Origin of the sequence: Collinsella sp. AM34-10 (genome assembly GCF_003469185.1) — a bacterium.
In the GTDB taxonomy this organism is placed as follows: domain Bacteria; phylum Actinomycetota; class Coriobacteriia; order Coriobacteriales; family Coriobacteriaceae; genus Collinsella.
Genome location: NZ_QSIL01000002.1, coordinates 58,363 through 116,033, shown reverse-complemented (window position 1 = coordinate 116,033; position 57,671 = coordinate 58,363). Strand labels below are relative to the sequence as shown.

Here is a 57,671-nt window from a genome sequence, read left to right as displayed (position 1 = left end):
GCAGGGCATAGCCATGCTGTCCGGCGTGCTACGCAGCGAAGTGGCGGTGCAGACCAGTATCAGTATCATGAGGGCGTTTGTCGCCATGCGCCACCTCCTCGCCGAAAATGCCACCCTGTTTGAGCGGCTGCGCGGCGTCGAGTTGAGTCAGGCGGCGTTTCAGCAATCGACCAACGAGCGTTTCAACCAGGTGTTCCGCCTGCTCGAAGGCGAGGTCGAGAAACCCCAGCGGATCTTCTTCGCCGGGCAGATGTTCGACGCCTTCAGCCTGCTGACAGATCTCGTGGGCCGCGCCGAGCGCGAAATCTCCCTCGTAGATGGCTACGTAGATGTCCACACCCTGAACATCCTCGCAAAGAAGCGCAAGGGCGTCGCGGTGACCGTCTACACGTCCGGCAACCGGCTCACGCAAGGCGATGTCGACGTGTTCAACGCACAGTACCCGCAGCTCACCGTCCGCCGCACCAGAACGTTCCACGACCGCTTCCTTATCCTCGACGGTGCGACCGCGTATCACATCGGCGCATCCCTCAAGGACGCGGGAAAGAAGTGCTTCGGCATAGACCTCATCCAAGACGAGGAGCTGACGAAGATGCTCATCGAGAAGCTAAAGCTCCTCGATGAGCATCAAACGGCTTGAGCGTTATCCGACCTCTTGCCACAAGCCCTAAAGTTTGAGCATGATCGCTGAAAGCCTCGTTAGTCAACATGTCAAAGTAGGCCCTGGTCCGCAAGCCTTCGATAATGCTTGCCGAGGAGCGTCAACCGGCAGAACTTGCTCTCCATCGCCGCGTTCCACATATGGTCGGCGCCAACTGGAACCAGAAGACCATGCCGGTTGTATTTCTGGAGCAGAGAGAACACCCGGTTGTTCCTGGGCTCTGCTGGAGGCATAGCGTCTGTTCCTCCTTCGTCCTTTGGCTCATACGACGGATCCAGCCTGTATTCATAGTCCTCTGTTGGGAAGAGCTTTTTCGGCTCCTCCTCCTTTCCTCCAGGATGCACGGATGGCAAGAGTCGGAACGTCTCCTCAATATCCAAACTTCACGCAAGCCTAATGCGAATAGAGACGGACCTGGCAAATCAAGACACGACCAGCCGCTCGCACCCAAAGCCGTTTGCCTAAAAATAAATACCGCTGGCCGAAGTGGAAAGATGGTAACAACGAAAAAGACTATCAAGCTCGTTTTTAAGCACCGTTTGTTCCGCCCCGCATGTTTTGCGAACACGCTAACTATCATGAAGCCAGTAAACAGAGGCGGACATCAACATCCAACGCCGGCAAGCATGTGAGCGCCTCCTCTGCCCAAGGGGCAAGTCCCCGAGATTAGTTAAGAGAGGGGAAGAGATGGATAAAGTCAAAACGGCCTTCCAGAACTTTGGCCGCGTTATCGTCGACCCTATTTTGTACCTTTCGGTAACGGGCATCATTTTGGCCATCGCCACGGTATGCTCGCTCGGCAGCGGAGTTGTCGCAGATCTGGGCACGCTGCTCTCCGCGGCAACCAACTCCGCGGTGATCGGCAACCTGCCGGTGATTTTCGCAGTCGGCCTTACGGCAGGCTTCGCAAAGAAGCAAAAATCCAACGCGGCAGTGTTTGGACTTATTAGTTACCTCATGTTCCTGTATGTCAACAACGCCTACCTGACGCTCACCGATCAGCTGGCAAAAGCCGGCGCGATGGGTCTGTATGGCACTGGCCAGGCAACGGTACTGGGTCTTCAAGTTACCGATGTCAACGTCTTCGGCGGCGTACTCATCGGATGCTTCTGCGGTTGGCTCTATAACAAACTGATCGACGTAAAGGTATCGGAGTATATCCGGATTTACGGCGGACCTCGCCTGGCCCTTCTGGCGATGGTTCCGCTGAGCATTGTCTTCGGCATCGGAGCGACTATCGTGTGGCCCCCTATCGCCAACGCCATCAGCAACGCTTCTTCATTCATCGCAGCCTCGGGTGGTCTGGGCGTTTTCATTTACGGCTTCCTGAACCGCGTCCTCGTACCTCTCGGCATGCACCACTTTATGTGGATGCCGTTTGACTACTCCGCGATTGGCGGCACGGCGGTCGTCGCCGGCCAGAGTGTTTCCGGCGCAGCAAACATCTTCTATGCCGAGCTTCCCCATATCGCTGACGGATCCCTCACCACAGTCGACCCCTCTGTCCGCTTTGCCATGTTCGGCTTTGGCAAGGAATTCGTAACCCTCGGCACCGTGCTCGCAATGATTGCGACTTCCCGTCCGGAGAATCGAAAAGCTGTCGCAGCCATGCTGGTGCCCATTTACATCACCGCCATGCTCTCCGGCATCACTGAGCCGCTCGACTTCATGATCCTGTTCGCGTCTCCGATTCTCTGGGTTGCCTACAGCCTGTTCTACGGACTGGGCGAGATGCTCCTGTTTGTCCTGGGAGTCCGCTTGCTTAACATGTACGGTGGCATCGAGCTGCTCACGCTCGGCCTGCCTTTGCCAATGGGCGTCACCAAGTTCCCGATTTACATCGTCTTGGGCATCGTGTTTGCCGCCGTTTCGTTCATCGTTCTGGCGATGGTGATCAAGAAACTCAACCTCATGACGCCCGGCCGTTCCGCAGAGTGGTCTGCAGAAGTCTCCGGAGACAACAATGCCCTCGAGTCCTCCGGAACTCCGGAAGTCGACGCAAAACAGCAGGAGATGGTGCAGAACATCATCAACGGCCTTGGCGGCAAGGACAATATCAACACCATGGGCTGCTGCATGACTCGTCTCCGTGTCGAAGTCAAAGATCCCAACAAGGTCAACGAAGAGACCATCAAGAAGGCTATCGACAAGGGCTTGTTTAAGAACGGTACCAATGTCCAGATTGTTGTGGGAACCAACGTGCACTCCGTCTACGACCTGCTACGTCCCATCCTTAATCTGGAAGATTAACGATCGCCTAATCGACAGGCGATAAGCGAGGAGACCTCATGTTGACCAAAACGTTTCATTCAATCCGAGGCATGTTCGAACGCCTGCTCAACATGTACAAAGAAAAGTCGACAAGGGGTCTTCTCGTACTTATGGCTGCATTCGCATGTGGTTTTATCTGGCCGCTCCTGGGTCTACTCGCTGCGGTTTGGACCCGGCGTTCAGGAAGGCACGCGGACGCAGGCAGCATTGCAGGAATGGCGGCGGTCATCAACATCGCTACCTACTTCGTGCAGATAGTGACCAAGATTGTCTGCAGCTCAATTTGATTTGAAAGGCATGAACAACATGAACGGATACAAGATTGTCATCTGCGGCGGCGGCAGCACCTATACCGCTGGCATCGTCAAAGATCTGATCGACCAAAAGGATGAATTAGGAATACGCGAGCTTTGGCTCTATGACATCGACGAGGAGCGCCAAGACACAGTCGCCGTGGTGGTTAAAGCGGTTATCGATGACCTTGCTCCCGAGATCCCCTTGCATGTAACCGTCGACCCCAAAGAGGCGTTTACAGATGCGAACTTTGTTATGGCGCAGATGCGCGTGGGCGGGCTCAAGATGCGTATCCAGGATGAGCAAATCAGCCTGCGCCATGGCGTAGTCGGTCAAGAGACCTGCGGGGCAGGTGGCATGGCATATGGCATGAGAACCATCTTCCCCATGTGCGAGCTTGTCGATTTCTGCGAGGAGTATGCCTGCAAGGACTACTGGATCGTCAACTACTCCAACCCCGCTGCCATCGTAGCCAAGGCAATGCACAAGCTGCGTCCTAACGCTCGCATTCTTGACATCTGTGATATGCCAGTGGAGATTGAAGCCCGCATGGCAGAGATTTTAGGGTGCGAACTCAACGACATTGAGGTCGACTACTTTGGCCTCAATCACTTTGGGTGGTTTACCAACGTACGTTGCAAGGGCGTCGATGTTACGGATAAGCTCAAAGAGCACGTGCGTAAATACGGTTATATTTCCGAAGCAAGCCTCAATGACGCCTTGGTGAAGGACCCAGATTGGGCCCACACCTTCGAGAATGCGGCAACGATTTCTACGCTATTCCAGGATTACCTCCCCAACACCTATTACCAGTATTATCTGTTGCCCGATGCCTGCGTGGAGTACATGGACATCAATAACACGCGTGGCATGCAGGTCGTAAACGGCCGCGAAAAGCGCATCTTCGACGCATCTGCGGCGCTTAAGCGTGGTGAAAAGGTAGATCTCACGCAGTTCTATGTAGGCGTCCACGGCAGGTTCATTGTCGATGTCGTCAAGTCTCTGGCAAAAGACCTGCGCCATCGCCAGCTGGTGATTGTACCCAACAATGGTGCAATCGAGAATCTCTCGGACGACGCGACAGTCGAGGTTCCGGCGTACATCACTGATCGAGGAGCCGAACCGATTCGCGTCGGGAAGATTCCCCGCTTCTATAAGGGCCTTATCGAACAGCAGGATGCCTGTGAAGGCCTTGTGGTCGAAGCCGTTATCGAAGGTTCCTACCAGAAGGCACTCGAAGCCTTCACCCTCAATCGCACGATTCCCTCAGCACGCGTGGCTAAGGAAGTCTTGGACGACATGATCGAGGCGAACAAGGGCTATTGGCCTGAGCTGAAGTAAAGGAACCGCCCAAATACCAAAAGCGCAAAAGATGGCCCCAAGGCAAAATTGCCTTGGGGCCATCTTTTATATGCCTAGATCTCAGCAAAACTCGTGAAGATGAACGAATCGGCCTCGCGTTTTACACGATAGTTCTCTTGATAGTCCTGATTGAATATAAGCGAATAAATAACCTGAAGCGTATACGTGAGCGAAATCAAAGAAGAGTAATTGGCCACCTTTCCAATCACGCGTTCTGATTTTGGAATGGGCAAGACAGTGTCGCATTGCTTGGCGAGCACCGAATCAGAAAACGCCGTAATTAAACACGGCTTGACTCCGCGTTCGGAAAGAGTGGCAGCGTATTTGGAATAGTCATAGTGAATGCCGCTGTAGCTTAGGAATAAAAACAGGTCGCCGGGCTTGCCGTTTTTAACATGCAGCGTCTGCAGGCCTCCGTCGTCTGCCATGGTGACATGACGATCGAGCTTAAGAAGATTGTTGCGAAAGATGCATCCCGCCAGGTAGCTTTCCCCTTTAGCAAAGATGTAAATTCGTGGGGCGCTAAGAACCGCCTTGGCGATTATGCTTAATTTGGCGCTATCGAGCTCGATTTTCGTTTGATCTATGATGCCCTTCAAGAGATTCGCAAGGTTACCCTCGATGGCCTCAATTGAATCGGTGCTGTCAAAAGGGCGATTGCGATCAACGGTGGCAGCCAGAAGATAGTCTCCGCTTATCTCCTGGATGAGCTGCATGATCAACTCTCGATAGCCGCTTAGGCCCAGTTTCTTGCAAAAGCGGATGATAGTCGCGTTCGAAGTGTAAGTCTCCTGTGCGAGCTTTGCCATAGTGAGGGTCTTAAGGTCGCTGGTATGATTGAGCAGATAGGTAGCAATAGCTCGGTCGGTTTCATTAAAAGACGCGCTGTTACGCAGGCTATCAAGAATCATGGTCGCTCCGATCGCTTTAGTTTGCCACTTAATTATGTCATTATCAAAACGACGGGCAGCCCTTCATGCACTGACTTACGCCCTGCGATCTCTCTTCTGATATTCCGCATATAACGGCAACATAAATTGCGAGGAGCGTGTCGCTCAGTTCCTAGAGAACAAATGCGAAGAGGTTCGATTACCTGAGTTCACCGCCTGCTTTGAGGCAAAGAGACGGCCCCGGCCAAGCTCAATGCAGATTTGAGGCAGCATAGTGCTTGTCTGTCGGCATCCTACAGCCTGTAATCCCTACTCCCCAGTTTCTGTGCTAGCTGGTTCAGGCAGGCGCCCTGTCTAAAATAAGCTGTTTAAAATTGATTTCGACCAAAATTCGACCAAGATTGAAAGGCAAAAAAGAAAACAGCCCAGAGGAACAATGCCTCTGAGCTGCTAAAAGTCTTGGTCGCGGGGGCAGGATTTGAACCTACGACCTCCGGGTTATGAGCCCGGCGAGCTACCAGACTGCTCCACCCCGCAATGTCTGGACGCCTCATGTGCGCAAGAAAGAATATTACGCGGGAGTTCGGTAAGCGGCAAGGAAAATCTCGTAGAGCATAATTCCTTCATATTTAAACTCCTCAGCCCATATCACCGTCAACGAATCGCAGTCGAGCGCCGCCGGCGGCGCGTATACAATGGTGCGCGTCCTTTTACGCCGACACCTGGAGTAGACATGCTGCTCGCTATCGATATGGGAAACACGCAGACGGCCATGGGCCTGTTTGACGGAGACAAGTTGGTGCAGTCGTGGCGTATGCCCACCGACCGCTCCTATACCGCCGACGAGATCCACGTGCGCCTGATGGGTTTCTTTAAGATGTACGACCTCTCGCTCGGCGCGGTCGACGCGATCGCCTTTGCCGGCGTGGTGCCACAGCTCTCGCGCGAGTGGCACGCCGTGGCCAACCGCATCGCGGCAGACGCCATCGTCATTGGGCCGCAGACGGCGGCCGTGACCAAGCTGCGGGCGGCGCGTCCCCAGGCCGTTGGTGCCGACCGCATCGCCAACGCCGTCGCTGCCGAGACCTTCTACGGCGCCCCGGCGATCGTGGTGGACTTTGGCACCGCGACCAACATCGACGTCATCGATGAAGATGGTTATTACATTGGCGGAGCGATTGCGCCGGGCATCCGCATTTCGATGGACGCGCTCGCCGCCCGAGCTGCCAAGCTCGCCAGCGTTCCGCTCGAGGCGCCCGAGCACGTCATCGGCCGCGATACCGAGGAGTGCATCAAAGTCGGCGCCGTAACGGGCGCCGCAGCCATGGCCGAGGGCCTGGTCGCCCGCATGAAGCGCGAGCTGGGGCGCGAGGACGCCACCGTTATCGCCACAGGCGGCCTCGCCAGCATCGTAGCCGATTCAACCGACGCCTTCGACATAGTCGACGGGCAGCTCACCATCAAAGGCATCTGCGAAATCTACCGCCGCATGCAGAGGCTGGGGTAAGGCGGGGTTTAAGTCGAGCGCGAGCGGCGAACTAGGCAACGCATCGGTCCTATTCCTCAAAAACGAAAATTATTCAGTTTTGAGGAATAGGATGCTGGCAACCCATTCCCAAAACAAGCGAAACCCTCCCCGGCATAGCCGAGGAGGGTCTTGTTGTCATCGTTATCTTTGAGTGCGGGCGCCGCGCGCTACAGACCGCGAATGCGCACGGCCTCGGGCGGAAACTCTTGCTCACCGGCGTCAGTCTTAATGGTCGCGCGACCCCAGATGTCCAGGCCCGCAAATACGCCGACCGCGAGCGGCAGGCCGTTGGGCGACACCGCCGCGACCTGACGACCCAGCAGCGGCACCATATCGAAGTACTCACCCAGCACCGGGGCCAGCGGGCCGGCAGCGCCCTGTGGTGTGTTGGCGGCAACCGCCCAGGCGTCAACGCGAGCGAGCACCGCCGCGGCCAATGCCTCGACCAGCACCTCGTCGGCCATATCCACACCGAGCTCGCCTAGCGCCGAACGCTCAATATCCACCGTCACCGCGGCAAACATGCCCGCGGCACCGGCACCGCCGTTGACGGCGACGCGCGCAAACGACGTTTCAAACGCAGGCGCGCCACACACGATGTCGCTCGGCCACTGGATGCCCACCTTGCCGGCAAGCCCCAGGCCCGGCGTTGCGGCTGTGCCCGCGAGCGCGTCCATCATGCCCATTGCAGCTATAAATGGCAGGCCGTGGAAGGCGTGCATGTTCACGTCCGGGCGCGCGACCAGCGAAAACGTCAACGACGCCTCGCCCGCGCTCCAAGCGCACCAGCCCGCGGACGCACCCTCGCGCCCCGCGTCGCGCGCCGCGTCGAGCTCGGTACCGGCGGCTACAGCGTTCATCTCGATCATCTACATACGCCCCAATTCGCCCACGATATGGCCCACGCGGTCTTCGGGCTCCTTGACCTCAACGCCGTTGTAGCGGAAGAACCGCGCCGGGTCGTGCATCAGGTCCTCAAGCGGCACCAGCACAAAGTCGCGCTCGCCGATCAGTGGATGCGGCAGGCGCAGCTTTTTGCCGCCGTGGGTCTCGCCGTCCATCCACAGCAGGTCCAGGTCGATGGTGCGCGGACCGTTGGCCTTGGCCTTTTTGGAGCGGTCGCGGCCCAGCTCGGCCTCGATCTTCATGAGCTCGTCGAGCAGCACCAGCGGCGCCAACTCGGTCTTGATCTCGATGACGGCGTTGGCAAACGCGTCCTGGCGCGTCTCGTAGGCCGGCTCGCTCTCGTAGATCTTGGAGGAGTTGGACACGCAGGTAAGTGGAATCTCGGCGATCATGTCGCGTGCGGCGCGGATGTTGTCGCAGCGATGCCCCAAGTTGGATCCCACGGCCACAAACGCGCGGCGCGGCTGCGGCTTGGCAACCGCCCAGTAGCCGTTCAGGAACTGCGCAAAGCCCGCGGCGTCGTGCACGCGCACGATGTTGGCACCGGCCTGGATGGCGCCCAGGCACACGCCAAACGTAGCGGCATCGCGCTCGGCGGCCTCGGTCACGCCCGAGACGGCGCCCACAAAGCGCTTGCGCGATACGGCGCACATGAGTGGATAGCCCAGTGACGCCATCTTGGCAGTCTCGCGCTGGATGACGATGTCCTCGTTAGCCGACTTACCAAAGCCCGGGCCAGGATCGATGCAGATGCGGTCGCGCGACACGCCGGCATGGATGAGCGCGCGGGCCTGGTCGGACAGAAAGCCCATGACGCGGCGCATGATGGGCGCCGAATCGGGCAGGGTGAAGCGGCGGAGCTGCGAGGTGGGCACGTAGGCCTCCTCGCGGCGGGCGCTGCGGCGCATCATGGCGGCCAGGCGGTCATTGGACTCCGATGCGGCCTCGGTGGCCTCGGGCGCGGGCGCGACGGTCTCGGCGGCAGCAGCCTGCTCGGCGGCCGGCGTCTCCTGCTCGCTTGCAGGCTCGGTCGCGGGCTCAGGTTCGCCAAACGGCAACGAGGGCTGCACCACGCCACCCGGAAGCTTTGCCTCGGGCTTAGGGTCGCCCAGCAGCTTGCCACGGCGGCGACGAGCGGGCTTCTCGGCCTCGCGCGCGGCCTCGGCAGCCGCCTCGCGCGCCTTCTCGGCAACAAACGCCGCTGCCGAGGTATCGAGCTGCACCGTTGCGTGCGTGCGGGTAGGCGCGGCGACCTCGCCGGCATGCATCACGATGACACCGCAGGTGCTCGTCTTAACAAACTCGACCATCTTGGGGTCAGTGAAGCCGGTCACGTCGTTGACGATCGAGGCGCCGCAGCGCACGGCCGCCTTGGCAACCGCCACGTGACGCGTGTCAATCGAGACGATGGCGCCCTCCTTGGCCAGCGCGCGCACCACGGGCAGCACGCGGCGAGCCTCCTCGTCGGGGTTGACCGGGGTAAAACCAGGGCGCGTGGACTCGCCGCCTACGTCGATGATGTCGGCGCCGGCGTCGAGCATCGCCAGACCGTACTCGATGGCGGCATCCGGGTCGAAGTGCTCCCCGCCATCGCTAAACGAATCGGGCGTCACGTTGAGGACGCCCATGATGCGCGGACGGTCAAAGCTGAGCTCATACTTTCCGCACCGCCATGTCTTGCTGTCGTTCGCCATGAACATCCTCCTAAAATGCCCACGCCGCCGAGCTTGGGGAGCTGGCGGCGGGGTCGCTTTGCACTCAGTCTTTCTATTGTATCCGCGCACACGGGCTAGAACGCAAACGCGGCCGCGATGTCGCAAGAAATCAGCAGGTCGGCATTTGCATCCTGATCGGTAGGCGCCAAATTGCAAATGGCCAGCGTATCGCCAGTAAAGTAACGCGTAAGGCCTGCCGCCGGATACACCACGAGCGAGGTCCCACCCACAATGAGGGCATCGGCCGCGGCAATGGCGGCAACGGCACCGGTCAACACATGCTCGTCGAGCGGCTCTTCGTAGAGCACCACATCGGGCTTGATGCGACCACCGCACGCGGGGCACACGGGCACGCCCGCGGCGTCCTCGTGCTCGCGCGAGCAAATCCACTCGGCGCTATAGACCGCGCCGCACGACTGGCAAATGTTGCGATGGACCGATCCGTGCAACTCAAACACGCGCTGCGAGCCCGCCATCTGATGCAAGCCGTCGATGTTTTGCGTCACCACGGCATCGAGCTTGCCAGCTCGCTCCAGCTCGGCCAGCTTGGTGTGGCAGCGGTTGGGCTTAGCGTTAAGCGCGATCATCTTGGTTCGGTAAAAGTCGAAGAACTCCGCCGGATGTGTCTCGTAAAAGCTGTGCGACAGCATGGTCTCGGGCGGATAGGCAAACTGCTGGTGATACAGGCCGTCCACGCTGCGAAAATCGGGAATGCCGCTCGCCGTGGAAACACCAGCGCCGCCAAAGAACACCACACGCCCGTGGGTATTGAACAGCTCCGCCAGCGCGGTGGAGGCCTGCTTGGAATCTGTTATCGCTTGCGTCATGTTTGTCCTCCGTCCACGTTGGTCGGGGCGGCTGCGATTGCGCCGTCGCCCACGGAGCCCACCCCGCCCCTGTTGCGCTAATCTTAAGCCTGCCAACCCCGTCGAAAGGACACCATGCCTCAGACTTACACTTTCGCCTCGTGGAACGTCAACGGCCTGCGCGCCGTGCTCAAAAAGGACCCGAGCTTTATCCAGATCGCGCAGGAACTCGATGTCGATGTCCTAGCGCTGCAGGAGACCAAGCTGCAGGAGGGCCAGGTCGATATCGACCTGCCCGGCTATCACCAAACCTGGAGCTACGCCGAGCGCAAGGGCTACTCGGGCACCGCGGTCTTTAGCCGCCAGGAACCGCTGCGCGTGCTGCGCGCCGATGCACTGCTGCCCTACGCCGGCAAGGGTGGGGCTGCCGAGCTCGTCGCCCAAGCCGCAACCGAGGGCCGCGTCTGCGCGCTCGAGTTCGACAAGTTTTGGTTTGTGGACGTCTATACGCCCAACGCCCAAAATGAGCTCGCGCGCATCGACGTGCGCATGGCTTGGGACGATGCCTACCGCGGCTTTTTGGCAGGCCTCGAGCGCGAAACCGGCAAGCCCGTCGTAACCTGCGGCGACTTTAACGTGGCACACGAGGAGATCGACCTTAAGAACCCCAAGTCCAACCGCGGCAACGCAGGCTTTTCGGACGAGGAGCGTGGCAAGTTTACCGAGCTGCTCAACGCCGGTTTTACCGACACTTGGCGCGCAGCCAATCCGGACGTCGAGGGCGTCTACAGCTGGTGGAGCTACCGCTTTAATGCCCGCAAGAACAACGCAGGTTGGCGCATCGATTACTTCCTGGTGAGCGACGCAATCGCCGGCAACGTACGCGACACCGGCATCCGCGGCGACATCTTCGGCAGCGACCACTGCCCCGTCACGCTCGCCCTGGAGCTCTAGCCCAACTGATCTCCCAAAGGCGGAGAAAGGCGGGTCGTTTTCGTCTTGCGAGCGTGTTCGCGCAACCCGCCCGCCACGAAACCTGCCCATCTACTACGTTTAGGCCGCCATCCTCAACCACAGCGAACAACGCAAAAAGAAAACCGCAGGTAGAAAGCCTGCGGTTTTTCATAAAACGCGGTTGTGCTTGGGGGTGTCGGGCTAAACGTAGTAGATGGGCCAGTTTCGTGGCGAGCGCCGTCAACTGATTCCCTGGGGACGTCTGGGGACGGAAGAAAACGGATCAATTGACTCTCTGAGGGCTGCGATGCCCGTCATTATTAGTCGGCCATTCCAAAACTATGCCGGTTTACGGGGATAAATCGCGAACCCCCAACCATACGCAATTCCAAAATAGCAAAACTGCAGGTAAACGGCTTGCTCTATTTCGAAAAAAGCCGGTATGGTCTGCCTGTGCCAATCTAGCCCCGTAAACCGGCATAGTTTTGAAATGGCACTTCGGCAGTATTGATTCCCGCCCCGGCGCAACCAGCCCTACAGCCCGTATTTCACGACGACGCGGTTGATGCGGCGACACCAGGGCTTGTACAGAGCGGCCAAGAACACGCAGGTCGCGAGGCCATGCGTGATGTCGAACGGCACCGCCGTAGCAAGACGCGCTATGGCGCCCGCCCACGTGAGCGGTTGAACAAAACCGATGATGTCATACGCGTTGATCACAACGCCGTAGAGCAAGCCCGAGGCAAAGCCGTACGCCATCAGCGCCGGCATGCGCACGGTTCCATCCGCACGGTCGAACGCGCCCGCATGCGACAGCGCGCCGCCAACATAGCCAACCAGACCCCAGGCATACATCTGCCACGGCGTCCACATGCCCTGTCCAAAAAAGAAATTGCTGGTCAGCGCCGCCAGCGCGCCAACCATAAAACCATTGCGGCGACCAAGCGTCGCCCCCGCGATAATGGCGATGGCGCTCACGGGCTTAAAATCGGGAATGGGCCCAAACAGGATGCGCCCCGCCGCGGCCAGCGCCGCCAGCACCAGCGTGGGCATGATCTGGCGCAGGCCTGGACGTGATGTCTCATAGCCCGCAAAAAACAGTGCGAGCACGAGCGCCACTACAACCAGCATGGCAAGCGCCGCCTGCTCAATGCCCACCAGCAACGCCGCAGTCATCACTGCCGGCACCGCCAGGAGCAGCGGAATCTCCATTTTTGTGAGTAGGCGCGAGGCGCGATAATCCGTCATCCCATCACGCCCTATAGAACACGTTGTCGGCAAAGAAGTCGGCCGGGGGCTCCATGCAGGCAATCTCGCCGTCAAACATCATGGCGACGTCGTCGGACACCTGCTCGGCAAAGTCTAAGTCGTGCGTGGCCATGATGACGGTACCGCCGGCCTGCGCATGCTCGCGCAGAGCGCGGGCGATAATGCGGCGGCTGGCCAGGTCCAGGCCCTTGGTGGGCTCATCGAGCAATAGCAGCTCGGGACCAATCAGCAGCAGCTTTGCCAACGCAAGCAGCTGGCGCTGACCGCCCGAGAGGTCGTAGGGGTGGCGCGTCTCCAGGCCGTCCAATCCCAGTTGCGCCGCACGCTCCCGCGCCAAGTTCTCGTCGTATCCGCAGGTCGAGGCCCATTCCATCAGCTCGTCGCGCACCGTTTCGGCGACCAGCAATGCCTTGGGATTCTGTGGCAGCAGCGCCGCCGAAGCCGTCCCACGCACCATGCGGCCACGCTGCAGCTTAGCAGTCTTGGCCAGCACCGAAAGCATCGTCGACTTACCGCATCCGTTGCCGCCCACGATCGCATGCACCGCACCGGCCGAAAACGCCACATCGAGCCCGCGCAGCACCCAACCGCCAACGCGATCGTAGCGAAACCAGCCTTCCGACAGGGTGGTAGCCGACCCGCCGTGCATTTTTTGGAGTATTCTGCTTCCATCCGTGCGCGGGAAGGCCTCCGAGCCGTTCTCGAGCGACGTTTGCGCCACAAATTCGGACGATTTGTCCAGTTCCGAACTTTTTTTCGCGCTCGATACGTCCCCGGGCGGCTCCAGAGAGCCCAATTTGTCCTCACGCCTGCTGAATACTCCGTTTTTTGCACATCGGATGGCACCCCACCCCAACATGTCATCGGAAAACAGCGATTCTCGGCGTCCCAAAGAAGCCATATCCGCCACCTCGCGCACGCGACCGCCCTCAATCCGGTACGCACACGTCGCATATTCGAGCATCGGGCGCGGCTGGTGCGTTGCCACAACAACCGTGCAACCCAGCTCGCGGTTCACGCGAAACAGCGCGTGCAGAAAATTTTTCTCGGCAACAGGATCGAGCTGGGACGTGGGCTCGTCGAGCAGCAGCACGCGCGGGCGCAAGGCCAGGACGGCCGCAAGCGACAGCAGCTGTTTGCGGCCACCCGAAAGCGTATCGGTATCGCGATGAAGCCAGTCCTCCAGACCAAAGAAATAGCTGGTCTCGGCAACACGGCGGCGCATCTCGTCGCGCGACATGCCTAAGTTTTCCAGGCCAAACGCCATCTCGTGCCACACGGTCTCGCACACAATCTGGTTCTCGGGATCCTGAAACACGTAGCCCACGCGCTCCGCAGACGCGCGCACGTCCATGTCGGCAACGCTCTCGCCCAGCACGCGCGCATCACCAGTGCGCTCGCCCGCCGGAGCGATCTCGGGCTTGAGCAGCGACAGCAGCGTCGACTTACCCGAACCGGTACCGCCAACAAGCAGCGCAAATGCACCTTGGGGAACACGCCAATCAAGCCCCTCGAGCACCGGTGCCTCGGCCCCGGGATAGGCAAAACTAAGGCCCTGCACCTCAATCGCCGGAATATCCGGGCCGCACGCCGCGCCCGACACCGGGCCCCTATCCAACCGAGCCATCAGCCAAACCTCTTCTCATCAATCGCATGAAACGCGCAAGGCAGCACCATCCAGGCAGCGTACACGACATAGCCCGGCCACGGCGCCGGCATCGAGAGCTGCGGATAAAACGAATACTGCGTCGTCGCGGTCCACGCCACTGCCACCGCGGCAGCACCAAACAGTGCGAGCCCGGCCAGCGCGGCAACGTCGCTGCGCCCCAGTCGATACCGCGCATACGTCGTACGACGCGTCGCGGCACCCCACCCGCGCGAGCGCATCGCGTCCGCACGCTCCAGCGAATCTTCCATGCCCCAGCCCATCAACACGCTCGACGCCCGCAGGCGCGAGCGCACGGGGTCGGCCGGCGCGCGGCCCGGCACGTCAATCGCATCTTGCACCGCCAGTACCGTGCGGCCGCGGCGCAAAAACTGCGGGATAAGCCGCATGCACATCGAGATCATGAGCGCAATCACCGGTGCGGCATTGCCCAGCAGCGCGAGCACCTTGTCGTATTCGAGCATCGACGCCGCGGCCTCAAACCACAGCACGCTCGCCACAAACAGCCCGCCCATGCACAGGCCGTATACCATGCTCTCCAGATACACCGCGCGCATGCCAATACGGAACAGCTCCGTCGAGCCCGAGGCGCTAAACAGCGGATTGAGCACCGCGACGATCAAAATCACCGGCAGCTGCCAGCGGAGCGCGCCCAGCGTGCGGGCAGCCCCACGCGTCGCAAATCCATACGCCAGCCCGCCCGCAAGTGACAGCGCAATCAGTACCGGCTGCATCGAGAACATAGTGAGCCCCAGCGTCAGCACTATATAGAGTGCCGGCACAGCCGGATGCGACATCGAGAATGCCGCGACGGGCTCGCCGCCAAACTCCTCTCGTATGTTGTCCACGGGCACCCCCGTCCCCTCGCTCAAGCAACAGCTCCACAGCACCGCCAACGCCGCACGCACGCAGTGCAAACGCCACGCCGGCGGCGCAAGCCTCAACCGCCGCAAACCAATCGTTACGCGCTCGTCATATGCCTGCGGTATCATATTGCGCCGTGTATCGTTTCCAAACACACGTCTCTATAACGTAACAGGAGATCACATGGACGCAACCGCAATTATCCTCGCTGCCGGCGAGGGCACCCGCATGAAGTCGAACCACTGCAAGGTTTCGCACAAGATCCTGGGTAAGCCCATGGTCCAGTGGATCGTCGACGCTACCATCAAGGCCGGCTGCAGCCGCGTCGTGGTCGTCATCGGCAGCCACGCCGACGAGATGCGCGCCCTCATCGACGGCGCCTACGCCAACAGCGCCACCAAGGTCGAGTGCGTCGAGCAGACCGAGCGCCTGGGCACCGGCCACGCCGTAAAGGTCGCGCTCGAGGCCTGCGGCATCACGCAAGGCCCCGTCGTCGTGCTCAACGGCGACCTGCCGCTCATCACCGCCGACACCGTCGCCAAGTTCGCACAGACCGTCGCCACCGGCGAGCTCGCCTGCACCGTCATGACCATGACCCCGCCCGATCCTTTCGGCTACGGCCGCATCAAGCTGGGCGCCGATGGTCAGATCGAGCGCATCATCGAGCAGAAGGACTGCACGCCCGAGCAGGCCGCCACGCTGCTGGAGTGCAACGCCGGCTGCTACGCCTTTGACGGCGCGCAGCTCGCCGCCCACATTAACGAGATCGGCAACGACAACGCGCAGTCCGAGTACTATCTGCCCGACATGCTCGAGATCCTCAAGGGCCACGGCCAGGCTGTCTCCATCTTCCACTGCGACGACTACCGCGACGGCCTGGGCGTCAACAGCCGCATCCAGCTCGCACAGCTCACCGCCATCGCGCGCGACCGCATCAACGAGCACTGGATGGCCGAGGGCGTTACCTTCATCGACCCCACGCAGGCCTGGATCGGCCCCGATGCCGTTATCGGCCGCGATACCGTCGTGTGGCCGCAGACGCACCTGATCGGCCACGTCACCGTGGGCGAGGAGTGCCAGCTCGGCCCCAACAGCCGCCTCACCGACACCACCGTCGGCAGCGGCTGCGTCATCGACGAGACCATCGCCATCGAGGCCGTCATCGAGAACGGCGTCGACTGCGGCCCGCGCGCCTACCTGCGCCCGGGCACCCACATGCTCGACGGATCCAAGGCCGGCACGCACGTGGAGATCAAGAAGTCCACGATCGGCGAGGGCTCAAAGGTGCCGCACCTGTCCTACATCGGCGACACCACCATGGGCTCCGGCGTCAACGTGGGCGCGGGCTCCATCACCTGCAACTACGATGGCGTGCACAAGCACAAGACCGTCATCGGCAAGGACGCCTTCATTGGCTCCGACACCATGATGGTCGCGCCCGCCCAGATCGGCGACGGCGCGCTCGTGGCCGCTGGCTCCGTCATCACCGAGCCGGTCCCGGCAGACGCGCTCGGTCTGGGCCGCGCCCGTCAGGTAAATATTGAGGGCTGGGCCGCCGATTACCGCCGCCGCCTGCACGAGGACGACGAGGTATAACGTTTTACCAAGCACAAAAGGAGCTGCTCCATGGGGGCGGCTCCTTTTTCTATCGTGACCTGCGCAACCGGATGAGTGGTCGGTTCGTGTCCGTTGGCGGTAAAGACGTTATCAGGACCCGATAAACCCCGCCGCGCGGTTACAATGCAACAAGGCATCTATATGGCATTCGATGTATAAAGGAGAAGGGTAATGCCGATTAATGATCCCGAGAAGTCGGAGAATATGCGCAAGTCCATCCGCGTGTATTCCGGTTCCTCCAACCGTCCCCTCGCTCAGAAGATTGCTGAGTACCTTGGGGTCGAGCTTTCGGGCCTTACGCTAAAGCAGTTCGCCAATGGTGAGATTTACGCCCGCTACGACGAGACCGTCCGCGGCGCCGACGTCTTCCTGATTCAGTCCGTGGCCGGCGGCAACGTCAACGACATGCTCATGGAGCTGCTCATCGCCACCGACGCTGCCAAGCGCGCATCCGCCCGCTCCATCACCGCCGTTATCACCCACTACGGCTATGCCCGCCAGGACCGCAAGGCCGGCCCGCGCGAGCCCATCACCGCCCGCCTCGTCGCCAACCTGCTCGAGCGCGCCGGCGTCAACCGCATTATCACCCTCGACCTGCACCAGGGCCAGATCCAGGGCTTCTTCGATATCCCGGTTAACCACCTGTCCGCACTGCCGCTGTTTGGCCAGTACTACAACGACATGCACTTCGACACCGACAACCTGGTTGTCGTCTCCCCCGACGTGGGTCGCGCCAAGGCCGCCAAGAAGCTGTCCGACATGCTCGGCTGCGACCTGGCCATCGCCCACAAGGGCCGTCCGCGCCACAACGCCGCCGAGGTCATGGGCATCATCGGTGACATCAAGGGCAAGACCTGCATCATCAACGACGACATGATCGACACCGCTGGCACCCTGTGCGCCAACGTCAAGGAGCTTAAGGCTATGGGCGCCGGCGACATCTACGTCTGCGCCACCCACGGCATCTTCTCCGGCCCAGCCATCGAGCGCCTGAACGACGCCCCCATCGTCGAGTGCGTCGTCACCGACGCCATCCCCGTCGAGGTCGGCGGCAAGATCAAGACCATCTCGGTCGCCGAGGAGTTCGCTCAGGCAATCTCCGCCGTTTACCACGAGGAGCCCGTCTCCACGCTCGTCGGCGGCGACTTCGCGCTGTAGTCGCTCGACCCTCGCATCCCTCCGGAAGCCCCGGACACGCCTGCGGGGTTATCACGCGAACGTCCTCGCCGCTTTGCGGCTGCGGGATGTTCGCTTTGATAACCCCTCCCGGCGTGTCCGGGGCTTCCTGCTGTCTCGGGGCAGCTGTTTTCTGAAATGACTTTGCTGCAACCTTTCCTCGCCTTCGGCGGGCGTGGTAGCCTTTGTCGTTGATTGAACTATTTGTGTAACGGAAGGACAAATATGGCAGCTGCACAGCCGCTTAAGATTCGCATGGTTGCCGGACTTGGCAATCCAGGCGAGGAATATGCCGAGACCCGCCACAACGCCGGCTTTAAGGCGATCGACGAGCTGGCCCGTCAGGCCGGCGTCACGTACTGGAAAAACCAGGCCGGCGCCGAGGTCGCGCTCATCAATATCAAAGATGCCGAGGAAGAAGGCGGCAAGCGCCAGATTGTGCTGGTCAAGCCGCAGTCGTACATGAACACCTCGGGCGGCCCCATCTCCAAGCTCTGCCGCGAGTACAAGATCAAGGCCGAGGAGCTGCTCGTGATTCACGACGAGCTCGACATTCCCGCCGGTGACGTGCGCGTCAAGGTAGGCGGTGGCCATGCTGGCCACAACGGCCTGCGCTCCATCATCGACAAGATGGGCAGCCGCGACTTTAGCCGTATCCGCACCGGCATCGGCAACCCTCCCGGTAAGATGGCCGTCGCCGACTATGTGCTCAAGCAGCTGCGCGCCCGCGAGGCCGAGGACTTCCAGGACACCTGCGCCCGCGCCGCAGATGCCGCCGGTCTGGCCATCGTCCACAGCGTGATCTATGCCCGCGACCACGTCAACGGTGCCGCCTCCGCCAACGGCAAGCACTAAAACCTACTATTTAGGGACAGGTTTATTTTGGCGGGTTTTATCTACGAAAACGCCCCGGTGGCCACATCGAAATAAACCCCGCACTGCCATACACACATAGCGCCCCAAAGGGGGCCGGCCTCATCACAACCTGAGGCCGGCCCCCTTTGCCGTTTTGCCTGATAAAACCGACCAAAATAAACCTGTCCCTTTTTGGCAGGTCACTTTTCCCAACCGCCGAAGACACACGTAAGTGACATGTCCATGAGGGTATAATTTGCACCGTATGTCTGCACAACGCCTGTGCGCGTACGGTTTTATTCGGGCTGCCGTCCATTTCCGTGGAGGCACGGTTCGGCCGCCCTAACAAGAGAGGGGTTCTATGTATAAGATCCTGGAGAAGACGCAGTTCTCGGAGAAGGTGTTCAAGTTCCGCATCGAGGCGCCCGCAATCGCCAAGCATGCGCACGCTGGACAGTTCCTCATGGTTCGCGCCAACGAGACGGGCGAGCGTGTCCCGTTTACCCTGGCTGGCTGGAACGGTGACGAGGGTTGGGTCGAGTTCATCTTTATGGTGATCGGCAAGACCACCGAGATGCTTTCCACCTACGAGGCCGGCGAGTCGCTGCGCGACGTCGTGGGCCCGCTGGGCGTTCCCACCGAGATGGCCGAGGGCCCCTGCGCCGTCATTGGCGGCGGCGTCGGTCTGGCAATTGCCTTCCCGGTCGCCAAGCATCTGGTCGAGACCGGTCACGAGGTGCACGCCATCATGGGCGCCCGCACCAAGGACCTCCTGCTCATGGAGGACCAGTTCCGCGAGCTCCTCGACGAGGACCACATCCACATCACCACTGACGACGGCTCCTACGGCGAGCAGGGCGTTGTCACCGCTCCGCTGGAGCGCCTGCTGCAGGACAAGGCCGTGAGCCAGGTCTTCTGCGTCGGCCCCGTTCCGATGATGAAGTTCTCGACCCTCACCGCCCAGAAGTACGACACCCCCATCACAGCGTCGCTCAACCCCATCATGGTTGACGGCACCGGCATGTGCGGCTGCTGCCGCGTCGAGGTGGGCGGCGTGACCAAGTTCGCTTGCGTCGACGGCCCCGACTTCGATGCCACCCTGGTCGACTGGGATGACCTTCGTGCCCGCCAGGCCGCTTACCGTTCCGAAGAGGGCGAGTCCCTCAAGGCCTATGAGGAAAAGAGCTGCGCATGCCACTAGTTAACGGTCGTTTCGTTGCCGATATGAAGTCGCCCCGCACCCCCGATAACGAGGAGCCGGCTGCCGAGCGCGCCTGCGACTTCCGCCCCGTCGACAAGGGCTTCACCGAGGAGATGGCGCTGGCTGAGGCCGAGCGCTGCCTCAACTGCAAGAAGCCGTTCTGTGTTGAGGGCTGCCCCGTCAACATCAACATCCCCCGCTTTATCGAGCAGATCCGCGCGAAGGACTTCGGCGGCGCTCTCGATACCATCCGCGAGGACTCCATGCTTCCCGCCATCTGCGGCCGCGTCTGCCCGCAGGAGAACCAGTGCGAGGGCAAGTGCATCCGTGGCAAGAAGACCGAGCCCGTGGCCATCGGCCAGCTCGAGCGCTTCCTGGGCGACCGCCCCGAGCTCGCCTCCACGCCCAAGATGGCTCCCAAGAACGGCAAGAAGGTCGCCGTCGTCGGCTCTGGCCCGTCCGGCATCACCTGCGCCGGCGAGCTCGCCCGCAACGGCTTTGACGTCACCGTCTTCGAGGCCTTCTTCACCGGCGGCGGCGTGCTGGTCTACGGCATCCCCGAGTTCCGTCTGCCCAAGGCAGTCGTCAAGCGCGAGATTGACGGCCTGGAGGACATGGGCGTCAAGTTTGAGTACAACTCCGTCGTGGGCAACATGGCCACGGCCGAGGAGCTGTTCGAGCAGGGCTTCGACGCCATCTACGTGGCGACCGGCGCCGGCCTGCCCAAGTTCCTCAACGTCCCCGGCGAGAACCTGCCCAACGTCTTCTTCGCTAACGAGTACCTCACCCGCGTGAACCTGATGAAGGCCAACAAGTTCCCCGAGTACGACACCCCCACCAAGCACGGCAAGAACGTCGTCGTCTTTGGTGGCGGCAACGTGGCTATGGACGCCGTCCGTACCGCCAAGCGCCTGGGCGCCGAGCACGCCATCATCGCCTACCGTCGTACCGAGGACGAGATGCCCTGCCGTCGCGCCGAGCTGCACCACGCCAAGGCCGAGGGCGTCGAGGTTCTGCCGCTCGTCTCCCCGCTCGAGTTTGTCGCTGGCGAGGACGGCTCCGTGTGCGCCGTCAAGGTCCAGAAGATGGAGCTCGGCGAGCCTGACGAGTCCGGCCGTCGTCGCCCGGTGCCCATCGAGGGCGCCATCGAGGAGATCCCCTGCGACGTCGCGATCTCGGCTATCGGCACCAACGCCAACCCCTTCGCTGCCAAGATCGGCGGCAAGATGGAGCTCAACAAGTGGGGCTACATCGTCGCCGACGAGGAGACCGGCCAGACCACCGACCCCCGCATCTGGGCCGGCGGCGACATCGTCACCGGTGCCGCTACGGTCATTCTGGCGATGGGCGCCGGCAAGAAGGCCGCCGCTTCCATCACCAAGAGCCTGCTGGGCGAGTAATCACCTACAGCGCTAGCCATCAAACGGCAAAGTCCCCGTCGAGCACACGCCCGGCGGGGACTTTTTTCTATGCCGGCCGCCCCAACCACCACGATGGGGCAGGCACCTTTGTGGTGGTTGGGGACTTGCCCGGTCGTTTTGTCTCAATCTGTAACAGCTGGAGTCCGTTGAGCCCTGCAGTTGTTACAGATCGAGATATTGTGCCGGCCGCCCACGCTGCATCTCAATCTGTAACAGTTAGAGACCAAATATGCCGCCTGGTGTTACAGATCAAGACGTTGGGCTGACGGCCGAACGGTTCATCTCAATCTGTAACAGTTAGAGCCATTTTCGCTGGCTTGGTGTTACAGATCGAGACTATGCAAAAGCCGAGGATAGGCACTGCCGCCAAGGCCTTCCCCTCGGCCTAAAACAAAAACCACCACAAAGGTGCCTGTACCCTTTGTGGTGGTTTTTGGTCGGTTAGCCTTCGAGTTGAGCCACTTTGTAGCGGTAGGCAGCGGCTATGACGTCTTTGCAGCCTTCGCGGCCCAGCTTGGCGCGGTTGACGACGATGTCTTTACCGCTCGTCATCTTCCACTTTCCGGCGCTGTAGCGCTTGTAGAACGCCTCGCGCGCCTTCTGTTGCTGCTTGACCAGCTTGGCGCCTTTCTTTTTATTAAGGCCACGCTTCTTGCGGACAATCTCGACGCGGTCCTCAAAGGGGGCGGTCACCAGCACGGCAATATGGTTGGGATTATTGCGCAGCAGATAATCGGACAGACGACCCTCGATAATGCAGCTCTCGGTCTCGCCCAGGTCCAAGATCACCTGGCTCATCTTTTGGAACAACTTATCCGAGTACGAACGCGCATCGTAGCGGTCGGGCAGGAACGCCATGTTCTCCACAGCCAGACGCTCGTCGTAGGCGGCCATCTTATCGAGCGACTCGCCCGTGCGCAGCGACGCACGCACCAGCAGCTCGTTGTCATACAGCGGAATCCCCAACTCGTCGGCAAGCATGCGACCAATCTCGTGGCCCTCGGCGCCAAAGTCGCGCGCGATGGTAATGACCACAGGATTCTTCTTATTCTCCAGATCGCTCATCGCGATTCCTTTCTAACAAATGAGAAATAGGCGATTCCTGATTCCCATTTTGTCACTTACGACCGTCCTGGTTTCCCAAGTGCGGCAGATTGCCCCGAAAGAGGAGCGCCGCGTACTTTGGTACGCGAGCGACGGTTTGAAGGCCAAGGTTGGGTGCCAGGGAAAGCCAGGCTATGCGGCTACGATGCGGCGTTGGTAAGCTCGGACTAGTAGCGAGATACCAAAGTTGAGCACAAAGTACATCGCAAACACCAGGCCGTAGAGCATAAGCACCTGCGACAGGTCGATCGCATGGGCCATCACGACGTTTGCCGTGTACATGAGCTCGGCCACGTTAATCCCCGAAAGATACGAGCTGTCCTTGATGACGGTCGTGCACTGGCTAAACAGCGCCGGAATGATCGTCTTAAACGTCTGCGGCAGAATGATGTAGCGCATGGTGGCAAAGAAGCCAAAGCCCTGGCTCTGCGCTGCCTCAAACTGGCCGCGCGGAATCGAGTTGAGACCGCCGCGCACAATCTCGGCCATAACGGCGCTGGTAAACAGCGTAAAGGCAATGGTCGAAATCACAATGTCCAAACCCTGCACCGTAAAGTAGATAAACAGGATCCACAGCAGGTTCGGCGTGCAGCGGAACAGCTCGATATAGGCGCTCACCAGAATACGGAATGGGCGGGGCGCATAGCTTTTAACGAGCGCCAGCACCGTGCCAAAGATGAGCGAGAAAAAGATCGACAGCGCCGAGATCTCTATGGTCTTAACAAAGCCGCCCCAAATGTAGAGCAGGTTGGTCGCGTTGAAGATTTCCATGCGCTAGGCCTCCTCTACGTTGTCGAGCCCCAGCTCGGCCAGGCTCACACCGCGCGGACGCTCCTTGGAGCGGCGCTCGAGCCACTGCACCAGCATGGCGAGCGGAAAGCAGATAATGAAGTACATAAGGCAGCAGACGATGTACCCCTGCAGGTAACCGTACAGACTCACAAAGTTGTCGGAACGGTACATAAGGTCGCCGCCGGCCACAAGCGCCAGCACCGACGTATTTTTGACCAGGTTGAGCGCCTGGTTACACAGCGGCGGCAGAATGATCTTGAATGTCTGGGGCAGCACGATGTACCAGTACGCCTGCGCACGGGTGAAGCCCTGGCTCTGGGCCGCCTCCATCTGACCGCGCGGAACCGCCTCGATACCAGTGCGGATGACCTCCGAAATGTAGGCCGCGTGATACAGACCCACGCCCAAGAAGCCCAGCACGAACGGCGCGATGCGCACCGGCTGGTCGGCACCGGTTATGGCCTGCAAAAACTGCGGACCAGCCATGTACATAAAGAGCACCTGCACGGGCAACGGGGTGTTCTGGTAAAACTCCACGTACACGCGGCTTATGGTGCGCAGCACGCGCGAACGGGTGGTAGAGAACACACCCAGCAGCGTGCCCAGTACCAGCGACAGCAGCAGACCGGCAACGACCACCTGTAGCGTCACACCAAAGCCCTCCCAGAAGGGCCCCATGTTTTGAAATGTCGTCGACCAACGGTCGGCGTCAAATAATCCTTCGAGCATTTGATTCCTTCCTTGGACGATGTGCCTATACAAGGCCCCAGGTCTTGACCTCTTGGTCGAGCCAGCCATCGGCCAGGCGATCGCAAATCACCTGATCGACCACGGCCGAAAGGTCGCAGCCCTTCTTGGTCGCCACGCCGTAGCCCTGCTCGCCAAACTTGACCTCGGGCTGCAGCAGCTCAACGGTCTCGTTCATGTAACCGGCCAGCGTGGAGCGATCCATGGCAAAGACGTCGATATTGCCGGCGTCGAGCGAACTCTTGATGATGGGGTAGCCGCTAAAGGCCCTAAACTCGGGCTTGCAGCTAAAGCCGTTGTCCTTGATCATCTGCTCGATCAGGCCCTGCGTGGTGGCACCCTGGCTCACACCAATGACCTTGCCGTCCAAGTTCTCAATCGAGGTAAAGCCCGAACGCTTCTTGACCATGAGTCCAACGTAGTCGGTGCGGTACGGCGTCGAGAAATCCCAGCTCTTCTTGCGCTCGTCGGTGATGGTGTAGGTCGCCGCGACCACGTCGAGTTGGCCGTTATCGATCAGCGGGCCGCGTGTCTTGGGCGTTACGTCGGTAAACTCGACAAGCTCCTGGGCACGGGCTTCCTTGTAGCTCACGCCAAAGACGGCAGCGGCAATCTGGTAGCACAAATCGACTTCCATGCCCTCAAAGCGACCCTTGGCGGTGTCGTAATAGCCGTAGCCGGGAACGTCTTTCTTAACGCCGGCATTCAGATGGCCACGCGACTTAATGGCCGCAAGCTTGGATCCCTTGTCGGAACCCTCGCCGCTGGTGGAGTTGCCGCAACCGGCAAGCGCGGTCCCCGTCAGCGCAAGCATGCCGGCGCCAGCCAGCTGCAAAAAGTGACGGCGCGACACGGCCGCCCTCGTCATATCCGTCATGTCCATCACCGCGCCTAGTGCAGAATCTTGGACAGGAACTCGCGACAGCGCGGGTTCTCGGGGTTATCGAAGAAGTGCTCGGGCGTGCCCTCCTCCAGAATGCGGCCGTCCTCCATAAAGATGACGCGGTCGGCCACCTGGCGCGCAAAGCCCATCTCGTGCGTCACGCAGATCATGGTGATGTCCTCCTGCGCGAGCTCAATCATAACGTCCAGAACCTCCTGGACCATCTCGGGGTCGAGCGCCGAGGTCGGCTCGTCAAACAGGATGATGGGCTGCTTGGTGCACAGGGCACGAGCGATGGCGATGCGCTGCTGCTGACCGCCCGAGAGATTCTGCGGATACTCGCCGGCCTTATGCGCCATGCCGACGCGCTTGAGCGCGGCGATGGCGATCTCGGTCGCCTCCTCCTTGCTCTTCTTTTGCAGCTTGATGGGCGCGAGCGTCAGGTTGCCGAGCACCGTCATGTTGGGATACAGGTTGAACTGCTGAAACACCATGGAACTATACTTGCGAGCCATCTCCAGGTGATTCTTTTTGGTGAGCGGTGTGCCGTCGATGATGACCTCGCCCGACGTGGGCTCCTCCAGATAATCGACGCAACGGATGAGCGTCGACTTGCCCGAGCCGGAAGGCCCGATCATTACGAGCTTCTCGCCGCGCTTGACGGTGAGATTGATATCTTTGAGCACATGCAGGTCGCCAAAGTACTTGTTGAGATGCTTGATCTCGATCATGTCTGCCATGAATGTCCCTTCCCTGCGTTTACACGAGTTGAACTATTGTACGGAAAGAACCACGTTTCCGCAGCCCACACTACATTCCCGTAAAGAACCCGCAATCTTCCACCCACTCATTGGGGACGGACTTAAATGAGTACCCCCGTGGCTACTCATTTAAGTCCGTCCCCAATGAGTGCAACCGCCCTTGTTGAGCATAAGTCAGCGAAAACCCGTACACGCGAGCAAGGTGACGTGAAATGAAAGGGCGCAGACCTTATGGTCGCGCCCTTGAAATTGAACGTCAGATTGCCGTGTGTACGGGTTTGCAGCGTCGAGCCGTTACGCGGTTTGGTAAAACCGCGTAACAAATTACGCCAATTTTGCGCCGACGATCTTTGCCGCTGCCGGCTTGTCGAAGTTGCCGCCGGTGGCCTTGCCGAGTGCTCCCATGACCTGGCCCATCTGCTTCTTGGACGTGGCGCCCAGCTCGGCGATGACCTGCTCGATCAGGGCCTCGAGCTCCTCGCCCGAAACCTGCGCGGGCAGAAGGCTCTCCAGAATCTTGACCTGCTCGGTCAGGTTGTCGGTACGCTCCTGGTCGGTGCCGGCCTTGATGGACATCTCCAGCGTCTCGCTCGTCTGCTTGATCAGACGCTTGATCATGTTGTTGACGTCTTCCTCAGTCACATCGCGGCGCTCATTGACCTCGATATTCTTCACCTCAGCCTTAACCTGGCGAATGATGGACAGGCGAACCTTGTCCTTGGCCTTCATGGCCGCGATCATTTCCTGCTGCAGCTCTTCGTTGGTCATCTGCAAATCCTCCTCAATAGTGCGGGCGGCACTCGCGCGAGCACCGCCCCATGATTACTCAGTCGTCGACGAATTGTCGGTCGAGCTCTTGGTGACACCCTTCAGGCTCACGTTGTAGGGTACGTCCTTGGGCATGGGGTTGACGGTGATGTCGGCGTCCTTTTTGTACTGCTCCAGCCACTCGCTATATGCAGTGCTGGCCGCCTGCGTCTTCACCACGTTGGAGACGTACTTCTTGATGGCCTTGGGTACCTGCTTGATATCATCGACCTGGCTATCGACATGGAAGTAGTCAGTGCACTTGATAATGTGATAGCCGTACGTCGACTCGACCACGCCGCTCACATCGCCCTTGTTGAGCCCCTCGAGTGCCGTCTGGTAGCTGTCGACGAAGGTGGTGAGCTTGTCCCAGCCCACGTCGCCCTTCTTCTCCTTGGAACCGGTGTCGTCGGAATACTGCTTCACAGCGTCTTCGAAGCTCAGCTCGCCGGAGTTAATCTTGTCCAGGCACTCCTGCGCCTTGGCCTTGGCGGCAGCCTTGTCCTCGTCGGATGCCTCGGAATCGACCTTGATCAGGATGTTCGACGAGCGGCGGGCATCGTTGTACTTCGACAGGTTCTCGTTGATGTAATCGACGATCTCGCTGTCCTCGGGCTTGCTGGTAGGCGCCACGGCTTCCTTGAGCTTTTGCTGCGCCAGGCTCTCCTTGAGCGAGCTCTTATAGGTGTCCTCGGTGTAGCCGTAGGTCTTAAGGGTCTTCTTAAAGGTCTTGGCGCCGCCCGCGCTCTTGCACGCGTCCTTCCAAGCCTTCTCGACCTCCTCATCCGACACCGTCACGCCGTTTTCCTTCTGCGCCTGCTGAAGCAGAATCTGCTGCGTGTAGGAATCGATGAGCTGCTTGCGATACTTCTTGGGCGTAAGGTCGTTGTTGACCAGGTACTGCGCCCAATCCTTGTCCTTGGTATAACCATAGGACGTGCGCATGCTCATGATCTGCTTGGTCACGGTATCCTCGGTGAGGTTGGTGCCGTTGATGGTGGCGGCAACGCCGCCGGTGAGCTTGTAGCCCGAGGTGTCCTCGGTCTGCGACATAAGACCGGAGCACGCCATGGCCGAGACGGAAAGCAACATTGCCAGCACGCCGATAACCACCAGAACAATCTTGACGGTCTTAGACACGTACGTCTTGCGCTGCTTCTTACGAGAGCTGGAGGCAGCGCGAGTCTGCTGCTCGGGCGTCGGCGCGGCCTCGGAGTTCTTTTTCTTATTTGCCATAGTTGGCCTTTCGCATAACGAATCGAACAAACGCCATTGTGTCACAACGCGGCCCCCGCGACAAAAGGAACGTCCCCAGGGGCCGGATTTAAAAGTGGCGGCGGATGGCTTCGACCATGCCTTGGGGCGTGGTCTGGCCGAGCACATCGGCCGCGGTGTCCGCGTCCATAAAGATATTCATAAGCGCTTGCAGAGCCTCGACCTGGCCGCCCGGCTCGGCAATGCCCAAGTTGATGACGATCTGCGCCGGCACAGGGGCACCCATGTCCGCCATAGCATTGAATGTCACGGGCGTGGCCGGCTTCACCACCGCGATGTAGGGCTTAGCCACAAACCCCGGATCGGTATGCGGGATGGCAATGTTGGCCGCCGGCATGGCAAGCCCTGTGGGATAGGCATCCTCGCGCGTGCGGACGGCGTCGAGCCAACCGGTGCCAATGTAGCCGCGTGGAGCAAGTTCGCCTTCGAGTCGCGCAAACACCTCATCAGGCGTCGCACACTCCCAATCAAAAAACACCAGCTCAGGCGTAAACAGCGCTTCGTTATCCGCCATATCGTCCTCCAAAGTTGCATGAGGGCCACAATGCTCAATATGATAGCGAAACGGAGTATGCAAGGTTAGCCGAGGATCCCGATGAGCTCGAGTGCGCGCGCGGGCGTCAAGCATACCTCGGGCATCGCCTCCAACATGCGTCGGTCGCTCGTGATTACGTAGTCGACATCCGCCGTATCGCCCGATGCAATGATGAGATTGTCCTCAAGGTCCGGCATACGCTTGCCAAGCATACGCGCCATCTCGCATTCCGCCAACGAAAGCGGAGAAGCCGTTGCCACCTGCATCATATGCTCGATACAGGCCCATGCAGCCGGACCGAACGGAGCGTTAACCCCATTCACATTCCGCTGAGCTAGACGCCGCGGCACAATGTAGAACAGGTCCTTTGCCGTCGTTGGCGCGTACAGAAGGTCAATCTTTCCCGCCTCGGCCAACTCAATCAATCTTTTCGCCTCGTCGAACGCTCCCTCTTGCAGGTAATAATCGAGCCAAACGTTTGTGTCTACCAAGAGTCGTTTTGCCGCAATCATCGGCAATTCGCCTCTATGCCAGCGATCATCGCATCGTACAAGTCGTCGCGTACGGCATCCCAGTTGTCTGCCGATGATTCAGCTGGCGCAAAATCCGCCGCGCTCAACCCCAATGAGAAAAAAGCCAGCCCGCATCCCTGCTCGGCCAGACTCTCCGCACGGGGTGCCTCGCACCTATCCTCCACCATAAATCCTGGCAACGTCTGATGCTCGACAAGGTAGGTCCAAAGCGCACGAATAGCGTCACTCGGCCCCAGCCCATTGCGAGTCAGGACCGCATCGCCGCCAGCCTTGAGCATAGGGTCGATTCGCGTGTTGAGCTGCACTGTTGCTGTTGCCATGGCGACTCCTCTCTGCTTGCTAGCAGTATAGCAAACTTGAGAGGCCACACAAAAAGAGCCCCGCCCGCGTACGGACGGAGCCCTATCAGCTTTTTTCGATCGCTTGCGTCCCAAAGAGCGCTCAGCGAACTCTCTTACACGCGACTAGCGTGCCGCGTCAATTGCCACTTTGCCGCTCTCCAGCACGTGGACGCGGCCGTCAGCGAGCATCTGAATAACCTCGGGATACAACACGTGCTCAATCGCGTGAATGTACTCCTCGAGCGTGTCGACGTCCCAGCCTTCCTCGACGGCCAGCGCGCGCTGGGCGATGATGGGGCCGTTGTCGTAGACCTCGTTGGCAAAGTGCACGGTCACGCCGGTCACCTTGACGCCGCGCGCAAAGGCATCGTCGATCGCATGCGCGCCGGTAAAGCTCGGCAGCAGCGCCGGATGCAGGTTCACCACGCGGTTGGGAAACGCCGCCAGCAGCGGCGTGTGCACCATGCGCATGTAGCCGGCCATGACCACATACTCGCAGCCGCGCTCGAGCAGCTCGTGCGCGATGATCTCGTCGGCGGCGATGGGGTCGGCATAGACATCCTTGGACAGCGTAAGCGTCTGGATGCCCGCACGCTCTGCACGTTGCAGACCCTTGGCCGAAGGACGGCTCGACACCACAAGCTCAATAGAAGCGTTGAGCTTGCCGGCGGCAATCAGATCGATCAGCGCTTGCAGGTTGGTACCCGAACCGCTGATGAGCACACCGATCTTGAGCGGCTCAGCCGTATCGGTGCCAGTCGGACGGGTATAGGGCACAAAGTCCAGGCCCTCGGCAGCAGCCATCTGCTCGTTAGCGCTCATCGGAGTACACGACCTTACCGGAACCCTCGACGCACTCGCCCACGCGGAACGGCTTCTCGCCCAGCGCGACCAGTGCCTCGGTCACGGCGGCCTCGTCCTCGGGGGCGACGATCAGACACAGGCCGACGCCCATGTTGAAGGTCTTGCATGCCTCGTTGGGCGCAAGCTCGGCCTGGCGCGACACGTAGGTGATGACGGGCGGAACGTCCCAACCCATCTCGGCACCGTTGCGGGTGACCACGGCGTCGACGTCATCGGCGAGCGCACGGTTGAGGTTCTCGGTAATACCGCCGCCAGTGATGTGGGCGATGGCGTGCACGTTGGCGCCGCCGCGCAGCAGCTCCAGGATCGGCTTGACGTAGATGCGCGTGGGGGCCAACAGAGCGTCTGCCAGCGATGCACCGCCGAGCTCCTCGAGCGGACGGCTCAGCTCCTCGGCCTTAGCGACGGCCTCGGGCGTGCCCGGCTTAACGCCGTCGACGCCAATGACCTTACGCACGAGCGAGTAGCCGTTGGAGTGCACGCCGGTGGAAGGCAGGCCCAGGATCACATCGCCCGGGCGGACGTTTGCGGGGTCGAGCATCTTGGGACGGTCGACGACGCCCACGGTAAATCCGGCAAGGTCGTAGTCGGCAGGAGCCATGACGCCCGGGTGCTCGGCCATCTCACCGCCCACGAGCGCGCAGCCCGCGAGCTTGCAGCCGTCGGCCACACCCTTGATAATCTTTACCATGTGCTCGGCCTCGATGTGACCGATGGCAACGTAGTCCAGGAAGAACAGCGGCTCGGCGCCCGAAGCCAGAATATCGTTGACGCACATAGCGACCAGGTCCTGGCCAACCGTCTCGTGACGGTCCATGATCTGGGCGAGCACGAGCTTGGTGCCCACGCCGTCGGTACCGCTAATCAGGATCGGGTCTTCCATATCCTTGAGCGCGGCGGCCGAGAACAGGCCGCCAAAGCCGCCGATGCCACCGATAACCTCGGAACGGTTAGTGTCCTTGACCATCTGCTTAATCGCGTCGACGGCGCGGCCGCCCTCGGCGGTATCGACGCCGGCGTCCTCGTACGTCACATGCTTGCTGTCGCTCATCTGAGCCTTCCTCTCCCACTACCGTGGCGCCGCACGGGCGCCAAACGGTGCTCATAGTTGCGTTCATTTCGGCGCGCGCCATAACAGCACGCGCCGTCATATCAACAAAACAGCAGGTAAAACCTACCAAAATAAACCTGTCCCCATATGGCAGGTTTTATGCCTCGCCGTGCTCCTCTTCCCAGCTGCGGTCGTCGTATTTCTCGATCACGGCGTCGTCGTCAAAGTGCAGCGGCTTGTCCAGGTTGCGGGGCTTAAAGCCCTCCATAAACTTGTCGCGGCCAAAGCTCTCGGGAATCGCCACGGGGTAGCGGCCGGTAAAGCACGCATCGCAGTAACCGCCCTTGGGCATGACCTTAAGCAGGCCCTCGACCGAAAGGAAGGCCAGCGAATCGGCGCCGATATACTCGCAAATCTCGTCGACCGTCTTGTTGGCGCTGATAAGCTGCGACTGCACGTCGGTATCGATACCGTAGAAGCACGGCCAGATGACCTCGGGCGAGTTGATGCGGATGTGAATCTCCTTGGCGCCGGCGTTGCGCAGCATCTTGACGAGCTGCACCATGGTGGTGCCGCGCACAATGGAGTCGTCGATAACGACCAGGCGCTTGCCCTCGATGTTGTCGCGCAGCGGGTTGAGTTTCATACGCACGCCCATGGCGCGCAACTCCTGCGTAGGCTCGATAAACGTACGGCCCACGTAGCGGTTCTTGATAAGGCCCTCGCCAAAGGGAATACCGCTCTCGTGCGAATACCCCTCCGCAGGCGGCAGGCCGGAGTCGGGCACGCCGATGACCAGGTCGGCCTCGACAGGCTCCTCATGTGCCAGCTGACGACCCATGTCGTAACGGCAGGCATAGACGCTCTTGCCGTTCATGATGGAGTCGGGACGGGCAAAGTAGACCTGCTCAAAGATGCAGTTGGCGGGCTCTTCGGCTGCAGGCACGCCCTGCTCGGATACCAGGCCCTCGGCGCTGATGCGCAAGATCTCGCCGGGACGGACGTCACGGACGTACTCGGCACCCACGATGTCGAGTGCGCAGGTCTCGGAAGCAACGACCCAGCCGCCGGCGCGCGTGACACGGACGGCAGAGTCGACCGTCGCGGCGCCGTCCTGCGACGGCAGCTGCGAAACGGCTGCGGCATCGGCCTGGTCCAGACCCTCGTCCACCAGCTTGCCCAGCACGAGCGGGCGAATGCCGTGTGGATCGCGGAATGCGTAGAGCGCCTGCTCGTTGATGAGCGTCATGGCGTAGCCGCCGCGCACGAGCTCCATGGTCTTGCGAATACCCTCGCGCAGGTGGCCCGTACGCTGGGTAAAGTAGCCGATAAGCTTGGTCGCGACCTCGGAATCCGAATTGGAGAGGAACGGCACGCCCAGCTCGATCAGCTGACGGCGCAGCTCGTCGGTGTTGACGAGGGTGCCGTTGTGCGCGAGCGCGATAATGACGCTATTGATGGTAGAGAGGTGCGGCTGAGAGGCTTCCCAGCTCTTGGCGCCGGCAGTGCCGTAGCGCACATGACCCACGGCCAGCTGGCCGGAGAGCGTCGACAGGTCGGCGTTGGAGAACACGCGGTCGAGCAGGCCCAGATCTTTGCGGACCATAACCGTGCCGCCGTCACCCACGGCGATTCCAGCCGATTCCTGGCCACGGTGCTGCAGCGCACGCAGGCCAAAGTACGTCAGTCGAGCCACGTCGCGATCGGGCGCCCATACGCCGAAAATGCCACATTCCTCATGCAGCTGGTCGGAGTCCGGATCATACGTCGACATGGTGTTCACCTGTCCCGCGGCACGCTCGGCCGCGCGGATGGTTTCTTGAGACATGGTATCCCCTCAGAGCCTCGTATTTTTGGCGTTACCTGCCCTATTATACGCACGGCAAGACAAGCACTCCCGCGCATGAACAGCGCTTTTTAAAAGCCCACCGAGCTAATAATCAGTTTTGTTGCCAAACATTTTATCGGTCTGTCCAGTGCAAGCGCCCGCGCCCCCCAGATGGCCGCCGCGTCCACCGTTGGGGATTACAAAGTTGCAATTGGGACGTTCGTCCTGTCTTTTGGCAGGTCGGCGGCGTATCCTTATAACCTACAACAAAGCGAGAAAGGTTCTGTATGGATCGAAACGAACTCGACCCCAGCGTCCCCAGCGCCACAGAGGTCAAGAAGATTCCCCTCATCATTAAGGTGTACGCCGTCCTGTGCATCCTTTCCGGCGTGGGCACGCTCCCGTCGGTCGCTGCCTTTATGTGGCAGGTCATCACGGCACTTGTTAACGGCAACGCCACCGAAAAGCTCGGCGACAACACGCTCGTCGCAGTCGGCCTTATCGTCGCCGGCATCATGCTCTCTGCGGCAAGTGCCGTCATCCTAATCATCTTTGGCCTGGACCTTATCAAAAACCAGCGCCGCAACGCCGCCCGCCTGTCCTACATCCTTATTGCATTCACCGTCGTCGAGCTTTTGGTCGACGTGATGCTCCAGGGCATCGGGCCCTTCCTGCTGCGTCCCGCGATCCAGCTCGGCATCCTTGTTGCACTTTCGGCAACCGTCGACCCCACGCTGCGTCAGGAGCGCGAACTGCAGCGCCGCCTGCAGGAGATGCTCGACCGCGACGCCGCCGCCGAGGGCATGCTCGGCCGCGATGAAACCGGCGAGGGCTACATCAAGCTCAACTACTTCAACCTGTTCTGGGTGTTCTTTGTCTGCTGCATACTCGGCCTGATCGCCGAGGACATCTGGCACATGACGGTCGACGACCCGGGCGTCTATCAGAACCGCGCCGGCATGCTGTTTGGCCCCTTCAGCCCCATCTACGGATTTGGCGCCGTGCTCATGACCATGGTGCTTAACCGCTTCTACAAAAAGAACCCCATCATCATTTTCCTGGTGAGCGCCCTGCTCGGCGCCAGCTTTGAGGTGTTCGTGGGCTGGTTTATGCAGACCGCGTTTGGCGTGGTCTCGTGGAGCTACTCGCACATAACGCTGTTCGGTTTGCCCGATCCGCTCGTGGTCCTCACGGGCGGACGCACCTGCACGGGCTTCGCCTGCCTGTGGGGCCTGGGCGGCCTCATCTGGATCAAGCTGCTGCTGCCGAGGCTGCTTAAGCTTATCAACAAGATCCCCTGGAAGAGCCGCTACTCGGCCACCGTCATCTTTACCGTTATCATGCTGGTCGACGGCGTCATGACGCTGCAGTCGCTCGACTACTGGTACCAGCGCGTTAACGGCACGGAGCCGGACATTCCCGTCGCACAGTTCTACGGAGAGCACTTCGATAACGAGTACATGGAAAACCGCTTCCAGAGCATGACCATGAGCCCCAAGGATGCGACGCGCGTGTAGCGCCCACCGCGCCCAAAACGCAAAATGCCCGCCGGTATCACACGTACCGGTGGGCATTTTTATAAACGATCCTTCTATCGACGCAAGCCTCTACGCCTCGCGCTCGACCTCACTCACGCATTCGTTCTTAATGGTGCCAACGAGCGCCTGCAGCGCATCGACCACGTGCGGGCGAATGTCCCCGCCGATGAGCACGAGCATGATGTCGTCACCTACGGCAAGCTCGCCGCTTGCCAGCCACACACGCACATAGCCGATACCCGGCATCGCACGCGTCGCCTCGATAGCAGCCTGCACCTTCTGAGCATCGAAGCCAAACACCATGCCGCCCACCTTATGCCCAGGCGCCACGCCATCGGTCTCGACTCCGCGCACCTCAGCCTTGGGCGTCGCGCGCACCACACCGTTATGCGTCAGATACATCCCACAGCCTGCCGCCGAAGCATCGGCCTTGGCCTCGCGCAGCCAAGCATCAATCGAAGGCATCAATTTGCCACTCTCGAGCATCATTTCTCCCTTACCGTCGTCGAGTAGCCAATTTGGGACGGGGCCTTTTTAGCTACTCTCGAACAACTTATTCCTCGACCGGCGTGAGCACCATGACGGCGCGTGTGTTGCTCAGCGACAGCGAACGACAGGTCACAAGCGTTACAACCTTAGTTGCCGAAGCGGCACGATCGGTGGCATCACTCGCCACGGCAGAAGCGCCGTCGAGCATCTCGGACAGGTAGTTCTTGAGTCCGTCGTCGCCCTCAAAATTGGTCGTGCGCGCCTTGGCATACGTGTCCTCGACCACCTTGGTCGCCAGCGGACGCAACTTATACGTCGCATCGCGCGTGATGTAGTACACATATTCAACGCTATCGAACGTTGCCTGGTCAGTCGTATCCGAAATCACGTTGAACATCGACCCATCGTTCATATGGTGGCCGTAGATCGTGGTCTGCTGGTCGACCATTCCCGGCGCGGTGTCATCGCTATCCAAGAAGATGGCACCCGAGGCGTTAGACGTGCCATCGAACAGCGTGTTGAGGTATTTGGAGTTGTTGTTGGTCTGCACCACGGGATAGTTGATGTTGGTTCCCGGCACGTAAATCCAACCCACAATCTCGGGGTTCGTCTGAGCAAGTGCATCAAAGTCGATAATCGGCACGCCGCTGGCGTCCTTATCGCTTACATATTGCTTCTCGATTTTCTGATACGAATCGCTCGCCTGCTTATAGCCAATCTGGGCATTGATAAAGATGGCAGCGGCGGCAACAATCAGACCGATGCCCACGATGATGAGCAGAATAGGAATGATGGAGCGGCGCTTTTTACGCGGCGACTCGGTGTAATCCGACGGCGTGGCATGCGATGAAGACCGGGGCGGCTTCTTAGCGGTGCTATAAGATGAAGGTCGATATGCGGCCGGCGCGTCCTGTCGACGATGCGTCGCCGGTGTCACGGGGCGCGGCGCGCGCGGCTGCTGAGGAGAGGATGTCCGACCCTGCTGTGCCGCATGGGCAGCACCCGGCTTCGACGGATCGGGAATCTGAGAAGCCTTGAATCGTTTTCCCTGATAATCGGACATGGCTCTCCTTATACTGCGGTGAAACGGCGGAACGCCTAGGCGTCGGCCATCTCCTGCTTCATCTTCTCGATAACCTTGCGGTACTCGGAGTCGCATGCGCCCAGAATCTGCGTGGCGTAAATGGCGGCGTTCTTGGCGCCGTTGATGGCAACGCAGGCCACGGGCACGCCCGAAGGCATCTGCACCATCGACAGCAGCGAATCCATACCGCCCAGGTCACTCGTCTTCATAGGTACGCCGATAACCGGCAGCGGCGTAAAGGCGGCCACGACACCACCCAGGTGAGCGGCCTTGCCGGCGGCGGCGATAATCACTTTGATACCGCGATCGGCAGCAGTCGAAGCCCACTCGTGGACCTTCGCCGGTGTGCGGTGTGCGCTCGCAATGACGAGCTCATAGGGCACACCGAGCGCCTCGAGCTCGGCGGTGCAGCCTTCCATAACACCCAGATCGGACTTGGAGCCCATGATGATCCCGACAACCGGCTTTTGATCTGCCATAAACAAAGACCTCCTGTTGAGAGCGGTGACGCGGCCAATCCGCGACCCTTAACTGCAAATAATTCAAGTATAGCCGCCGATGCTGATGTGTTCGGCGGGAGACGGAACGCTTTGCGAGATTAAGGCCGAAGGGTCGGAGCTTTCTGCCTACATTCAAAAAGCGTGCCCACCGTCCTTGGGTGGGACGGCGGGCACGCTTGCTTAGCTGTTGCTGGGGCTACTTAGCCTTGCTGCGACGATGGAAGAAAGCGCCGATCGCGGCGATGATGGCGCCAAGACCACCGACGGTCGCGACGGTCGCCGCCGTCTGGTCTCCGGTATTGGGAATCGCCGAACCGTTCTTCTTGCTGCCCTGGGCCTTGTCGCCTGCGGGCTTGCCCGCCTGGTTGCCGCCGTTCGAGCCATTGCCGGAACCCTGGTTGCCCGAGCCGCCCTGGTTGCCGGAATCGGCATCCTTGAGGCTCTCAATGGCCAGCTTGAGCTGGCTATAGGCCGCCTGGATCTGGGTGTCGGAAGCATTCTCATCACCCAAGACGTCCTCGGCGTAGGTAATGGCATCCGTCAGGGCCTTGACAGACTCGGCCGTCTTGCCCCTGGTGTCAGTCTCCTTCGCCTGCTTGACCAGGGCCTTGAGCTGCTTCTTAGTCGGATTCTCGACCGGGACCACCGGGGTCTTCTCGAGCGCGTCGCGGGCGCTCTCGAGCGCCCTGAGCGCCTGGTCGACCTCGTCCTGCGTGGCATCCTCGTCGCTCAAGATGGCGCGGGCGCTCGCCAGGGCGTTCTCGAGCGCCGTCCAGGAGGCCTCGGTGTAGTCGCCGGCCTTGAGGTCGCCGGCGGCAAGCTCGGCATCAACCTTTTCGATCGCGGCAGTGAGATCATCCTTCGCCACCGGATCGGGGACGGCCGTACCGTAGAACTTGAGCTCCGCCATGCTGCAGTAGGCATCAACGTCGCCCCCGCCGGCGTGAATCACCTTGACGGTCACGTAGCGACCGCGCGCGGCGCCAAAGCTCATCTGTTTCCAGTCGCCACGGTCGGTGAGCACGCGGCCATCGTTGTCGAAGGCGAACGTACCCATCGACGCGGCGGTGCCCTTCTCATAACCGTCGGCAGTGTCGGAGACCAGTATCTCGGCCTCGAAGATATCGCCGTTAGTGCCGCCGTCCTGGCGCGGCAGGAATGTAACGTCGGTGAGATCGTAGTCGCGGCCCAGGTCGACACTCAGATACTGGGGCATACCGGTCCCATGGGCCCAGTCGCTGTGCCAAAGCGTCCGCTCGTCGCCGTCGAGAGCGTTGACGGCGTTGCTGCCCTCGTAGTCGGCCTCACTCGAGAAGCCGGCCACCTTGACGTTCTTGCGGTTCTCGGGCGTGTTGATGAGAATCTTCTCATCAACAGGGCGCATCTTGAGGCCGTCGATTGCCTTCTCGATCTTGGCTGTGGCGTCTGCGACATCCTTCTTGCTATAGCTGCCCTGGCCGCTGTCGAGGAGCTTCTGAGCCGCCTCGACCGCAGTGGTGAGAGCTGCATAGGAATCCTTGGTGTAGACGGACTCGCTGTAGCCCGCGGCCTTGGAAAGCGCTGCTACGAGCGCAGAGGTATCGACACCAGCCTTGACCTCGACCTCATAGGATGCGGTCTTGGAGGGGTCGAGTACCGACGCCACCGTGATCTTTGCCTTGCCGGCCTTGTTGGCACGCAGGTAGTAGCTCACGCTATCGCCAGCCTGAACAGCGGAGACGCTTACCACAGAGGGGTCGGAGCTCTCGACCGTCACATAGGGGTAGCCAGCGCTCTCAGGCGTAGCCTTGGCGTCGACGGGCGTAATGTCGCCTTCAAAGAACTCGGTCTGGTTCTTGCCTAGCTCGACACCCTCGATGGCCTCGACACCCTGCGTGTAGTTGAAGTTGACCTCACGCAGTGTGAGCATCTGGTCACCCGATGCCTCAAGCGGCGTGACCTCGACCTTGGTCGCCTTCTTGCCCTTGTTCTCGGCAGAGAGGTCAAAGGCGTAGCGAGCCAAGAAGGAATCGTACTCCCCGCCCGCGAACTCTTGGGTCGAGCCATCCTCGAACGTCACGACAGCCTTGATCTTCTGCACGGTTCCGTTGCCGCCGTTGCGGTTAACGACCTCGACACTATCGAGTTTCGACGGCGTCTTAAATGCGAATGTCATCGTGGTGGGAAGCTTCACGTAACTCGGAAGCTTACCCTCGCTGTCCCAGTTGCCGCTCCAGTTCCATAGGAACTCAAAGCCGTTGTCGCCCTCGTTATTATCGAACAGCGCGTTATAGCTCTTCTGCTGGATAAGTTTCTCGACGTTGGTCCCGTCGTCGGTCGTGAGCTCATCGTTGGTCATCGTGATGTTGAAGGCGTCCTGACCGTACTCGGCGACCGTTGGCTGAGGAACATCCGGCATCGTCACCGTGCCGTCGCTCGCAAACTCAAGTGCGTCGCATGCCGGACCGATGAGCCAAGATGTCGAGGGCAGTTCGACCTTGCCGGCGGTCTTGGCCTTGAGCTTGAAACTCGCCACCGCGCCGGTACCGTTGTAGAGCTTGCCATCGCCGCGGTTGGCAAAGGCGAGATTGATAGTCTGCGTTCTGTCCGCGAACTGGACCTTCTCGCGAGACAGGTTCTCCATGCCGGCAGTCGAGCCGTCCTGCGCGATGCTCTCGGACACAAACTCGAACTGGTCGCTCTTGAAGTTGACGAGAGCGCCCAGGGCGTTGACGTTCTTGGCGTCGGCCGCATAGACATCAACGGTGATCTCATCACCGGCCTCGACCTCGGTCTTGCTCGGAATCACCGCGAGCGAACCTGCGACCTTGCCCTTTTGTTTAGTGCCGCCGTCAAGACCCGCCATGGTGAACGAGTAATCGTAGACGTCGTAAACGCCGTTATCGTTGAGGTCGGCGAAGTGGTCGCGGATCTGCGAACCGAACGTCGGGGTATCGGGCTCGCGATTCTCGAGGCCCAGATAGTTCTTCATGTTGGAGTAGTCTCCGTCGGAGATCGTGGCCTTGTTGAGGTTGGAGCCCACGGCGAAGCCATCCGTGCCGTCGGTCTTGTAGATGGCAATCTCGGACGCGGAGAAGAAATTGCCGACCGAGGCGAGCGGTGTCATGCGCACGTAACGGGCGGCCACGGTGCCGTCAAACGCTACCGTCTTACAATCAGCGGAACGTGCCCAATCGACCTCCTGGCTCGTCCAGTGGACGCCATCGAGACTCGTCTCAACACGCATCTTGGTCACAGTGCCGTTGCCGGCGTCATCGCGCGGATAGTACTCGAGCTTATCGAGCTTGTAAGCGCGTCCATAGTCAACGGTAAGCGCCTTGCCCAGATCGTTGCCACCGGAGTGGAAACCGCCGTCGCCCGACTGGAACTCATGGTCGAAGGCGAGCTCGGCCTTATGGCTGCCGTAAAGTGAGCCCTCCCAGGTGATTTGCTCGGCGTCGGGGACGTTCCGCCACGGATCGAGTGCGGAGTTCGCCTCGAGCACATCGCTCCAGGCGGAGTAGCCCTCGGCGTTGCGCGAACGAATCTGGTAGGTGTGCTTGCTATTGTAGGCGAGGTCGGTGTGCGTGAACTCGGCCGCATCACCCACGGCGAACACGGTGCCGTCGACCTTAAGGTCGTAGGAGGTAGCACCATCGACCTTTCCCCAGGTGAGCTTGATGCTCGTTGGGGTCGTGACGTCCTCGGGGGCAGCAAGGTTCGTGGGTGCGGAGAGGCTCTCGTTGAGGCGATCGGCTGTGAGCGTGGCGTCGGCGTTCACGAAACCGCCCAGCTCGAGCGTCTGCGCCGCCGCAGCAACATCGGTCTTCGCGAACTTGACGTAGACCTTGGGGTTCGTGGTGATCTTGGTGTTGTTAAAGCTCTCGCCCCGCTCGGCCTCGGTGCCGTCCACATCGCTGCCGTAGTGGTTGAGGTTAGGGGTCTCGCTGTAGAAGTAGACCGCCTGGCCGGCCTCGGGGGTCGCGGTGTCAAAGGTCTCCTGCGAGTCGACCTCAACCACGTTGAGCGCGGATCCGCCGTTCTTGGCGACGACGCTCATGGGCTTGGCGGACACGTTGGCCACGAAGGTCGTGGTGCGATTGGAGTCGTAGCCGTTGTAGCCACCCTGCGAGGCTTCGGCGGTAAAGGTCGCGGTGCCGCCTGCGGCCTTGGATCTGTAGACGGTGCTCACATGCTCACCGTAGGAGATATTGTCGATCGTACCGTAGGAATCGTCCTCAGTCGTGTTGTTCTCGATGGAGGAGCCGTCGTCCTCGTACTGCGTAAAGGTGCCGTCGCCCTCGGTGGCGAAGAACTCGACGATACGCTGGCTGCGGTCGGTACCCTTGGTGTTGGTGTCGCTCACGGCCTCGGGGTTGTTGTTCTCGGCGTACATCGGCACGATAGCGTTGGCCTTCACAAACAGCGGCAGCTTCCAAAGCGGAGCCTCGTAGTTGTTGAGAACCTGGCCGCCGCGATACTGCTTACCCGAGAAGTAATCGATCCAGATGGTGGGATTCTCGTCGGTGCCGTAGTTGGGGAGGTAAATCCCATTGCGAATGTCGTTGCCGTTCTCGTCTGCCTGGGTATCCTGATACACCGGTGCCACTAGGAAGTTCTCACCGAACATATACTGGTACTGCGTCGAGGTGCTTGCGGCGTACTCGGAGTTATCGGAAAGCAGCATGGCGCGGATCATGGGCAGGCCGGCATCGCCGTTACCCGTGTCGATGTTGGCCGCCGAGGCCGCGCTCGTGTAGATATAGGGCATGAGCTGCGCCTTGAGCTTGAGGTAGAAGCGCGAGATGCCTGTGTAGGGATCGCCGTGCGTCATGGGCGATTTACGGTAGGTGCCCCAACCGTCCATGTCGAGCATAGAGGGCGTGAACGTCTTCCACTGGTAGTCACGCGCAGAGATGATGGGGTCGCCGCCAAAAATGCCATCCATGTCGGAGCCGATGTTGGGGTTGCCCGAAAGACTCTGACCGATATACGTGGGGATATGGAAGCGAATGTACTCCCAGTTACCGCCATACTGGTCGCCGGTCCAAATGCCACCAAAGCGCTGCGTGCCGGCCCAACCATCGAGCGTGATGATGTTGGGGCGCTTGTTAGCGCCGGTCGTCACCGTGTCATAAGCTGTCTTGATGCCATTAAGACCAAAGGAGTAGCCAGATCCAACCCAGGCAACGTCGGTCTTAAGGGTAGTGATGCCTCCCGTCTTGACCTCGGCGTCGAAGTCGCGAAGCAGATGCCACGGGGTCTCAGGGTTGCTGTCGGGCTCAAGGTTGGACTGGGTCCACAAGCCCGTGCTCACACCCTTTGAGTTGGCATACTCGGTGAACTTCTTAAGGTTGTCGACGTTGGCACGCACAGCGTTAAGACGGTCGGCCGAGCTCGCTCCGTCGGAGTTGACGCCGCCGGTCTTGTAGTAACCGTTCTGGCCATAGCCGGCGCCGTAGCCGTCGTTCGGCAGGAACCAGCCGAGCGGCATGTCGCTGTCCTCGTAGTCATCGATAACCTGCCGAGCAGAGAACTGGCGGTCGAAATCGGTCGCTTTCATGTTCTCGGTATCAACCGTAGGGCCCTCACCGTTGAGCGTCTCGGCCGCAAGTGTGCCGTCGAGCTTGTAGCCCGTCGACATGCCAGACTCGTACTTAACGTCGCCCTTCTCGCTCGAGGACTTGCTGCCCTTGGTCTCCCACTTCTTTTGACCCGAGGTCGTTGACCAGCCATCACGGTTATAGGCATTAAGATGACCAAGGTAGAACCCGTACTCGGGCAGCAGTACCGGGTTACCGGTCACCTTGTAGTAGTCCTGCAGCATCTCAGTTGCCACGTTCGAAGCTCCCTCGTTGGTCGCCACGAAGTAGTAGGCATCAAACTCATTCTCGCTGTGCAAAGTCGTGACCGTCGATGAGTCCGTGGAACCGAAGTCGTAGGAACCCTCTGCAAACGTGTTTCGGAGCACGCCGTAGCCGTCACTCGTCCAATAAAACGGGTTGGGCGAGGCAACGCCGCCATCGGTCCAGTTGTTCGTGTTGGAGATGGCGATGGTCTGGTTGGTGTGCAGGAAGCGTCCGTTCTGGGTGCCGCCGCCAAAGAAGTTCTCGGACTTCTCCTTGGCGAGCGTCTGGACGGTACCCTTCTTATCAAGGTCGAGGGACGCGGACTCGGAAACCACGACACGGTCGCCTGACTTGATACTCATCTTGCCAGTCGCCTTGTCCAGGATCACGGTCGCCTTTCCGCCGGTGATCTCGATAGTGTCGCCCTTGTCGGCAACCGTCGCACTCGGCTTGCTGTAGGTGTCCGAGGTATCGGGCTGAGCCTGGATCTTAGCCGTGTGGGACTTACTGCGCGGCGTGGCGTACTCGGAAAACTCACCCTTGGGGTCGACGTTATAACGGAAAATACCGTCCTCGAGGAACGTAATACGGCCCTTGATGCCGTCAGCGAAATCGATGTCGACGACATTCGAGGCAGACTGGGACACGGTCGCCGAGTCGACGCCCTTGAGTGGCGTGGCAATCGCCTGCTGGGGATTGGCAAACACGAGCGTCGCTGCAGTGGCAACGAGGACCGCGCTTCCCTTCACCCACCGTTTCGTAAAAATGGAATTCCTGCGCATCTGGTCTCCTTTCTTCCGACATGCTGAGGTGCCGAGGACGCCCCCCCCCCCGGCAGCATGGGAAAACGTATCAAACGGAGATGTTCGGTACATTCCGCACAATGGGGGCCACCCGTTACCAAGGGGCCAACTGGTAGTAACCAGATAGCCACCTACTAGGTCATATCAGCATATGGGAGCACTTGCGCACCCAAGTTCGGAATTCTCCCAGCGGCAGCAAAATAAGCGTCAACGGCAAGGTGGGCTTAATAAGCAATACCAATTGGTTCTTCAGTCAAATACCAATCTAGCAAAAATGTACTGTTTATCTGGTATTACACAGACCATACCTTTCCCTCGGGAACTGGGCTTCGCGAAGTTTCCCGAGGGAAAGGCTCAGCCGCCATCCTGCAACCTACCGGGGATTGCCATGACGTACGTTGACTGATTTTGTTTGGAATGAAATGTTGACGGTGGCTGATGGGCACAATTGCCCCGGATGCATTTCATGATGCACCTAAATGTCTGTCTTTATCCTTATAGATTGTCCAGGTAATCGTTGGCATCATAGGTAAGGCTATAGGCTTTATTCAGAATGCGCACGAGCTCCTGGGCATCGTGCTCGCCGAGCGCTGAGAGTTGTTTCGAGAGCGATGCCACACTCTCGGCATTTTTTTTCGCCGCGAAATCACGGCCTTCCTCGGTGATGCTCACCAGCACACGCCGACGATCGTTTGGATCGGTCCTGCGCTGAACGTAACCCTTGCTCTCGAGTGAATCCAAGATATGCGACATGCGCGCACGGGAGAATTTCAGCTTCTTGGCAATCTCGGAGGGAATGACATCACCGTCAATACCCGATAGATACTGTAAAACCGGTGCCTCGCCCACACTGGCGCCGCCGGCAGCACTCAAGGATCCCTTGGCAAGGGAACGTGAATACACAATCAGTTTTCGAGCGACGTCATCGTAATCCACTGGGGATATTGTCCTTTGCAACTCTAGAAGGGCCATAAAACCGTCATTTGCCGTACATTAGTTAACATTCGCAACAATTATTTATGATACCCCAACGCGGAAGTCTATTGCTCGTCCTTCTTGCGTCGCATAAGCTCCTCAACGTCGACACCAGCGGCCTCGAGCATTCGCTCGACATTCTTTTTGGCGTTGGTCGTGCCGACCTTAAGCACGATCGAAAGCGGAGTGCCCACCACCAGGCACACGATGCCCACGGGGACACCCCAGCCGGGGCCGCCCTGCATACCCCACATCCCCATCAAAAAGCCAATCGCCACGAGCGAATAGCCCAGGCGCAGCCAAACGTTGAGCCGCTGAATAGCATCGGTCTGCATCTTTGCCTCGCGAATCAAGTCGTCGCGCGAAAGGTCGTGTCCATGTTTCTCGTGCATATGGTCCTCCTCATGCAAAGTGTGCATCATGTGCAAGTACATCGTTTTTCGAATACGTCATCTTTCAAGAGCAATATAGCGGGTGTCGTGTAGGCGATGGAGGTCGCTGGCCATATTGCCCTTGAAGGGCGGCGCAAAATCAGAAGGCCGTGCGGTTGAGGCCGCACGGCCTTACAGGGGGCCAGGGGATGATGACTAGTAGCTCAGTGCCGGGTCGAAGAAGCCAATGAGAACGCCCACAAATGCGATCACAACGAGGATCAGCATCATAACGATGGGGTTGACCTTCTTCTTGGTCATCATGTACCAGCAGAAGATGATGAAGATCATCGGCAGCAGGTGCGGATAGATGCCATCGAGCGTGTCCTGGAACTTACCGCCACCGGGCAGCACCAGGTTGGGGCTGCAGGTGATGGAGACCCAAGTTGCGCCCACGGCACCGATGACCATGGTACCGACCATCACGATGGAATCGCGAAGAGCCTTTGCCTTGGGGCCAACGAGGGCCTCGACCGCCTTGCCGCCGAGCTCATAGCCCTGGTTGTAGGCAAAGCGCATGCCAAGGAACATGAGCAGGTTCCACACGACAATATAGAAGATGGCGCCGAGCGGAGAGCCGCCGGTCGAGAGACCGAGGGCGATACCGAGCAGAATCGGGATCAGGGTACCGACGATCAGCGAGTCGCCAAGGCCGGCGAGCGGGCCCATGAGGCCGGCGCGGATGCCGTTGATGGCGTCGTCATCGATGGCCTCGCCGTTTGCGCGAGCCTCCTCGAGGCCGGCGGTGACGCCGACAATCATGGTGCCGATCTGCGGCTCGGTGTTGAAGAACGCGGAGTAGGTCTGGAGGGCCTGCTTCTGCTCCTCGGGCGTGTCGTAGAGCTCCTCGACGATCGGAAGCATGGCGCACAGGTAACCGAAGGTCTGCATGTGCTCCTGCGAGAAGCAAGTCAGGTTGCCATAGGACCAGTTGCGGAACGACTTGGCAAGCGTTTTCTTAGAGAGTTTCTTCTTCTCTGCCATTAGATGTCCTCCTCTTCCTCATCATCGGAGCCCGAGGCGATAGCTGCCTTGGGAGCGTTTGCGAGGTCGATCTTGAGCGAAGCGATCTCATAGTTGATCAGGGCGAAGAAGCAGCCGATGCCGGCAGCGGCAATCAGGTTGCACCCCATGACAGCGGACAGGGTGAAGCCGAAGAAAAACGTGAGGAAGTCCGTCGGCTTGGAGATGACCTGCTTGAGCAGGATGGCGATACCGACGGTAGGCAGCAGCGAGCCGACGGTGAACAGCGTCTTCATCGCGATGCCGTCCATGGGCATGTAGGTCTTCATGAGGTCGACCATGGCGGTGCCGCCCATGGTGATGATGAACGTCGGGAGGAACGAGCAGACGATGTGACCAATCCAAGGCAGAACGTTGTTGACCAGGTAGAGCTTGTGGAGATCGCCCTTCTCGAGCCACTTCCACCCCATGCCCTGCCACACCAGGTTGATGGTGGCGGTGCCATAGAAGAGCACAGTGCCGAGCGTGCCGACGGCGGCACCGAGGGATGCGGCCATGCCGGCAGCCTCAGCGGAGGCGGGATCGATGCCCGAGTTCTTGATGGCGAGGATCGCCAGCGGGATGCCGATATAGGACACGGCGCGGACGTCGGCGGAGACGGTTCCGCCAGGGGTCACGAGAGCGATGTAGACAACCTGGATGGCAGCGCCGACGAGGATGCCCGTCTGCATATCGCCCATGATGATGCCGACGATGAGGCCGGCGACCAGAGGACGACCCAGAGTGTAGTTGCCGATCGTCGTGCCGCCCATGCCAGGCAGTGATGCCAGGCAGGCGAACAGGCCGAACAGCGCGGCTTGGAATGCATTGATTGCCATGCTTTCCCCTTTCTTTATTCCTCAGCCCCTTTCACCAAGGGCTGTAGATACCAAAATGCGGCTGGCGCCTAACTAGAAGCCAAACTGACCGCGGAACTTGGGCCACTCACCGATGGACTTCTCCTTGATAAGGGCGAACTCGACCGTGTAGCCGGCGTTGGTGAGATCCTCGAGCGCCTGGGCCTCTTCCTGCGTGATCGACTGGTTGTTGCCGAGCTTGGTGGTGCCGGGACGATCGTTGCAGGGACCGACGATGATGCGGTCCATGCCGGGCTTAAAGCCAAAATCGACGAGAAGTTCCTTCATGTCGAGCGGGTTCTTGGTGATCAGGAAGTACTTGGTGTCGGACTTGAGAACCTTCTCGGAGACCTCCTTAAAGTGCTCCTTGGTCCACACGAACGTCTTCTTGCCCGAGGCACTCTTGTAGGCCTCCTTGAGCACGGGGTTAGACGCTGCAGCGTCGTTGACGGCGATAAGACCGTCGCAGGGATACTCGAGGGCCCAACGGGTAACGGTCTGTCCATGGATCATGCGGTCGTCAATACGGATGAACGAAATCATGCGTTCTCCCTTTCCTTATCACCGGGGGTCTTTCCTCTTAACCCCCGCTCCATCACAAAAAATTGGGCGGATGCGCTGCCTAGATGTCGTCGTCCTCGTCATCGGCGTCATCGGTCGGGACAACGAGCTCGGACATACCGTTCTTGCCCTCCTGCAGCATCATCTGCTTGAGGGAATCCAGGTCCATGGTGGCAAGCCCCATCATGGCGGTCATAGCCATGGGCAGGTTCATGCCGCCGAAGGCAATGGTGTGGGCGAGCAGGCCCTTCTCGGCCAGCGTGTTCATGGCATTGGTGAGCGGCGATCCGCCCAGGATGTCACCAAGCAGGACAACCTCGTCATCGGCGGTAACGGGAGCGAGCATCGCCTTGACGTTCTCGACATACTCGTCAGCGCCCATGCCGTCCACGAGACTCGTCGACAAGATGTTCGGGGCGTCATTGCCGAGCATCTTGAGGACACTGTGCAGTCCGGGAGCGAGCGTTCCGTGACTGACCATTACCAGATACCGCATGCGGTCTCCTCTCGACCTGCCGTGTGTCGCACGGCTTTGCTTTTTGCTGAGATTATTGTTGCGCCGGGGCATGTTCGGTACAAGAAAATAGTTGCGAACGGCAACTATTCATCGGTTAACGGTAGGAACTATTTTTGTGCCTAAATTATTTTTTCTTCTAATTATTTTTAAAATAGCAGGTAGATTGCCTGATAAATGTTTTATGTTCCTTATGCACCATACATACCAGCAAGAATCGGGCCTGGCATCTCCGGTTTGCCCCGCAGTGTCAGACCATGTCACGTACGCCCACGACATGGAGGTACCCCATGGATATGATCTCGTTTCTCGCCTCCGAACCCTTCGACCGCAGCGGTGATACGCCGCTCTATGTCCAACTTAAACATCGAATCGCCCTACTTATCGCCAGCCAGGCGTTCGACACCAAGACGCCGCTGCCACGCGAGCTCGAAATCTGTGAGCGGCTAGAGTTATCGCGCGCGACCGTGCGCCGTTGCTTCCAAGATCTCGTCATCGAGGGGCGCGTGGTGCGCAAACGTGGGCAGGGCACGTTCATCAAACCCCAAACCTCAGCACCCGGCATCGACCTGGCCCTGAATTTCAGCGCGCGGATGCAGGAAGCGGGACGGGTTCCGAGCTCGCAGATTCTCGCCTTTTCAAGCATACCGGCCGTCCGCGGCATCGCCTCCGGGCTCAAAGTGCCCGAAGGGACACCCGTCTGGGAGATTCGCCGCCTGCGTCTCGCCAACGACAAACCCATGGAGCTCAACTACGTCTATATCCCCGTGTCACTTTGCCCCGAGCTCACACGCAAAGACGTGGATGGCTCGCTCTACGCCTACATCGCGGAAAAGACCGGCATCCTGCCCGCAAGTGTCGATGCCGTCTACGAGACGGTCAACCTCGACAAGCATGAGGCGCGCCTTTTGGGACAGAACACCGGTAAGGCGGCGATGCGCATCGTGCGTTCGACCTACGACAAGACGGGAACCCCGTTCGAGGTAGGCGTGCTCATCAGCTGCGACGGTCAGGCAAAGCTGCACGTGCACATCGCCGCCGACAAAACAACCTTCACCGCCACAGCCCAATAAATCCAAAACGTGGGCGCCGTCGTTCAAACGAACGACGGCGCCCACACTCACTTTTTATTCAGCCCTAGTCATCGCGCAAAGCCCCTTCGGCAGCACACGGTGCAGCCAAGTCACCGCAGGCCGGGGCGGAGGGGGAAACTCAGCCCCCTCCGCCCCGGCCGGCCAGCTCAACCTACACCGTGTGCTGCGGCAGGTCCTGCAGGGCGATGACGTCCATGCCCATGTCGTTGGCGCTGCCGTGACCCTGCTGGTCCTCGCGCACCGCCTCGATGGCACTCACGTACGTGTTGGCAGCGGACATCGCGGTCACGCAGGTTACGCCGCGGCGCACCGCCTCGGTACGCAGCAGGTAGCCGTCGCCGCGCGAACCCGGACCGTACGGCGTGTTGATGATTACCGCAATCTTGCCATCGGCGATGAGGTCGCCGATGTTGGGGCGCTCGCCGTCGTGCGGGCCGCTGATCTTTTCCACGATCTCGCACGTCACGTTGCCGCCGCGCAGCACGCGCGCCGTGCCTTCGGTGGAGCAGATGTCAAAGCCCAGGTAGCGCAGGATGCGGGCGACCGAAAGAATATGCCGCTTATCGCGGTCGCACACGCTAATGAACACTTTGCCGGCGCTCGGGTCGGGCAGGTTGTAGTCGATCGCCAGCTGCGTCTTGGCGTATGCCTCGGGATAGCTCTTGGCGATACCCATGACCTCGCCGGTCGACTTCATCTCGGGCCCCAGGATAACGTCGGCACCCGGGAAACGACCCCAGGGCATGACGGCTTCCTTCATGCAGAACCAGTCCAGCTGACGTTCGTCGCTCGGCAGGCCCAAGCTCGCGATGGAATCGCCTGCCATGATGCGCGCCGCGCATTTGGCCAGCGGCACACCGGTGGCCTTGGAGATAAACGGCACGGTACGGCTGGCGCGCGGGTTGGCCTCGATCACGTAGACGGTCTCGCCCTTGATGGCATATTGCACGTTGACCAGACCGCGGACTCCCAGCGCCATCGCGATGCGGCGCGTGGTCTCGCGGAGCTTCGCCTGCAGGCTCTCGCTAAAGCTGAACGGCGGGATGCAGGTCGCGGAGTCGCCGGAGTGAATACCGGCTTCCTCGATATGCTCCAGGATGCCGCCGATGTATACCTCTTCGCCATCGCACAGGGCGTCGACATCGGACTCGATTGCGCCCTCCAGGAAGCGGTCCAGATACACCGGGTAGTCGGGGCTGATGCGCGCAGCCTCTGCCATGTAATCGCGCAGATGCTCGGCATCGTAGGCGATCATCATGCCGCGGCCGCCCAGCACGTAGCTCGGACGCACCAGCAGCGGGTAGCCGATGTGCGCGGCCACGGCCTCGGCCTCCTCAAACGAGGTTGCCTGGCCCGCCGGCGGATACATAATGCCCAACTTGTCGAGCAGGGCGGCGAAGCGCTCGCGGTCCTCGGCAAAATCGATGGCGTCGGGCTTGGTGCCCATAATGTTCACGCCGCTCTCCTCGAGCATGCGCGCCAGTTTAAGCGGGGTCTGGCCGCCGAGCGTCACCACGACGCCGTCGGGGCGTTCAACATCGATAACGTCCATGACGTCCTCGTAGGTGAGCGGCTCAAAGTACAAGCGGTCCGAGGTGTCGTAGTCGGTCGAGACGGTCTCGGGGTTGCAGTTGACCATGATGGTCTCGAAGCCGCGGGCCGCCAGCGCGTAGCTCGCGTGCACGCAGCAGTAATCGAACTCGATACCCTGGCCAATGCGGTTGGGGCCGGCGCCCAGGATCATCGCCTTGGGCTTGTCCGCCGGCGTGGTCTCGTCGGGAGCCACGCACTTCTTGGCATCTGGGCTCGTGCGGTAGATGTTCTCGTACGTCTTGTAGTGGTACTCCGTGGCGCTCGAGAACTCGGCCGCGCAGGTATCGACCGTCTTCATGCTGGGAACCACGCCCAGACCCTTGCGATAGGCGCGCACAAAGCGCTCGTCCGAGCCGGTCAGCGCGGCAATCTCGGCATCGCTCGTGCCGTACTGCTTGAGCAGGCGCATCGCGTCGGCGTCGATATCCTCCACACGCAGGCCGCGGATGCTCTCCTGGACCTGCACCATGTCGTTGATACGGTTGAGGTACCACGGATCGATACCGCAGATGGCATGGATGCGCGCGACATCCCAGCCATGGCGCAGGGCCTCGACCACAAAGAAAATGCGGTGCTCGGTCGGGGTTGCCACGGCCTGAGCGAGCTCGTCGTCGCTCAGCTTGTCGGCACCCTCCTTGCCACCGGCGCAGATGCCCTGATGCCCGTCCTCCAGTGAGCGCATGGCCTTGCCAAAGGCCTCCTCAAAGGTGCGGCCGATCGCCATGATCTCGCCCACGGCCTTCATGCGCGTGGTGAGCGTGGGGTCGGTACCCTTGAACTTCTCGAAGGCGAAGCGCGGCACCTTGACCACGCAGTAGTCAATCGTGGGCTCAAAGCAGGCAGGCGTTGCCTTGGTAATGTCGTTGACGATCTCGTCGAGCGTGTAGCCCACGGCAAGGCGCGCGGCGGCCTTGGCGATGGGGAAACCCGTGGCCTTGGAGGCCAGCGCGGACGAACGGCTCACGCGCGGGTTCATCTCGATGACGATCAAACGACCGGTGTTGGGGTTCACGGCAAACTGCACGTTGGAGCCACCGGTCTCGACGCCGATCTTCTCCAGGATGGCGAGCGAGGCCACGCGCATGCGCTGATACTCAAGGTCGGAGAGCGTCTGCGCCGGCGCCACGGTGATGGAGTCGCCGGTGTGCACGCCCATGGGGTCGAGATTCTCGATGGAGCACACGATGATGCCGTTGCCGACGTGGTCGCGCATGACCTCCATCTCGTACTCTTTCCAGCCCTCGATGGACTCCTCGACCAGCACCTCGTGGGCGGGCGAAAGCTCAAGACCCTGGCTCACGATGGAGACGAGCTCCTCGTGGGTATGCGCGATACCGCCACCGGCACCGCCGAGGGTAAAACTCGGACGCAGCACGCAGGGATAGCCCACGCGCTCGGCGATGGCCTCGGCGTCAGCCACGCTATAGGCGTAGCCCGAGCGCGCGACCTCCAGGCCGATCTCGGCCATGGCCTCGTTAAAGAGCTTGCGGTCCTCGCCGCGCTCGATGGCGGCCAGGTCGCAACCGATCATCTCGACGCCGTACTTGTCGAGCGTGCCGTCTTTCGCCAGCTCGACGGCGGCGTTCAGACCGGTCTGGCCGCCCAGTGTGGGCAGCAGCGCGTCCGGGCGCTCTTTCTTGATCACGCGCTCGATAAACTCGGCGGTGATGGGCTCGACATAGGTGCGGTCGGCAAGACCCGGGTCGGTCATAATGGTCGCCGGGTTGGAGTTGACCAGGATGACCTCAAAGCCATCCTCCTTGAGCACCTTGCAGGCCTGGGCGCCGGAGTAATCGAACTCGCAGGCCTGGCCAATGACGATGGGGCCCGAGCCAATGACGAGGATACGCTTGATGTCGGTACGTTTAGGCATGTTTAAAACCTCCTAGAGAGGCTGACTCAATATTTTGAAAAAGTCAGCGAGGGTGCAGCTGGTGCATCAAGTTGCCGTGATGCGAGGGCGCGCTGGGCTTATGCCCGCGCGTCCGAAGCAGAACGGCAAGATGATGTGCCAGATGCAGCCGCAGCGTCGACCGGTCCGCCGTTCGGTAGAACGGCGGAACCATCGTCGGCGAAATTCCAGCCGGCAAGGCGGTCCTTGGCGGTATCGATGTCCAGATAGTTCTCCTCGCCGTCCATGAGTCGCGTAAAGGCGGTAAAGAGATAGTGGGCATCGGTGGGGCCGGGCGAGGCCTCGGGATGGTACTGGACCGAGAAGCACGGCGCATCGAGCAGCTGAATACCCTCGGCGGTGCCGTCATTGAGATTCACATGCGTCAGGCGAATGCGGCCGAAGCGCTCGTTCATCACGACCGGCGCGATACCGCGGCGTACCCAGACGCGCAGATCGCCATCGGCCGCGTGCTCGGTCTCGCCGCCCGAAAGCTTGGGGACAAGCTTGCCCAAGCTGGGGAACAACAGGCCAAAGCCGTGGTTTTGCGCGGTGATCTCCACACGGCGGCTGACCAAATTCATAACCGGCTGGTTGCCACCACGATGACCGAATTTGAGTTTTTCCATCTGGGCGCCGCACGCCAGGCTGATCATCTGGTGACCGAGGCAGATGCCAAAGACCGGCACCTTGCCGATCAGCTGCTGCACCTGCTCGTAGGTCTCCACCACGGCATCGGGGTCGCCGGGGCCATTGGACAAAAAGACGCCATCGGGATTCATGTCGAGCACCTGACGCGCGGGTGTATCCCACGGCACGACGGTGAGGTTGCAGCCAGCACGGACCAGGCCCTCCAGGATGCCGCGCTTGACACCGCAGTCGTAGGCGACCACTTTGTGGCGGGCAGGAGCGGCAGGGGCAAGCGCAAAGTCATGCGTAGTGGGCAGGTCGTTCGCAGCAAAGGCATGGGGCTCAGGGCAGCTCACGGTCTTGACCAGGTTCTCGCCGACCAGCGTAGGCGCGGCGGACAGGCGCTCGGCAAGCTCGTCGACGTCGAAGATCTCCGTCGAGATTATGCCCATCTTGGAACCGTTGTCGCGCAGGTGGCGCACGAGAGCGCGGGTGTCGACGCCCTCGATAGCGACGATGCCGTGTGCACGCAGGTACTCCGGCACGCTGACGGTCGAGCGCCAGTTAGAAGGCGTGGCGCACATGTCGTGGACGACCATGCCGCGCATGGCGGGAGCGCTCGCGGGGCGAGCGGTATCGCCGGGGAAGGCCGACTGGACATCGGTCTCGTCAATGCCGTAGTTGCCGATCTGCGGATAGGTCATGGTTACGATTTGGCCGGCATAGCTCGGGTCGGTCATGACCTCAAAGTAGCCCTCGAGCGACGTGTTAAAGCAGACCTCGCCGGTTGCGGTACCCTCGGCACCGCATGCACGGCCATAAAAAATGGTCCCATCCTCAAGATACAGGATGCAGGGACCGCAGGTGCCCTTGCTGGTTTTAGCCAGCATACGCTGGCACAGCTCGCTGGGCGCGACGGTGCGGGCGGCAGCGCCCGCAATATGGTTGTTCGCCATAGTTCTCCTTCCCGGTCTCACAGGACCGGCTTAAAGGTGTGTAGTTAGGCCTCGCGGTATTCTAACCGCAAGCATCGCCCATGGCATTAATTACATAGAATTGTTTACAAAATGATAATTATGACTTCCTGTGCATAATGATTTTTCTGGGACGGGGATTAAAAAATTATTCTGAGAGCAGGGCTTTGTCGCCAACTGCATACATGACAGAATGATTTTTTAATCCCCGTCCCAGAAAAATCATCCCGCGTGGGCTTGCGGCTCACGCGGGATGGCATCGTTCTATGTGGCTGCGGACTACTTTTGCTTGTCCTGCTCCAGCAGCTCGGACGGCGTGCGATCGGGCTTTCCGCCGCGGAAGATCTCTCGACCGTGCAGACGATGCTCAAGATCGCGCTCGGCCTGCTCCTCCGTGATCTTGGTCTGGCTCACCACCGGGTCCTCGATCAGCGATGAAACCGAGTTGACCTGTTTTTGAATGCGCTCGGCAATGGTGTCGTCCATGCTTACGATGCGCATCTTCCAGTCGATACTCGTGGCGTTGGACGAGCTCTTGGTCCAAACGAACGTCAGGATGGCGCTTTGGTGCCCCTGAGCAGGAAACATGCCAAAGAAGGAATCATGCTGGATCCTGCTGTCCTCGTCGATATAGGCGTGAACGTTATACACCACACGGTCGATCTTGTCGTTGAGCAGGGCGTTGGTTGCGAGCGCCGCCGCCTGAATCTGACCGTTGGACAGCAGCTCGAGCTCATTGGCAGAAGACGTGTCCAGCACCGTCACCTCAACCGTGCCCGTGCGCTCATCTGCCTCGTCGACGGTAAAATCGAGCGGGAACTGCGTAAAGCCATTGCCCCATTCAAGTCCACCCTTGAGCGCGGTCGAAACGGTATCCACCGAAACACTTTCGGAAAGGTTCGCGGTATTCAGACGTCGCATCACGCCGTAGCCAATCTGCATGCCAACAATCAGCACCAAAATGCCGATAACCACGGCCATGGCGGTCTTCGTAATGGTATGGCTCACCTGCGAGCCCGAAGGGTCGTCCTCAGACAGCGGGTCGATATGTTTTGCCTGGCTCGCGCGATCCTCGCTGCGCAGCCGCGCCAGCGTCGCCTTGTCGCCGCGCTTGACGGCGGCCTCTTTCTCGCGCATGCGCTCGGTGCGCTTTTTGGCGAGCGTAGGATCCAAGACGCCGGATGCATCGATTTCGGAGAATAACTCCGTCACTTCTTCCGGAGTCAAAGGGTTCTTATCAGCCATGATCTTCCTGTCATATCAATCAGTCGAGCTCGTGCGCACGCGCACCTTCGAACTGCATTCGATAGTAACGGGCATAGGTGCCGCCACGGGCGAGAAGCTCTTCGTGCGTGCCACGTTCCACAACGCGACCATGCTCAACGGTCGCAATCTCGTCAGCATGCTTAATAGTCGAGAGACGGTGGGCGATGATGATCGTGGTACGGCCGCGTGCCAGCTCTTCGAGCGACTCCTGCACCGCTTCCTCGCTCTCGTTATCCAGGGCACTCGTCGCCTCATCCAAAATAAGGATCTTGGGATTCTTGAGAAAAACGCGCGCGATGGCGACGCGCTGCTTTTGACCACCCGAAAGACGGCTGCCGCGCTCGCCCACCACGGTGTCGTAGCCTTGCGGAAGCGATTCGATAAAGGTATCAATATTGGCGCGGCGGGCCGCTTCGGCAATCTCTTCTGCCGTGGCGCCCGGCTTGCCGTAGGCGATGTTCTCGCCGATCGTTCCATCAAACAGGTACACATCTTGCTGCACCAGGCCGATGGCACGGCGCAGACTATGCTGCGTCACGTCGCGCACATCCTGGCCGTCGATGCTAATGGAGCCGGCGGCAACGTCGTAAAAGCGCGGCAGCAGCGAACAAGTCGTCGATTTGCCGCCACCCGAGGGACCAACCAAAGCGATGGTCTGACCGGGCCGAATGGACAGATCCATATGGTCGATAACAGGGCGTCCGTCGGCGCCGCCCTCGCCGAGCTCAACATCCTCGTAGTTAAAGCACACGTTGCGGTACTCCACGGCACCAGCCGTCACCTGCAGGTCCTCAGCACCCGGCTTATCCTGAATATCGGGGACAGTCGAGAGTACCTCATCCATGCGCTTAAAGCCGGCGATGGCTTTCTGATACGTCTCGGCCGAATTGACGAGCGTCTCGAGCGGCGTGCAGAACAGCGAAATGTAGAGCGCGAAGGTTGCCATATCGACCGCCTGCAGCTGACCCTGGGCAACGAGCCAACCGCCCAGCAGCACCACGATCACATAGAGCACGCCCGAGAGCAGGCCATACGTCGCGGTATAGACGCCCATGGCGTGATACATGTTCTCCTTGGACGAAAGGTAGCGATTGTTCGAGGCACGAAACTTAGAGCGCTCGGTCTGCTCATTGGCAAAGCTCTTGACCACACGCATGCCCGCCAGCGAATCCTGCAGTTGCGCGTTGATGCCGCTAATCTTTTTGCGGTTATCGCTAAAGACCTCGCGCATACGCATATTCTGCCAAAACATAATGACCGCGAACACCACCGTCACCACAGCCATGGCGAGTGCGAGCACCGGCGCGATGGTAAACAGAATCACAAACGAGCCGATAATCTCGATGCCGCAAATAATGATCCATTCGGGCACGTGGTGCGCCGCCTCGCAGATATCGAACAGGTCATTGACCACGCGGCTCATCATATCGCCCGAGCTGTTGCGATCGAAGTACGCAAAGCTAAACCGTTCGTACTGATCGAACAGGTCCTCGCGCATCTTGGACTCCATGCGCGCGCCCATCACGTGGCCCCAATAGCTCACAAAGTAGCGGCAGGCGCAGCGGATGACATACATCAGCACCAGTCCCACCGCGATCATACCGAGCGCCTGCATAATAGCAGCCTGACCCTGGGTAAAGAGCCCGCCGGTCAGATTGCGCAAGATAATGGGGAACGCCAGGTCAATGGCGGCAAGCACCAGAGCACAAAGAGTATCAGCAACAAAAAGCCCCATCTGGGGCTTGTAATACGAAAGAAACCTCTTAAACATAGTCACCTTACGCGGTTTTACCAAACCGCGTTTCGTCTCGACGCTGCAAGTGCTCCATTTGGACAATCTGGCCTTCAATCATCGGTCGCGTATATCCATACGCTTCCCTCCTCTTTTAGGCCACCTTGTCTCAAATGGAGCACTTTCGCTGACTTACACAAACCTGCGGGATCATAGCCTCCGCACTAATAACGTTGGCAAAATGACTCCCAGGTCACCCCACTTGTTAAAGCTCTGCCCCGCCCAAGCGGTGCGCGATGCTGTCGCAGGCAAGCGCGCCCACGACGGTCTTGGCATCCTCGATCTTGCCGTCGAGCACGGCGTCGATCAGCTCGTGCAGCGGCACCAAGTCAACGTTGACGAATTCGTCATCATCGGGGTTGGGCGCATCAAACTCGAGCCTGGTAGCCAAGTAGATGTGAATGATCTCGTCGCAAAAACCACAGGACGTGACAATGGACGTCAAAAAGCGAATGCGACCGGCCTTAAAGCCCGTCTCCTCGTGCAGCTCGCGCTTGGCGCAATCGAGCGGGTCCTCGCCCGGGTCGAGCTTGCCGGCGGGAATCTCGACCGTCACGCGGTCGATGGCGGTGCGATACTGACGCACCAGCACAATCTTGCCGCTCTCGGTCAGCGCCACAACGGCCGCCGCACCCGGATGGCGAACGATATCGCGGGCGCTGCGGTGACCGTTGGGCAGTTCAACCTCAAGACGGTGGACGTCGAGGATCTTGCCCTTCCAGGCGCACTCCTCCGAAAGAATCTTCTCGTGCAGCAGGGCGTCATGCGGGTCGTCGTCGCCCAGCACCAGTGCCGGCTCGTCAACGACCTCGCCACCAGGCTCGCCCTCGGCGTGTCCGTACGCGCGGCCGTCTTCCTCGACGATCTGCGCG

Annotated in this window: 49 protein-coding genes and 1 tRNA gene (2 of these 50 only partly in view); 13 read left to right on the top strand and 37 right to left on the bottom strand. The window is 60.2% G+C overall.

What is annotated here, in order from left to right; translation table 11 throughout:
* Window positions 1-640, top strand: partial view of an ORF6N domain-containing protein gene (locus DW823_RS02700; protein ID WP_118080089.1) — the 3' portion only. Its footprint begins 317 nt before the window's first position; 640 of the gene's 957 nt are visible here — the last part of the coding sequence; its start codon lies beyond the left edge, outside the window; it ends in the stop codon at window positions 638-640.
* A 71-nt stretch (window positions 641-711) separates the two neighbouring features.
* Here the strand turns inward: DW823_RS02700 and DW823_RS02695 are convergent, their stop codons facing one another.
* Entirely contained in the window at window positions 712-1,041 is a 330-nt protein-coding gene (locus DW823_RS02695) for a hypothetical protein (protein WP_195536040.1), read from the bottom strand.
* 307 nt (window positions 1,042-1,348) lie between these two features.
* Between DW823_RS02695 and DW823_RS02690 the strand changes: the two genes are divergently transcribed.
* From DW823_RS02690 to DW823_RS02680, 3 genes are read left to right on the top strand one after another with little or no spacing between them, the layout of a single operon-like run.
* Entirely contained in the window at window positions 1,349-2,911 is a 1,563-nt protein-coding gene (locus tag DW823_RS02690) for a PTS transporter subunit EIIC (protein ID WP_118080086.1), read from the top strand.
* Window positions 2,912-2,949: 38 nt separating this feature from the next.
* A complete protein-coding gene (locus tag DW823_RS02685; protein ID WP_055285366.1) occupies window positions 2,950-3,219 on the top strand; it encodes a hypothetical protein in 270 nt (89 codons plus the stop codon).
* A gap of 19 nt (window positions 3,220-3,238) precedes the next feature.
* Window positions 3,239-4,567 carry a 6-phospho-alpha-glucosidase gene (locus tag DW823_RS02680; protein WP_118080083.1) on the top strand — a complete coding sequence of 443 codons (1,329 nt, stop codon included), beginning with the start codon at window positions 3,239-3,241 and terminating at the stop codon, window positions 4,565-4,567.
* 74 nt (window positions 4,568-4,641) lie between these two features.
* Here the strand turns inward: DW823_RS02680 and DW823_RS02675 are convergent, their stop codons facing one another.
* Together DW823_RS02675 and DW823_RS02670 are read right to left on the bottom strand one after the other, a co-directional pair.
* Window positions 4,642-5,499: a MurR/RpiR family transcriptional regulator gene (locus DW823_RS02675; RefSeq protein WP_118080081.1), complete on the bottom strand. Its 858-nt coding sequence runs from the start codon at window positions 5,497-5,499 to the stop codon at window positions 4,642-4,644.
* A 439-nt stretch (window positions 5,500-5,938) separates the two neighbouring features.
* A tRNA-Met gene (locus DW823_RS02670) sits at window positions 5,939-6,015 on the bottom strand.
* Window positions 6,016-6,211: 196 nt separating this feature from the next.
* Here DW823_RS02670 and DW823_RS02665 point away from each other — a divergent pair.
* Complete coding sequence (locus DW823_RS02665; protein WP_118080079.1) at window positions 6,212-6,985, top strand: type III pantothenate kinase; 774 nt, start codon at window positions 6,212-6,214, stop codon at window positions 6,983-6,985.
* 188 nt (window positions 6,986-7,173) lie between these two features.
* Here the strand turns inward: DW823_RS02665 and DW823_RS02660 are convergent, their stop codons facing one another.
* From DW823_RS02660 to DW823_RS02650, 3 genes are all read right to left on the bottom strand, one after another.
* Window positions 7,174-7,875, bottom strand: a complete 702-nt coding sequence (locus DW823_RS02660; RefSeq protein WP_118080076.1) for a hypothetical protein — start codon at window positions 7,873-7,875, stop codon at window positions 7,174-7,176.
* Window positions 7,876-9,606 (bottom strand): dihydropteroate synthase, encoded by a 1,731-nt coding sequence (gene folP, locus DW823_RS02655; protein WP_117756946.1) that lies wholly within the window; start codon window positions 9,604-9,606, stop codon window positions 7,876-7,878. It abuts the gene before it with no gap.
* A gap of 95 nt (window positions 9,607-9,701) precedes the next feature.
* Complete coding sequence (locus DW823_RS02650; RefSeq protein WP_118080074.1) at window positions 9,702-10,454, bottom strand: NAD-dependent protein deacylase; 753 nt, start codon at window positions 10,452-10,454, stop codon at window positions 9,702-9,704.
* A 114-nt stretch (window positions 10,455-10,568) separates the two neighbouring features.
* Here DW823_RS02650 and DW823_RS02645 point away from each other — a divergent pair, with 114 nt between their 5' ends.
* Complete coding sequence (locus tag DW823_RS02645; RefSeq protein ID WP_118080072.1) at window positions 10,569-11,387, top strand: exodeoxyribonuclease III; 819 nt, start codon at window positions 10,569-10,571, stop codon at window positions 11,385-11,387.
* Window positions 11,388-11,921: 534 nt separating this feature from the next.
* Here the strand turns inward: DW823_RS02645 and DW823_RS02640 are convergent.
* Genes DW823_RS02640 through DW823_RS02630 form a run of 3 tightly spaced genes read right to left on the bottom strand, consistent with a single transcriptional unit; the run spans window position 11,922 to window position 15,170 of the window.
* Window positions 11,922-12,635 carry a DUF6580 family putative transport protein gene (locus DW823_RS02640; RefSeq protein WP_118080070.1) on the bottom strand — a complete coding sequence of 238 codons (714 nt, stop codon included), beginning with the start codon at window positions 12,633-12,635 and terminating at the stop codon, window positions 11,922-11,924.
* Window positions 12,636-12,639: 4 nt separating this feature from the next.
* A complete protein-coding gene (locus tag DW823_RS02635; RefSeq protein ID WP_118080068.1) occupies window positions 12,640-14,283 on the bottom strand; it encodes an ABC transporter ATP-binding protein in 1,644 nt (547 codons plus the stop codon).
* A complete protein-coding gene (locus tag DW823_RS02630; RefSeq protein ID WP_233542964.1) occupies window positions 14,283-15,170 on the bottom strand; it encodes an energy-coupling factor transporter transmembrane component T in 888 nt (295 codons plus the stop codon). Before DW823_RS02630 ends, DW823_RS02635 begins: the two co-directional genes overlap by 1 nt.
* 199 nt (window positions 15,171-15,369) lie before the next feature.
* Here DW823_RS02630 and glmU point away from each other — a divergent pair, with 199 nt between their 5' ends.
* The 5 genes from glmU (at window position 15,370) to gltA (ending at window position 21,435) form a co-directional block, all read left to right on the top strand.
* Window positions 15,370-16,782, top strand: coding sequence for a bifunctional UDP-N-acetylglucosamine diphosphorylase/glucosamine-1-phosphate N-acetyltransferase GlmU (glmU, locus tag DW823_RS02625; RefSeq protein WP_117637148.1), 1,413 nt, complete (start codon window positions 15,370-15,372; stop codon window positions 16,780-16,782).
* Window positions 16,783-16,974: 192 nt separating this feature from the next.
* A complete protein-coding gene (locus DW823_RS02620; protein ID WP_089573682.1) occupies window positions 16,975-17,961 on the top strand; it encodes a ribose-phosphate pyrophosphokinase in 987 nt (328 codons plus the stop codon).
* A gap of 243 nt (window positions 17,962-18,204) precedes the next feature.
* Window positions 18,205-18,834 (top strand): aminoacyl-tRNA hydrolase, encoded by a 630-nt coding sequence (gene pth / locus DW823_RS02615; RefSeq protein ID WP_199574314.1) that lies wholly within the window; start codon window positions 18,205-18,207, stop codon window positions 18,832-18,834.
* Window positions 18,835-19,195: 361 nt separating this feature from the next.
* On the top strand, window positions 19,196-20,035 hold the full coding sequence (locus DW823_RS02610; RefSeq protein ID WP_006235793.1) for a sulfide/dihydroorotate dehydrogenase-like FAD/NAD-binding protein: 840 nt from the start codon (window positions 19,196-19,198) through the stop codon (window positions 20,033-20,035).
* Window positions 20,026-21,435, top strand: a complete 1,410-nt coding sequence (gene gltA, locus DW823_RS02605) for an NADPH-dependent glutamate synthase (RefSeq protein WP_117773663.1) — start codon at window positions 20,026-20,028, stop codon at window positions 21,433-21,435. Before DW823_RS02610 ends, gltA begins: the two co-directional genes overlap by 10 nt.
* Before the next feature lie 462 nt (window positions 21,436-21,897).
* Here gltA and DW823_RS02600 read toward each other — a convergent pair whose 3' ends face one another.
* The 13 genes from DW823_RS02600 to purF form a co-directional block, all read right to left on the bottom strand.
* A complete protein-coding gene (locus DW823_RS02600) occupies window positions 21,898-22,521 on the bottom strand; it encodes an AAA family ATPase (RefSeq protein WP_118080066.1) in 624 nt (207 codons plus the stop codon).
* Between the two features lie 171 nt (window positions 22,522-22,692).
* On the bottom strand, window positions 22,693-23,331 hold the full coding sequence (locus tag DW823_RS02595; protein WP_055285379.1) for an amino acid ABC transporter permease: 639 nt from the start codon (window positions 23,329-23,331) through the stop codon (window positions 22,693-22,695).
* Window positions 23,332-23,334: 3 nt separating this feature from the next.
* Complete coding sequence (locus DW823_RS02590; protein WP_118080064.1) at window positions 23,335-24,081, bottom strand: amino acid ABC transporter permease; 747 nt, start codon at window positions 24,079-24,081, stop codon at window positions 23,335-23,337.
* A 25-nt stretch (window positions 24,082-24,106) separates the two neighbouring features.
* Complete coding sequence (locus tag DW823_RS02585; RefSeq protein ID WP_118080062.1) at window positions 24,107-24,982, bottom strand: transporter substrate-binding domain-containing protein; 876 nt, start codon at window positions 24,980-24,982, stop codon at window positions 24,107-24,109.
* A gap of 8 nt (window positions 24,983-24,990) precedes the next feature.
* Window positions 24,991-25,722 (bottom strand): amino acid ABC transporter ATP-binding protein, encoded by a 732-nt coding sequence (locus tag DW823_RS02580; protein WP_055251548.1) that lies wholly within the window; start codon window positions 25,720-25,722, stop codon window positions 24,991-24,993.
* Between the two features lie 345 nt (window positions 25,723-26,067).
* Window positions 26,068-26,511, bottom strand: a complete 444-nt coding sequence (locus tag DW823_RS02575; RefSeq protein WP_118080059.1) for a GatB/YqeY domain-containing protein — start codon at window positions 26,509-26,511, stop codon at window positions 26,068-26,070.
* Window positions 26,512-26,565: 54 nt separating this feature from the next.
* Window positions 26,566-27,786, bottom strand: a complete 1,221-nt coding sequence (locus DW823_RS02570; protein ID WP_118080057.1) for a peptidylprolyl isomerase — start codon at window positions 27,784-27,786, stop codon at window positions 26,566-26,568.
* 88 nt (window positions 27,787-27,874) lie between these two features.
* The gene (locus DW823_RS02565; RefSeq protein WP_118080055.1) at window positions 27,875-28,339 is read right to left on the bottom strand and encodes a PTS sugar transporter subunit IIA; all 465 of its coding nucleotides are present in this window, start codon (window positions 28,337-28,339) and stop codon (window positions 27,875-27,877) included.
* Between the two features lie 65 nt (window positions 28,340-28,404).
* Window positions 28,405-28,872 carry a PIN domain-containing protein gene (locus tag DW823_RS02560; protein ID WP_199574312.1) on the bottom strand — a complete coding sequence of 156 codons (468 nt, stop codon included), beginning with the start codon at window positions 28,870-28,872 and terminating at the stop codon, window positions 28,405-28,407.
* Window positions 28,869-29,213, bottom strand: coding sequence for a type II toxin-antitoxin system RelB/DinJ family antitoxin (locus tag DW823_RS02555; RefSeq protein WP_118080053.1), 345 nt, complete (start codon window positions 29,211-29,213; stop codon window positions 28,869-28,871). Before DW823_RS02555 ends, DW823_RS02560 begins: the two co-directional genes overlap by 4 nt.
* A 144-nt stretch (window positions 29,214-29,357) precedes the next feature.
* On the bottom strand, window positions 29,358-30,056 hold the full coding sequence (purN, locus tag DW823_RS02550; protein WP_118080051.1) for a phosphoribosylglycinamide formyltransferase: 699 nt from the start codon (window positions 30,054-30,056) through the stop codon (window positions 29,358-29,360).
* Window positions 30,046-31,149 carry a phosphoribosylformylglycinamidine cyclo-ligase gene (gene purM / locus DW823_RS02545; RefSeq protein ID WP_118080049.1) on the bottom strand — a complete coding sequence of 368 codons (1,104 nt, stop codon included), beginning with the start codon at window positions 31,147-31,149 and terminating at the stop codon, window positions 30,046-30,048. Before purM ends, purN begins: the two co-directional genes overlap by 11 nt.
* Before the next feature lie 157 nt (window positions 31,150-31,306).
* Window positions 31,307-32,977, bottom strand: a complete 1,671-nt coding sequence (gene purF / locus DW823_RS02540) for an amidophosphoribosyltransferase (RefSeq protein WP_117564038.1) — start codon at window positions 32,975-32,977, stop codon at window positions 31,307-31,309.
* 287 nt (window positions 32,978-33,264) lie between these two features.
* On the opposite strand from purF, the gene DW823_RS02535 reads away from it, so the two are divergent.
* A complete protein-coding gene (locus DW823_RS02535; protein WP_117564037.1) occupies window positions 33,265-34,494 on the top strand; it encodes a putative ABC transporter permease in 1,230 nt (409 codons plus the stop codon).
* Window positions 34,495-34,584: 90 nt separating this feature from the next.
* Here the strand turns inward: DW823_RS02535 and DW823_RS02530 are convergent, their stop codons facing one another.
* From DW823_RS02530 to DW823_RS02485, 10 genes are all read right to left on the bottom strand, one after another.
* Window positions 34,585-35,001 (bottom strand): molybdenum cofactor biosynthesis protein MoaE, encoded by a 417-nt coding sequence (locus DW823_RS02530; protein WP_117564036.1) that lies wholly within the window; start codon window positions 34,999-35,001, stop codon window positions 34,585-34,587.
* 67 nt (window positions 35,002-35,068) lie between these two features.
* A complete protein-coding gene (locus DW823_RS02525) occupies window positions 35,069-36,067 on the bottom strand; it encodes a class B sortase (protein WP_117766329.1) in 999 nt (332 codons plus the stop codon).
* Window positions 36,068-36,102: 35 nt separating this feature from the next.
* Window positions 36,103-36,567: a 5-(carboxyamino)imidazole ribonucleotide mutase gene (gene purE, locus DW823_RS02520; protein WP_118080046.1), complete on the bottom strand. Its 465-nt coding sequence runs from the start codon at window positions 36,565-36,567 to the stop codon at window positions 36,103-36,105.
* 217 nt (window positions 36,568-36,784) lie between these two features.
* Window positions 36,785-43,198, bottom strand: a complete 6,414-nt coding sequence (locus DW823_RS02515) for a discoidin domain-containing protein (protein ID WP_117817453.1) — start codon at window positions 43,196-43,198, stop codon at window positions 36,785-36,787.
* 516 nt (window positions 43,199-43,714) lie between these two features.
* On the bottom strand, window positions 43,715-44,155 hold the full coding sequence (locus tag DW823_RS02510; RefSeq protein ID WP_158567249.1) for a MarR family winged helix-turn-helix transcriptional regulator: 441 nt from the start codon (window positions 44,153-44,155) through the stop codon (window positions 43,715-43,717).
* A 104-nt stretch (window positions 44,156-44,259) separates the two neighbouring features.
* Window positions 44,260-44,586: a hypothetical protein gene (locus DW823_RS02505; protein ID WP_117646153.1), complete on the bottom strand. Its 327-nt coding sequence runs from the start codon at window positions 44,584-44,586 to the stop codon at window positions 44,260-44,262.
* Between the two features lie 195 nt (window positions 44,587-44,781).
* A complete protein-coding gene (locus DW823_RS02500) occupies window positions 44,782-45,609 on the bottom strand; it encodes a PTS system mannose/fructose/sorbose family transporter subunit IID (protein ID WP_117646152.1) in 828 nt (275 codons plus the stop codon).
* The gene (locus tag DW823_RS02495) at window positions 45,609-46,466 is read right to left on the bottom strand and encodes a PTS sugar transporter subunit IIC (protein WP_089572605.1); all 858 of its coding nucleotides are present in this window, start codon (window positions 46,464-46,466) and stop codon (window positions 45,609-45,611) included. The genes DW823_RS02500 and DW823_RS02495 overlap by 1 nt, the downstream gene beginning before the upstream one ends.
* A 72-nt stretch (window positions 46,467-46,538) precedes the next feature.
* On the bottom strand, window positions 46,539-47,027 hold the full coding sequence (locus DW823_RS02490) for a PTS sugar transporter subunit IIB (RefSeq protein WP_089572604.1): 489 nt from the start codon (window positions 47,025-47,027) through the stop codon (window positions 46,539-46,541).
* A gap of 79 nt (window positions 47,028-47,106) precedes the next feature.
* Window positions 47,107-47,541, bottom strand: coding sequence for a PTS sugar transporter subunit IIA (locus tag DW823_RS02485; RefSeq protein ID WP_089572603.1), 435 nt, complete (start codon window positions 47,539-47,541; stop codon window positions 47,107-47,109).
* A gap of 308 nt (window positions 47,542-47,849) precedes the next feature.
* Here DW823_RS02485 and DW823_RS02480 point away from each other — a divergent pair, with 308 nt between their 5' ends.
* The gene (locus tag DW823_RS02480) at window positions 47,850-48,632 is read left to right on the top strand and encodes a GntR family transcriptional regulator (RefSeq protein ID WP_158567248.1); all 783 of its coding nucleotides are present in this window, start codon (window positions 47,850-47,852) and stop codon (window positions 48,630-48,632) included.
* 172 nt (window positions 48,633-48,804) lie between these two features.
* Here DW823_RS02480 and carB read toward each other — a convergent pair whose 3' ends face one another.
* From carB to DW823_RS02450, 5 genes are all read right to left on the bottom strand, one after another.
* The gene (gene carB / locus DW823_RS02475) at window positions 48,805-52,119 is read right to left on the bottom strand and encodes a carbamoyl-phosphate synthase large subunit (RefSeq protein ID WP_118080040.1); all 3,315 of its coding nucleotides are present in this window, start codon (window positions 52,117-52,119) and stop codon (window positions 48,805-48,807) included.
* A gap of 98 nt (window positions 52,120-52,217) precedes the next feature.
* A complete protein-coding gene (carA, locus tag DW823_RS02470; RefSeq protein ID WP_233542963.1) occupies window positions 52,218-53,723 on the bottom strand; it encodes a glutamine-hydrolyzing carbamoyl-phosphate synthase small subunit in 1,506 nt (501 codons plus the stop codon).
* A 297-nt stretch (window positions 53,724-54,020) separates the two neighbouring features.
* A complete protein-coding gene (locus DW823_RS02460; protein WP_118080038.1) occupies window positions 54,021-54,986 on the bottom strand; it encodes a hypothetical protein in 966 nt (321 codons plus the stop codon).
* Window positions 54,987-55,005: 19 nt separating this feature from the next.
* Window positions 55,006-56,778, bottom strand: a complete 1,773-nt coding sequence (locus DW823_RS02455; protein WP_118080036.1) for an ABC transporter ATP-binding protein — start codon at window positions 56,776-56,778, stop codon at window positions 55,006-55,008.
* A 226-nt stretch (window positions 56,779-57,004) separates the two neighbouring features.
* A protein-coding gene (locus DW823_RS02450) for an NUDIX domain-containing protein (RefSeq protein WP_118080034.1) crosses the window boundary here: on the bottom strand, window positions 57,005-57,671 show its 3' portion. It continues 29 nt past the right edge of the window; 667 of the gene's 696 nt are visible here — the last part of the coding sequence; the start codon falls outside the window, past its right edge — the gene reads right to left on this strand; the stop codon is at window positions 57,005-57,007.

Coding starts and splice junctions, on each gene's coding strand:
- DW823_RS02690 (WP_118080086.1), top strand. CDS start 1,349: ATGGATAAAGTCAAAACGGCCTTCCAGAACTTTGGCCGCGTTATCGTC.
- DW823_RS02685 (WP_055285366.1), top strand. CDS start 2,950: ATGTTGACCAAAACGTTTCATTCAATCCGAGGCATGTTCGAACGCCTG.
- DW823_RS02680 (WP_118080083.1), top strand. CDS start 3,239: ATGAACGGATACAAGATTGTCATCTGCGGCGGCGGCAGCACCTATACC.
- DW823_RS02675 (WP_118080081.1), bottom strand. CDS start 5,499: ATGATTCTTGATAGCCTGCGTAACAGCGCGTCTTTTAATGAAACCGAC.
- DW823_RS02665 (WP_118080079.1), top strand. CDS start 6,212: ATGCTGCTCGCTATCGATATGGGAAACACGCAGACGGCCATGGGCCTG.
- DW823_RS02660 (WP_118080076.1), bottom strand. CDS start 7,875: ATGATCGAGATGAACGCTGTAGCCGCCGGTACCGAGCTCGACGCGGCG.
- folP (WP_117756946.1), bottom strand. CDS start 9,606: ATGGCGAACGACAGCAAGACATGGCGGTGCGGAAAGTATGAGCTCAGC.
- DW823_RS02650 (WP_118080074.1), bottom strand. CDS start 10,454: ATGACGCAAGCGATAACAGATTCCAAGCAGGCCTCCACCGCGCTGGCG.
- DW823_RS02645 (WP_118080072.1), top strand. CDS start 10,569: ATGCCTCAGACTTACACTTTCGCCTCGTGGAACGTCAACGGCCTGCGC.
- DW823_RS02640 (WP_118080070.1), bottom strand. CDS start 12,635: ATGACGGATTATCGCGCCTCGCGCCTACTCACAAAAATGGAGATTCCG.
- DW823_RS02635 (WP_118080068.1), bottom strand. CDS start 14,283: ATGGCTCGGTTGGATAGGGGCCCGGTGTCGGGCGCGGCGTGCGGCCCG.
- glmU (WP_117637148.1), top strand. CDS start 15,370: ATGGACGCAACCGCAATTATCCTCGCTGCCGGCGAGGGCACCCGCATG.
- DW823_RS02620 (WP_089573682.1), top strand. CDS start 16,975: ATGCCGATTAATGATCCCGAGAAGTCGGAGAATATGCGCAAGTCCATC.
- pth (WP_199574314.1), top strand. CDS start 18,205: ATGGCAGCTGCACAGCCGCTTAAGATTCGCATGGTTGCCGGACTTGGC.
- DW823_RS02610 (WP_006235793.1), top strand. CDS start 19,196: ATGTATAAGATCCTGGAGAAGACGCAGTTCTCGGAGAAGGTGTTCAAG.
- gltA (WP_117773663.1), top strand. CDS start 20,026: ATGCCACTAGTTAACGGTCGTTTCGTTGCCGATATGAAGTCGCCCCGC.
- DW823_RS02600 (WP_118080066.1), bottom strand. CDS start 22,521: ATGAGCGATCTGGAGAATAAGAAGAATCCTGTGGTCATTACCATCGCG.
- DW823_RS02595 (WP_055285379.1), bottom strand. CDS start 23,331: ATGGAAATCTTCAACGCGACCAACCTGCTCTACATTTGGGGCGGCTTT.
- DW823_RS02590 (WP_118080064.1), bottom strand. CDS start 24,081: ATGCTCGAAGGATTATTTGACGCCGACCGTTGGTCGACGACATTTCAA.
- DW823_RS02585 (WP_118080062.1), bottom strand. CDS start 24,982: ATGGACATGACGGATATGACGAGGGCGGCCGTGTCGCGCCGTCACTTT.
- DW823_RS02580 (WP_055251548.1), bottom strand. CDS start 25,722: ATGGCAGACATGATCGAGATCAAGCATCTCAACAAGTACTTTGGCGAC.
- DW823_RS02575 (WP_118080059.1), bottom strand. CDS start 26,511: ATGACCAACGAAGAGCTGCAGCAGGAAATGATCGCGGCCATGAAGGCC.
- DW823_RS02570 (WP_118080057.1), bottom strand. CDS start 27,786: ATGGCAAATAAGAAAAAGAACTCCGAGGCCGCGCCGACGCCCGAGCAG.
- DW823_RS02565 (WP_118080055.1), bottom strand. CDS start 28,339: ATGGCGGATAACGAAGCGCTGTTTACGCCTGAGCTGGTGTTTTTTGAT.
- DW823_RS02560 (WP_199574312.1), bottom strand. CDS start 28,872: ATGATTGCGGCAAAACGACTCTTGGTAGACACAAACGTTTGGCTCGAT.
- DW823_RS02555 (WP_118080053.1), bottom strand. CDS start 29,213: ATGGCAACAGCAACAGTGCAGCTCAACACGCGAATCGACCCTATGCTC.
- purN (WP_118080051.1), bottom strand. CDS start 30,056: ATGAGCGCTAACGAGCAGATGGCTGCTGCCGAGGGCCTGGACTTTGTG.
- purM (WP_118080049.1), bottom strand. CDS start 31,149: ATGAGCGACAGCAAGCATGTGACGTACGAGGACGCCGGCGTCGATACC.
- purF (WP_117564038.1), bottom strand. CDS start 32,977: ATGTCTCAAGAAACCATCCGCGCGGCCGAGCGTGCCGCGGGACAGGTG.
- DW823_RS02535 (WP_117564037.1), top strand. CDS start 33,265: ATGGATCGAAACGAACTCGACCCCAGCGTCCCCAGCGCCACAGAGGTC.
- DW823_RS02530 (WP_117564036.1), bottom strand. CDS start 35,001: ATGCTCGAGAGTGGCAAATTGATGCCTTCGATTGATGCTTGGCTGCGC.
- DW823_RS02525 (WP_117766329.1), bottom strand. CDS start 36,067: ATGTCCGATTATCAGGGAAAACGATTCAAGGCTTCTCAGATTCCCGAT.
- purE (WP_118080046.1), bottom strand. CDS start 36,567: ATGGCAGATCAAAAGCCGGTTGTCGGGATCATCATGGGCTCCAAGTCC.
- DW823_RS02515 (WP_117817453.1), bottom strand. CDS start 43,198: ATGCGCAGGAATTCCATTTTTACGAAACGGTGGGTGAAGGGAAGCGCG.
- DW823_RS02505 (WP_117646153.1), bottom strand. CDS start 44,586: ATGCACGAGAAACATGGACACGACCTTTCGCGCGACGACTTGATTCGC.
- DW823_RS02500 (WP_117646152.1), bottom strand. CDS start 45,609: ATGGCAGAGAAGAAGAAACTCTCTAAGAAAACGCTTGCCAAGTCGTTC.
- DW823_RS02495 (WP_089572605.1), bottom strand. CDS start 46,466: ATGGCAATCAATGCATTCCAAGCCGCGCTGTTCGGCCTGTTCGCCTGC.
- DW823_RS02490 (WP_089572604.1), bottom strand. CDS start 47,027: ATGATTTCGTTCATCCGTATTGACGACCGCATGATCCATGGACAGACC.
- DW823_RS02485 (WP_089572603.1), bottom strand. CDS start 47,541: ATGCGGTATCTGGTAATGGTCAGTCACGGAACGCTCGCTCCCGGACTG.
- DW823_RS02480 (WP_158567248.1), top strand. CDS start 47,850: ATGGATATGATCTCGTTTCTCGCCTCCGAACCCTTCGACCGCAGCGGT.
- carB (WP_118080040.1), bottom strand. CDS start 52,119: ATGCCTAAACGTACCGACATCAAGCGTATCCTCGTCATTGGCTCGGGC.
- carA (WP_233542963.1), bottom strand. CDS start 53,723: ATGGCGAACAACCATATTGCGGGCGCTGCCGCCCGCACCGTCGCGCCC.
- DW823_RS02460 (WP_118080038.1), bottom strand. CDS start 54,986: ATGGCTGATAAGAACCCTTTGACTCCGGAAGAAGTGACGGAGTTATTC.
- DW823_RS02455 (WP_118080036.1), bottom strand. CDS start 56,778: ATGTTTAAGAGGTTTCTTTCGTATTACAAGCCCCAGATGGGGCTTTTT.